At 43.6% G+C, this 57,671-nt stretch carries 58 protein-coding genes, 1 tRNA gene and 1 pseudogene (1 of these 60 running past the window's edge); 18 read left to right on the top strand and 42 right to left on the bottom strand.

Features of this window, described 5'->3' with window-relative positions; all coding sequences use genetic code 11:
- The 39 genes from flhF to FW758_RS13485 form a co-directional block, all read right to left on the bottom strand.
- Positions 1-487: the beginning of a flagellar biosynthesis protein FlhF gene (gene flhF, locus FW758_RS13675; RefSeq protein ID WP_006085604.1), read on the bottom strand. It extends 896 nt beyond the left edge of the window; 487 of the gene's 1,383 nt are visible here — the first part of the coding sequence; the start codon lies at positions 485-487; the stop codon falls past the left edge of the window.
- Positions 488-498: 11 nt separating this feature from the next.
- Positions 499-2,598, bottom strand: a complete 2,100-nt coding sequence (gene flhA, locus FW758_RS13670) for a flagellar biosynthesis protein FlhA (protein ID WP_006085606.1) — start codon at positions 2,596-2,598, stop codon at positions 499-501.
- Positions 2,599-2,781: 183 nt separating this feature from the next.
- On the bottom strand, positions 2,782-3,912 hold the full coding sequence (flhB, locus tag FW758_RS13665; RefSeq protein ID WP_446445675.1) for a flagellar biosynthesis protein FlhB: 1,131 nt from the start codon (positions 3,910-3,912) through the stop codon (positions 2,782-2,784).
- Positions 3,913-3,930: 18 nt separating this feature from the next.
- Entirely contained in the window at positions 3,931-4,728 is a 798-nt protein-coding gene (gene fliR / locus FW758_RS13660) for a flagellar biosynthetic protein FliR (protein ID WP_107404156.1), read from the bottom strand.
- A 4-nt stretch (positions 4,729-4,732) separates the two neighbouring features.
- On the bottom strand, positions 4,733-5,002 hold the full coding sequence (fliQ, locus tag FW758_RS13655) for a flagellar biosynthesis protein FliQ (RefSeq protein ID WP_107404155.1): 270 nt from the start codon (positions 5,000-5,002) through the stop codon (positions 4,733-4,735).
- Positions 5,003-5,020: 18 nt separating this feature from the next.
- Positions 5,021-5,767 carry a flagellar type III secretion system pore protein FliP gene (fliP, locus tag FW758_RS13650; protein WP_011847299.1) on the bottom strand — a complete coding sequence of 249 codons (747 nt, stop codon included), beginning with the start codon at positions 5,765-5,767 and terminating at the stop codon, positions 5,021-5,023.
- Positions 5,764-6,177, bottom strand: a complete 414-nt coding sequence (fliO, locus tag FW758_RS13645; protein ID WP_446445674.1) for a flagellar biosynthetic protein FliO — start codon at positions 6,175-6,177, stop codon at positions 5,764-5,766. The genes fliP and fliO overlap by 4 nt, the downstream gene beginning before the upstream one ends.
- 30 nt (positions 6,178-6,207) lie before the next feature.
- Positions 6,208-6,588 carry a flagellar motor switch protein FliN gene (gene fliN / locus FW758_RS13640; protein ID WP_006082397.1) on the bottom strand — a complete coding sequence of 127 codons (381 nt, stop codon included), beginning with the start codon at positions 6,586-6,588 and terminating at the stop codon, positions 6,208-6,210.
- A gap of 11 nt (positions 6,589-6,599) precedes the next feature.
- Positions 6,600-7,631 carry a flagellar motor switch protein FliM gene (fliM, locus tag FW758_RS13635; RefSeq protein WP_259213022.1) on the bottom strand — a complete coding sequence of 344 codons (1,032 nt, stop codon included), beginning with the start codon at positions 7,629-7,631 and terminating at the stop codon, positions 6,600-6,602.
- Positions 7,632-7,670: 39 nt separating this feature from the next.
- Positions 7,671-8,195 carry a flagellar basal body-associated protein FliL gene (gene fliL / locus FW758_RS13630; RefSeq protein WP_006085611.1) on the bottom strand — a complete coding sequence of 175 codons (525 nt, stop codon included), beginning with the start codon at positions 8,193-8,195 and terminating at the stop codon, positions 7,671-7,673.
- Between the two features lie 88 nt (positions 8,196-8,283).
- Positions 8,284-10,440, bottom strand: coding sequence for a flagellar hook-length control protein FliK (locus FW758_RS13625; RefSeq protein ID WP_446445673.1), 2,157 nt, complete (start codon positions 10,438-10,440; stop codon positions 8,284-8,286).
- Positions 10,441-10,699: 259 nt separating this feature from the next.
- Positions 10,700-11,146: a flagellar export protein FliJ gene (gene fliJ / locus FW758_RS13620; protein WP_006082402.1), complete on the bottom strand. Its 447-nt coding sequence runs from the start codon at positions 11,144-11,146 to the stop codon at positions 10,700-10,702.
- Between the two features lie 29 nt (positions 11,147-11,175).
- Complete coding sequence (fliI, locus tag FW758_RS13615; protein ID WP_446445672.1) at positions 11,176-12,513, bottom strand: flagellar protein export ATPase FliI; 1,338 nt, start codon at positions 12,511-12,513, stop codon at positions 11,176-11,178.
- A 70-nt stretch (positions 12,514-12,583) separates the two neighbouring features.
- Positions 12,584-13,498: a flagellar assembly protein FliH gene (gene fliH / locus FW758_RS13610; protein WP_446445671.1), complete on the bottom strand. Its 915-nt coding sequence runs from the start codon at positions 13,496-13,498 to the stop codon at positions 12,584-12,586.
- Positions 13,485-14,537, bottom strand: a complete 1,053-nt coding sequence (gene fliG / locus FW758_RS13605) for a flagellar motor switch protein FliG (protein ID WP_006082405.1) — start codon at positions 14,535-14,537, stop codon at positions 13,485-13,487. Before fliG ends, fliH begins: the two co-directional genes overlap by 14 nt.
- Positions 14,530-16,212 (bottom strand): flagellar basal-body MS-ring/collar protein FliF, encoded by a 1,683-nt coding sequence (gene fliF, locus FW758_RS13600; RefSeq protein WP_006085615.1) that lies wholly within the window; start codon positions 16,210-16,212, stop codon positions 14,530-14,532. Before fliF ends, fliG begins: the two co-directional genes overlap by 8 nt.
- A gap of 45 nt (positions 16,213-16,257) precedes the next feature.
- On the bottom strand, positions 16,258-16,593 hold the full coding sequence (fliE, locus tag FW758_RS13595; protein ID WP_006082407.1) for a flagellar hook-basal body complex protein FliE: 336 nt from the start codon (positions 16,591-16,593) through the stop codon (positions 16,258-16,260).
- Positions 16,594-16,823: 230 nt separating this feature from the next.
- Positions 16,824-18,167: a sigma-54-dependent transcriptional regulator gene (locus tag FW758_RS13590; protein ID WP_446445670.1), complete on the bottom strand. Its 1,344-nt coding sequence runs from the start codon at positions 18,165-18,167 to the stop codon at positions 16,824-16,826.
- Positions 18,160-19,242, bottom strand: coding sequence for a sensor histidine kinase (locus FW758_RS13585; RefSeq protein ID WP_446445669.1), 1,083 nt, complete (start codon positions 19,240-19,242; stop codon positions 18,160-18,162). The genes FW758_RS13590 and FW758_RS13585 overlap by 8 nt, the downstream gene beginning before the upstream one ends.
- 110 nt (positions 19,243-19,352) lie before the next feature.
- Entirely contained in the window at positions 19,353-20,786 is a 1,434-nt protein-coding gene (locus FW758_RS13580; protein ID WP_006082410.1) for a sigma-54 dependent transcriptional regulator, read from the bottom strand.
- A gap of 286 nt (positions 20,787-21,072) precedes the next feature.
- The gene (fliS, locus tag FW758_RS13575; RefSeq protein ID WP_006082411.1) at positions 21,073-21,483 is read right to left on the bottom strand and encodes a flagellar export chaperone FliS; all 411 of its coding nucleotides are present in this window, start codon (positions 21,481-21,483) and stop codon (positions 21,073-21,075) included.
- Positions 21,484-21,489: 6 nt separating this feature from the next.
- Positions 21,490-21,810 carry a flagella biosynthesis chaperone for FliD, FliT gene (locus tag FW758_RS13570; protein WP_446445668.1) on the bottom strand — a complete coding sequence of 107 codons (321 nt, stop codon included), beginning with the start codon at positions 21,808-21,810 and terminating at the stop codon, positions 21,490-21,492.
- 26 nt (positions 21,811-21,836) lie between these two features.
- Positions 21,837-23,210, bottom strand: a complete 1,374-nt coding sequence (gene fliD, locus FW758_RS13565; protein WP_446445667.1) for a flagellar filament capping protein FliD — start codon at positions 23,208-23,210, stop codon at positions 21,837-21,839.
- A gap of 45 nt (positions 23,211-23,255) precedes the next feature.
- Positions 23,256-23,642: a flagellar protein FlaG gene (locus FW758_RS13560; RefSeq protein ID WP_446445666.1), complete on the bottom strand. Its 387-nt coding sequence runs from the start codon at positions 23,640-23,642 to the stop codon at positions 23,256-23,258.
- Between the two features lie 144 nt (positions 23,643-23,786).
- A complete protein-coding gene (locus FW758_RS13555; protein WP_446445665.1) occupies positions 23,787-24,605 on the bottom strand; it encodes a flagellin N-terminal helical domain-containing protein in 819 nt (272 codons plus the stop codon).
- 257 nt (positions 24,606-24,862) lie between these two features.
- Positions 24,863-25,684, bottom strand: coding sequence for a flagellin N-terminal helical domain-containing protein (locus FW758_RS13550; RefSeq protein ID WP_446445664.1), 822 nt, complete (start codon positions 25,682-25,684; stop codon positions 24,863-24,865).
- Between the two features lie 94 nt (positions 25,685-25,778).
- Positions 25,779-26,990 carry a flagellar hook-associated protein FlgL gene (gene flgL, locus FW758_RS13545; RefSeq protein ID WP_446445663.1) on the bottom strand — a complete coding sequence of 404 codons (1,212 nt, stop codon included), beginning with the start codon at positions 26,988-26,990 and terminating at the stop codon, positions 25,779-25,781.
- A gap of 11 nt (positions 26,991-27,001) precedes the next feature.
- On the bottom strand, positions 27,002-28,927 hold the full coding sequence (gene flgK, locus FW758_RS13540) for a flagellar hook-associated protein FlgK (RefSeq protein WP_446445662.1): 1,926 nt from the start codon (positions 28,925-28,927) through the stop codon (positions 27,002-27,004).
- 40 nt (positions 28,928-28,967) lie between these two features.
- Entirely contained in the window at positions 28,968-30,110 is a 1,143-nt protein-coding gene (gene flgJ, locus FW758_RS13535) for a flagellar assembly peptidoglycan hydrolase FlgJ (RefSeq protein ID WP_259565013.1), read from the bottom strand.
- Between the two features lie 17 nt (positions 30,111-30,127).
- Positions 30,128-31,219 carry a flagellar basal body P-ring protein FlgI gene (locus tag FW758_RS13530; RefSeq protein ID WP_006082420.1) on the bottom strand — a complete coding sequence of 364 codons (1,092 nt, stop codon included), beginning with the start codon at positions 31,217-31,219 and terminating at the stop codon, positions 30,128-30,130.
- 11 nt (positions 31,220-31,230) lie between these two features.
- The gene (flgH, locus tag FW758_RS13525; protein ID WP_012089711.1) at positions 31,231-31,905 is read right to left on the bottom strand and encodes a flagellar basal body L-ring protein FlgH; all 675 of its coding nucleotides are present in this window, start codon (positions 31,903-31,905) and stop codon (positions 31,231-31,233) included.
- An 11-nt stretch (positions 31,906-31,916) separates the two neighbouring features.
- Positions 31,917-32,705 (bottom strand): flagellar basal-body rod protein FlgG, encoded by a 789-nt coding sequence (gene flgG, locus FW758_RS13520; protein WP_446445661.1) that lies wholly within the window; start codon positions 32,703-32,705, stop codon positions 31,917-31,919.
- Positions 32,706-32,715: 10 nt separating this feature from the next.
- A complete protein-coding gene (gene flgF / locus FW758_RS13515) occupies positions 32,716-33,459 on the bottom strand; it encodes a flagellar basal-body rod protein FlgF (RefSeq protein WP_446445660.1) in 744 nt (247 codons plus the stop codon).
- Positions 33,460-33,631: 172 nt separating this feature from the next.
- The gene (flgE, locus tag FW758_RS13510) at positions 33,632-35,014 is read right to left on the bottom strand and encodes a flagellar hook protein FlgE (protein ID WP_446445659.1); all 1,383 of its coding nucleotides are present in this window, start codon (positions 35,012-35,014) and stop codon (positions 33,632-33,634) included.
- Positions 35,015-35,096: 82 nt separating this feature from the next.
- Complete coding sequence (gene flgD / locus FW758_RS13505; RefSeq protein WP_259540836.1) at positions 35,097-35,867, bottom strand: flagellar hook assembly protein FlgD; 771 nt, start codon at positions 35,865-35,867, stop codon at positions 35,097-35,099.
- Positions 35,868-35,891: 24 nt separating this feature from the next.
- Entirely contained in the window at positions 35,892-36,308 is a 417-nt protein-coding gene (gene flgC / locus FW758_RS13500) for a flagellar basal body rod protein FlgC (RefSeq protein ID WP_006085646.1), read from the bottom strand.
- A gap of 2 nt (positions 36,309-36,310) precedes the next feature.
- Positions 36,311-36,715 (bottom strand): flagellar basal body rod protein FlgB, encoded by a 405-nt coding sequence (gene flgB / locus FW758_RS13495; RefSeq protein WP_006082429.1) that lies wholly within the window; start codon positions 36,713-36,715, stop codon positions 36,311-36,313.
- 143 nt (positions 36,716-36,858) lie between these two features.
- Positions 36,859-37,698: a CheR family methyltransferase gene (locus tag FW758_RS13490; protein WP_006082430.1), complete on the bottom strand. Its 840-nt coding sequence runs from the start codon at positions 37,696-37,698 to the stop codon at positions 36,859-36,861.
- A gap of 99 nt (positions 37,699-37,797) precedes the next feature.
- Positions 37,798-38,718, bottom strand: coding sequence for a chemotaxis protein CheV (locus FW758_RS13485; protein WP_006082431.1), 921 nt, complete (start codon positions 38,716-38,718; stop codon positions 37,798-37,800).
- A gap of 205 nt (positions 38,719-38,923) precedes the next feature.
- On the opposite strand from FW758_RS13485, the gene flgA reads away from it, so the two are divergent.
- From flgA to FW758_RS13470, 3 genes are all read left to right on the top strand, one after another.
- Positions 38,924-39,631: a flagellar basal body P-ring formation chaperone FlgA gene (gene flgA, locus FW758_RS13480; protein WP_446445658.1), complete on the top strand. Its 708-nt coding sequence runs from the start codon at positions 38,924-38,926 to the stop codon at positions 39,629-39,631.
- A 75-nt stretch (positions 39,632-39,706) separates the two neighbouring features.
- On the top strand, positions 39,707-40,030 hold the full coding sequence (flgM, locus tag FW758_RS13475) for a flagellar biosynthesis anti-sigma factor FlgM (RefSeq protein WP_006082433.1): 324 nt from the start codon (positions 39,707-39,709) through the stop codon (positions 40,028-40,030).
- Between the two features lie 2 nt (positions 40,031-40,032).
- Positions 40,033-40,458, top strand: coding sequence for a flagella synthesis protein FlgN (locus FW758_RS13470; RefSeq protein ID WP_006082434.1), 426 nt, complete (start codon positions 40,033-40,035; stop codon positions 40,456-40,458).
- A 139-nt stretch (positions 40,459-40,597) separates the two neighbouring features.
- Here the strand turns inward: FW758_RS13470 and FW758_RS13465 are convergent, their stop codons facing one another.
- Both FW758_RS13465 and FW758_RS13460 read right to left on the bottom strand, forming a co-directional pair.
- Positions 40,598-41,047: an LPP20 family lipoprotein gene (locus FW758_RS13465; RefSeq protein ID WP_006085649.1), complete on the bottom strand. Its 450-nt coding sequence runs from the start codon at positions 41,045-41,047 to the stop codon at positions 40,598-40,600.
- The gene (locus FW758_RS13460; protein ID WP_006085650.1) at positions 41,044-41,676 is read right to left on the bottom strand and encodes a FlgO family outer membrane protein; all 633 of its coding nucleotides are present in this window, start codon (positions 41,674-41,676) and stop codon (positions 41,044-41,046) included. The genes FW758_RS13465 and FW758_RS13460 overlap by 4 nt, the downstream gene beginning before the upstream one ends.
- A gap of 279 nt (positions 41,677-41,955) precedes the next feature.
- Here FW758_RS13460 and FW758_RS13455 point away from each other — a divergent pair, with 279 nt between their 5' ends.
- From FW758_RS13455 to FW758_RS13385, 15 genes are all read left to right on the top strand, one after another.
- Positions 41,956-43,122, top strand: a complete 1,167-nt coding sequence (locus tag FW758_RS13455; RefSeq protein ID WP_446445657.1) for a flagellar assembly protein FlgT — start codon at positions 41,956-41,958, stop codon at positions 43,120-43,122.
- Positions 43,123-43,177: 55 nt separating this feature from the next.
- A tRNA-Arg gene (locus FW758_RS13450) sits at positions 43,178-43,253 on the top strand.
- A gap of 50 nt (positions 43,254-43,303) precedes the next feature.
- On the top strand, positions 43,304-44,602 hold the full coding sequence (locus tag FW758_RS13445) for a motility associated factor glycosyltransferase family protein (protein ID WP_446445656.1): 1,299 nt from the start codon (positions 43,304-43,306) through the stop codon (positions 44,600-44,602).
- Complete coding sequence (locus tag FW758_RS13440) at positions 44,599-44,868, top strand: hypothetical protein (protein WP_446445655.1); 270 nt, start codon at positions 44,599-44,601, stop codon at positions 44,866-44,868. Before FW758_RS13445 ends, FW758_RS13440 begins: the two co-directional genes overlap by 4 nt.
- 172 nt (positions 44,869-45,040) lie before the next feature.
- Positions 45,041-46,231 carry a UDP-N-acetylglucosamine 4,6-dehydratase gene (locus FW758_RS13435; protein WP_446445654.1) on the top strand — a complete coding sequence of 397 codons (1,191 nt, stop codon included), beginning with the start codon at positions 45,041-45,043 and terminating at the stop codon, positions 46,229-46,231.
- A 29-nt stretch (positions 46,232-46,260) separates the two neighbouring features.
- A complete protein-coding gene (locus FW758_RS13430; protein WP_446445653.1) occupies positions 46,261-47,418 on the top strand; it encodes a LegC family aminotransferase in 1,158 nt (385 codons plus the stop codon).
- A complete protein-coding gene (neuC, locus tag FW758_RS13425) occupies positions 47,411-48,568 on the top strand; it encodes a UDP-N-acetylglucosamine 2-epimerase (protein ID WP_446445652.1) in 1,158 nt (385 codons plus the stop codon). The genes FW758_RS13430 and neuC overlap by 8 nt, the downstream gene beginning before the upstream one ends.
- A 7-nt stretch (positions 48,569-48,575) precedes the next feature.
- Complete coding sequence (gene neuB, locus FW758_RS13420; RefSeq protein ID WP_446445651.1) at positions 48,576-49,649, top strand: N-acetylneuraminate synthase; 1,074 nt, start codon at positions 48,576-48,578, stop codon at positions 49,647-49,649.
- Positions 49,642-50,280, top strand: a complete 639-nt coding sequence (locus tag FW758_RS13415) for an acetyltransferase (protein ID WP_446445650.1) — start codon at positions 49,642-49,644, stop codon at positions 50,278-50,280. Before neuB ends, FW758_RS13415 begins: the two co-directional genes overlap by 8 nt.
- A 1-nt stretch (position 50,281) precedes the next feature.
- Positions 50,282-51,340 carry a nucleotidyltransferase family protein gene (locus FW758_RS13410; protein ID WP_446445649.1) on the top strand — a complete coding sequence of 353 codons (1,059 nt, stop codon included), beginning with the start codon at positions 50,282-50,284 and terminating at the stop codon, positions 51,338-51,340.
- Positions 51,337-52,317, top strand: a complete 981-nt coding sequence (locus tag FW758_RS13405) for a Gfo/Idh/MocA family protein (RefSeq protein ID WP_446445648.1) — start codon at positions 51,337-51,339, stop codon at positions 52,315-52,317. The genes FW758_RS13410 and FW758_RS13405 overlap by 4 nt, the downstream gene beginning before the upstream one ends.
- The gene (locus tag FW758_RS13400; protein WP_446445647.1) at positions 52,314-53,012 is read left to right on the top strand and encodes an acylneuraminate cytidylyltransferase family protein; all 699 of its coding nucleotides are present in this window, start codon (positions 52,314-52,316) and stop codon (positions 53,010-53,012) included. Before FW758_RS13405 ends, FW758_RS13400 begins: the two co-directional genes overlap by 4 nt.
- On the top strand, positions 53,006-53,764 hold the full coding sequence (locus FW758_RS13395) for an oxidoreductase (protein WP_446445646.1): 759 nt from the start codon (positions 53,006-53,008) through the stop codon (positions 53,762-53,764). Before FW758_RS13400 ends, FW758_RS13395 begins: the two co-directional genes overlap by 7 nt.
- Before the next feature lie 3 nt (positions 53,765-53,767).
- A complete protein-coding gene (locus FW758_RS13390; RefSeq protein WP_413490993.1) occupies positions 53,768-54,307 on the top strand; it encodes an acyltransferase in 540 nt (179 codons plus the stop codon).
- A 108-nt stretch (positions 54,308-54,415) separates the two neighbouring features.
- On the top strand, positions 54,416-56,923 hold the full coding sequence (locus tag FW758_RS13385; protein ID WP_446445645.1) for a 6-hydroxymethylpterin diphosphokinase MptE-like protein: 2,508 nt from the start codon (positions 54,416-54,418) through the stop codon (positions 56,921-56,923).
- A gap of 179 nt (positions 56,924-57,102) precedes the next feature.
- On the opposite strand, the pseudogene FW758_RS13380 reads toward FW758_RS13385, so the two are convergent.
- Positions 57,103-57,581 (bottom strand): annotated as a pseudogene (locus FW758_RS13380) (IS982 family transposase); the annotation flags it as partial.
- Positions 57,582-57,671 lie beyond the last annotated feature (90 nt).

Genomic DNA, 57,671 nt, shown 5'->3' with positions numbered 1-57,671 from the left:
CTAACTCATCACGCATTGCCTCAATATCTGCGCTTTGTTTCTGTGATGTCTGTGGCTTCTTATCAAACGTAGCAGGCGCTTCGCGACGCTCCACTTTTGCCGCAACCGGAGCTTGTAACCCCTTTGCCCATGCGGGTAACGCTGCATCAACTTGCTGATGCGACATCTGTTGATTCAAACGACTTTGCTGCTTCTCTAACAAGGCTTGTAATGAGTCAGCAGGTGCCGCAGGCTTTGCACGGGTTTCTACTCGTACTGGCTGTTTAGCACCCAAGGACACAAGGTCGTCACTCACGTCCATAAAGGTTGGCGCTGGCGCAGTAGCTGCGGTTTTCGCTTTAGGTTCGTCATAGTCAACGGCGGCGACAATTTCGATGCCCCCATTCACTTTCTTATTTGACATAATGACGGCATCTGAGCCGAGTGTTTCTTTCACTTGGGCCAGTGCGGCGCGCATGTCTTTGGCAAAAAATCGTTTAATCTTCACTTATGCGTCCTCTACTGGCCGACTGCAGATACGATACGTATTTGCTTCTCATCAGGTATTTCTTGATATGAAATGACTCTGAGATTAGGAATAGTATGTTTAACAAAGCGTGACAGCGTCGCGCGTAACATACCTGACGTCAACAATATGGCAGGTTGTCCGACCATTTCTTGCTTCTGAGCCGCATCGGCAAGAGACTGCTGCATGCGTTCTGCAAGACCGGGTTCAATGTTAGGACCATCACCACCGGTTGCTTGCATTGACTGATGCAACATCTGTTCCAACTCTGGCGCCAAAGTTATGACGGGGATTTCGAGCTCTGGGCCTGAAATTTCCTGAACGATCATACGTTTCAACGCGATACGAACTGCAGCGGTCAAGACTTCAGTGTCATTACTCTTAGTGCCGTATTCTAACAAAGTTTGCACTATAGTACGCAAGTCTCTGACTGAAACCCCTTCATTTAACAGGTTCTGCATCACTTTTACGACATGTCCTAACGGCATGACATCAGGAATAAAGCCATCCACCAGCTTAGGCGAGTGTTTCGCAAGCATATCCATCAGTTGTTGCACTTCTTCGTATCCTAACAACTTAGCAGCATTATTGGTCAGCAATTGACTAATATGGGTTGCCACAACCGTAGCTGCATCAACAACGGTATAACCTAATGTTTGTGCATGCTCACGTAATTCAGGGGCAATCCATACTGCTTCCAGACCGAAAGCCGGATCGCGCGTTTCAATACCGTCAAGCTTGCCATAGACTTGGCCGGGATTAATCGCCAATTCACAATCGTGACGAATATCCGCCTCACCAACAACTACGCCCATTAGAGAAATGCGGTAGGCATTAGGTGACAAATCTAAGTTATCGCGAATATGCACCGCAGGCACTAAGAAGCCCAACTCTTGCGATAACTTCTTACGGACTCCTTTGATACGGCTTAATAACTCGCCACCTTGGCCCTTATCGACCAGTGGGATCAAGCGATATCCAACCTCAAGCCCAATAGTATCAACATGATGCACATCGTCCCAACCCAGTTCTTTAGGCTCTTTATCTTGTCTCTCTACAGGGCCTGATTTAACAAGTTCTAAGGCTTTAATGCGTTTTGATTCATTACGCTTATAGACAAAATAGGCAGCACCTGCAGTAATAAAGGCGAAGCTTAAGAACGCCATATGTGGCATGCCAGGAACAATACCCATGACAAATAACACTCCGGCGGCGATACCCAATGATTTATGACTGTCAAACATCTGACTCATCATCATTTGGCCCATATCGCCCGATTCATTTTGACGGGTTACCATCAAGGCGGCAGCGATTGACAGTAATAAGCCTGGGATCTGCGCCACCAGACCATCACCGATAGTCAGCAAGGTATAAATTTCAACCGCTTCAGAGAAACTTAAGCCATGCTGAACAATCCCTATGATGAAACCACCTAAGATGTTTATCACTAAAATCATGATACCCGCAACGGCATCACCTTTTACGAATTTTGAAGCACCATCCATCGCGCCATAAAAATCAGCTTCACGAGTCACTTCGGCGCGACGTATTCTTGCTTGGTCTTGGTTTAAGGTTCCAGCATTTAAATCGGCATCAATTGCCATTTGCTTACCTGGCATAGCGTCCAAGGTAAAGCGGGCGCTCACTTCTGCGATACGACCAGCACCTTTAGTCACCACCGCAAAGTTGATAATAATCAAAATGATAAAAACAACTAAACCAACGGCATAGTTACCGCCAATCACCACAGAACCGAAGGCTTCAATCACCTTACCTGCCGCATCACCACCATTATGGCCTTCGAGTAATACCACACGAGTTGAAGCGACGTTGAGTGCAAGTCGTAGTAATGTCGCCACCAGCAATACAGTTGGAAAAGCGGCGAAATCTAATGGTCTATCGGTATAAATAGCGACTAACAATACGATGAGCGCTAAGGCAATGTTGAATGAGAAAAGTATGTCTAATAGAAATGGAGGGATAGGTAAAACAATCATGGCCAATGCAGCAAGCACAACCATAGGCGTACCAATGCCTTTGAATGAGCTCAGCCGCATTTGTTTTACTTGACCAAGAGTCGCTTTAACATCCATTCGCTATAACCTAAATTTTGACGTGTAATAAGCGAAAAGCAAAAAACGCGCCAACAAAATAAATCAGACTAATTAAGAAAAATTATACCAGTGACTTATTGATATAAAGAAGAAATAACAGTGGAATATCCATACAAAGTGACATTGTCTGACTTTCGCTCACGATTGTCAGATGCTGCTAACTTAATATTTTAACTCATCAGGGATGGGCTGATTAAGCGGGACAGGAATAGGTTTGCGACCACGTCCTTTCTGATATTGACGTAACTGGAAAACATAAGCCAAAATCTGTGCCACGGCAGTAAATAGTCCTTCGGGGATTTGTTGATCTAACTTAGTCGTATGGTATATCGCCCTCGCAAGAGGTGGTGCAGAGACAATGGCAATATTGTGTTCGCGAGCAATCTCACGAATTTTAAATGCAACGTCATCAACGCCTTTGGCAATCACAAAGGGAGCGGCGGAGCGCTGTACATCGTATTTAATCGCTACTGCAAAATGCTCGGGGTTAACAACGATGACATCGGCATTGGGTACTTCAGTCATCATTCGACGCTGGGCTAACTCGCGTTGCATCTGTCGTACCCGCCCTTTTACTTCTGGTTTCCCTTCAGTGTCCTTATATTCATCTTTTACTTCTTGTTTGGTCATCTTAAGTTGCTTGTTATGATTCCAAATTTGGAACGGCACATCGATGACGACAATTAATAAAATAGAGGAGCATAACAAGATAAACATCCACACGAGTAAATCTAATGCGTGGTAGACATTACCGGGAAGATGGTCGCTAGACAGCAACATAATATCGTTAAAATAAAAGCTCAGTAATAAATATGCCGAAAATGCCACCACAGAAAACTTGGCAATCCCCTTTGTCAGCTCAACTACTGCTTGCACGCCAAACATGCGCTTTAGACCTGCTGCAGGGCTCATTTTACTGGCCTTAGGCATCATAGCTTGGGTCGAAAAATTCATTCCACCTAAGGCAACGTTGCCAATAAAAGCAACAACTACGATCAACAGCATAATTTTTGCCATGGGCCATGCGATTTCGCTCGCGACAACGCCCCAGACATTAAACATTTCTTCAGTATCAAATATTTGCGCCCGGTCCATGGTAAAAACCGTCTCAAACACCCGAGTTAGACTCGTGGCTAGACTAGGACCTAGCATATAAAAACCACATGCTGCCGAAATTAATACTGCTGCTGTACCGAGTTCTTTAGAACGCGCAATCTGCCCTTTTTCCCGCGCCTGTTCTAGACGCCTCCCTGTGGGTTCCTCACTGCGTTCACCGCTTGATTCTTCAGCCATGGGCTGCTCCTAATACCGTCATATCAAGCCATCTGCGTTACATTGAAGCGCTAACATATCGCAAAGCAGCACTTGAGCCGCGGCCCACACTTCATCAAAATGCTCCATGACAGGTGTTAAGGTTAACCAAAGAATAAACAGCCCGCCAATCATAGTGATCGGAAAACCTATAGAGAAAATGTTTAACTGCGGCGCGGCGCGGGTCATCACCCCGAAGGACAAATTGACTAACAACAGGGCGATAATCGCGGATATCGACATAGTTAATGCCGCACCAAACATATACGAACCCCAATCTGCTAGAGCACGGTAGCTAGTGAGTGTTAATCCTTGATTAGAAATGGGTAGGGTCTCAAAGCTCGCCACCAGCATACGGATCATCAACAGATGGCCATCTACAGCTAAGAAGATCAATGTCGCCAACAATAGGAAAAAGTTACCAATAACCGGAGTTTGCTGACCAGAACCGGGATCCACCATAGAGGCAAAACCGAGACTGGTTTGCATACCAATAATCTGTCCGGTTAATACAAAAACTTGCATCACCATTTGAGTCACAAACCCCATGGCAACACCAATAATGATTTGCTGCGCTGTGATAAATACTGCGCTGAGTGAAAATAAATCGGCATTTTGAACGGGAGGAAGCACTGGTGCTATAGCAAAGGTAATCGCCATAGCCAATAATAAGCGTACGCGGCTCGGTGTTGTTGCCGCCCCAAATACCACCATTACCATCAGCATACTGGTGACACGAAACAGCGGCCACATATAAGCGGCAATGGTCTGCATTAAGGTATCGAGCAGAAGCTCCATTGGGTTAGCCTATTACTTGCGGGATGCGATTAACCATCTCGACAAAAAAGTCCATTAGGGTTTCTACTAACCAATGTCCCATGAACATCAAACCGAAAAGTGTCACTAATAATCGCGGAAGAAAGCTTAATGTCTGTTCGTTGATCGAAGTCGCGGCTTGAAACACAGCAACAATCAAACCGATACCTAGCCCAGGTAGTACAATGGCAGACACCATCATGACAATAACGGATAGAGCCTCACGAAAAATATCAATTAGCGCCTCTGGACTCATGTGTGGACTCTCCCTTGGCTACCCGAAACTATTCGCTAATGTCCCTAGGACTAAGCTCCAACCATCGACGAGCACAAACAGCATAATCTTAAACGGTAGTGACACTATCATAGGAGATAACATCATCATACCCATGGCCATTAAGATACTGGCCACCACAAGGTCTAACACTAAAAATGGCACGAACAACATAAAGCCAATTTGAAAAGCTGTTTTCAACTCGCTGGTAATAAAGGCGGGGATCAGCACACTCATCGGAGCTTCTTCGGGCGACTTAATGTTCTTATAGCCTGAAATTTCGATAAAAGTTTTTAAGTCAGTGGTCCTGACTTGCCCCAACATAAAACCTTTGAGTGGCTCTTTGCCTTTTTCAAACGCTTGCTGCAAGGTTAACTGCTCTTCAATGTAAGGCTTAACCCCTTCGTCATAAATCCGGTCAAACACCGGCGCCATAATAAAGAAGGTCATGAATAAACTCATGCCAATTAAGACTTGATTAGACGGCGTCTGTTGCAACCCAATGGCTTGACGTAATATTGACAGAACGATGATGATCCGCGTGAAAGAGGTCAACATAATGAGCATCGCAGGTAAAAAACTCAGCGATGTCATCAACAGTAAAATCTGCATTGTGACCGAGTATTCTGTTGAACCGTCAGGTCCTGTTGTTACGGTAACCGCAGGCAAAACACCATCGGCAGCCCATGCCGACGGCATGCATAACAGAATAACTAAGCCAACTAGCGCGAGGATACGTGTTGTCATTGTTTTAATTTCGCCTGACGTAGCCGACTCGCAAAGGAATCAGACTCTATATGGATAGGTTCAGCTAACTTATCGATCAAACTCACCTGCTGCGAGCTCACTCCAAGTAAATATTGCTGTTCCCCCACCTGTACCAAGACTAAACGCTCTTTTTGACCGAGGGAAGTCACGGCTATCGTTTTTAGAACACCGTTGGTAGTGGGTACTAAATTGAACCGCCTCAGTAGATAAGCTAACGCAAAAATTAAGAGTAAAACCAGAATCAAGCCACCTAACATACTCGCTAGGGTTGCGACTTGAGAAGGTTCAGCCATTTTTGCGGCTGGAGTCATGTTCGCTGCGCTTTCCCCGAGGCTATCGGCGCTCGTTTGAACCGCTGCCACTAAACTCTGTATTACCGATGTGCTCATTTAAAGTTCCAACTACTTATACAGCTCGTATTATTTAAGCTTTTTAATTCGCTCGGTTTGACTGATCACATCGGTTAAACGAATACCGAATTTATCGTTTACTACCACAACCTCACCATGCGCAATCAGCGTACCGTTAACCATCACATCTAAGGGTTCACCTGCAACTCTGTCTAGCTCAACCACAGAACCTTGGTTTAACTGCAACAGGTTACGAATACTAATGTAGCTACGGCCCACTTCCATAGAGATAGTGACGGGGATATCTAAAATAGTATCTAATTTTGCCGCTTCTGCCTTAGTGATAGGTCTTGAATCATCAACTAATTCATCGAGTTCAATCGCGTTAGCTTCCTCTAAGGCTTGTTCTGCCATTGCTGCAGCCCAATCATCCGTATCGTCTGTGCTCATCTTACTTCACCTTATAATTCTGATATATCGCGAGATTTACCCTTGCGCGTCACTAATTGTAGCTCGGATTTAACTGTCTCTGGCCGAGGGATCTTTTCATGTATTTTAAGCGCTAGGTTATCTCTAGAACGGCCCATTTTACAACGATATGTCGGTAAATCCTCGATTTTCATCATAATATATTCCGGCAGCTCAATCGGAATAATATCGCCCGCTTTAAAATTCATCACATCTTTGAGCGTTAACTCATGTTCCACAATGTTGGCATCGAATCCAACCTTCACATCCATGATTTCATCATGCAATGCCTGAGACCAACGCATGTCAGTATCTTGCTTATCACTTTGTACACCGGCATCGAGCAACTCGCGAATAGGCTCAATCATGGAATAAGGCATAGTGATATGGAAATCACCGCCACCGCCATCGACTTCAATATGGAATGAGTTAATCACGACAACTTCGGTAGGGCTGACAATGTTGGCCATGGCCGGATTAACTTCTGAGTCCAGATAATCGAACTCAACATCCATTACAGGTGCCCATGCATCTTTATAATCTTCAAAAATTATTTTGAGCAACAGTTGTACAATACGTCTTTCTGTTGGCGTAAATTCACGCCCTTCAATCTTGGCATGGAAACGCCCATCACCACCAAAGAAGTTATCCACTAGGATGAACACCAATCGAGCTTCCATGGTGATCAATGCAGTGCCCTTGAGCGGACTAAAACGCACCATATTCAAGCTAGTAGGAACGAATAGCGTATGTACATACTCACCAAACTTGAGCATCTGTACACCGTTAATCGACACTTCGGCAGCGCGGCGCATCATATTGAACATGCTGATACGCAAATGGCGTGCAAAACGCTCATTCACGATTTCCAACGTCGGCATACGCCCACGAACTATTCGATCTTGGGATGAGAAATCATAGGAACGTGCATCATGCCCAGCGGAATCAATTTCGTCATCATCATCGACGTCATCAACCCCGTGCAGTAGCGCATCAATTTCGTCTTGGCTTAATAAATCACTCACTATATTGCCTTAGCCTCTTTTGGTGCTGAAATTAAAGGGTTATTGCATCACAAAACCAGTAAACAGCACTTTCTCGACAACTTTACGGCCAGTAACCGACTGCAAAGTATTTTGCACACTCAAGAGTGCTAACTGGCGTAACTCATCTTTCCCCGCCTGCGTACTGAGTTTTTGCACATCAGCGCCGCTAAAGGTCGTTAACAGCGCATCTTCAATCAGGGGGATGTGTTTTTGTGTCAGCACATCATCGTCTGTACCACGCACCATAAGTTGTACTTTTATCTCAACTAAACGAGCACGATCTGGGCCTGGGAGGTTAAACAAAAAAGGCCGGGGCATAGGCACATAAGATGCTGTAGTGAGCGCACCACTTTCAGCAGGGGTTATTGTTTGGACAGCTCCATCAGTCGGCGTAGCGGCGTCCTCAGAACTACCAAGGAAAAACCACAGGGCACCTGCAATAAGCAGAGCTACTAAAACCCCCACTCCAATAAAAATAAAGAGCTTTTTTTTACTTTTGGGAGCTTCGGTGTTCTCAAGTTCTAACGATTCTTCCTTAGCCATTCACTATTCTCTTTAATTTAAGCAGAAACACTTACGTTTAATTAATATGGAAACGTAACTATGTTAGTCATTGCTATAGGTTACCTACTTAAGCGTAATAATCTATACCTGAATTTACACTAGTGGCTTGATTTAAACCTAAATGTAGCTCTTCTGCCGAGATTTCATCCACATCAGTCCCATTTGAACCGCCACCATCGCCAAAACCACCCTCTCGACGTTCACCTTGGCCACCTTGAGACACATGACTATCAGCCAATTGCATCCCTTGCTCTTGCAGTAACTCGCGCAATCTCGGCATAGCTTGTTCAACCAGATCACGCGTTTGTGTCTGAGTGACATGGAACTGTACTTGGGTTTGATCGCCATGCACTTGGATTTTTACCAGCATATGCCCAAGCTCTGGGGGATCAAGCCTAATCTCAGCATGTTGAATACCTTGACTCACCATAGTGATCAACTGTTGCTTCATTACAGGTGAAAACCGTTGGATCATCTCTTGCATTTGATTCTGCTGATCGACACCTTGACGTAATGACAGCTGAACTTGCATTGTTTCCTGACGATTAACTTGTAGTGGTGTCGATGACTGAGTTAAAGAAGAAAATGACTTGATGTCAGTTGTTGATCCCTTGTCGTCATCACCCATAACGAATGGCTTAGCATCTCTTTGAGCATCAAGCGTCACACTGTATTTAGCATCCTTTAGCAAAGTCCCCGCATCCATTGCCGCTTTTGAGATATCAGCATTGACCTCAGTATCACTCACCATGCTGTCCTTAGGACCAACAGCGTTACCTAAGATGTTCTGTGCATCCAGTGTTGTAACTATAGGCTGAACTTCTACTTTACTAACCACGACATCAACATTGGCATTTCTGCTCACTTGCTGAGGTTTTGCAATCTCAGCATTGCGTACTGTTAAGTTATTGCTGGCAATAGTAACGTCATTCGCATCGTTCTCACCCAAGTTAGAGGTATCTGCCATCTTGGGACTTACCAAGTCCAATGTATCCACTATTTCATCAGCGATTATAGATGTTGCAGCCATTTCATTCTTAGTAGTCGATGGCGCTAGCGTTTCTGACTTTAAGGTTTGGCTTGCTGTATTAGGCTTCAACGCTGATTCGTCTACGTCGTCTGAGGTTGCAAGTGCCTCAGAATTAAGATCCAACCTTGCACCACGCTGTTCAGAGTTTAGACTCGCAACTTGATGCGCATATTTGTCCGTTGAAAATGATTTATCACCTTTAAGTTCAGTCACATCTGCTTCTTTCAATAACACGCTTTCTAGATTTTTTGATGATGCCTTTGCCGCGGTCTCTGCTGTATCTACAAATTCAGATAAATCCAAATTTTCAGATGTTTTACTGTTCGGCGGAATGACTTGTCCCTTTAAAAATGCAGAATGAGATTCAACGCTTTTATCCGTAGATAACTGTGACTTCAATGCATCTAAAGTGTCATCAAGTAATACTTTCTTACCCTGGATTGCTTCAACGGGTAATATCTCTGCTGATGTTCCACTGGAGGCTACTAGAGTATTTTTTTGCATTATCTCTACCGATTCTTTATCAGCAGATACTTTATTAGTGGCATCAGTCTCATTTAAAGCCCCTGTATCTAGTTGAAGTTGGCCAGTTAGCTTTTTGAGTTCAGAGGAAAAAGAAGTATCAGTGTCCAATACCTTTTGGATACTTAATAGATCGCCGTTTGAGGACTTGCTATTACTTTTCTCAGTTGCCAGGTTAACTTCACTTGACGTTAAAATATCAGCCTTACCTTGCGCTGAGCCTGAGATGTCGACAATAGGAAGCTCAGTGTTTATCGCTTTCATTGAAGCTTGTACACCCGACAGCTCAACGGTACTGAATGCATCACTTTTCAATAAAGGGTCACCAGACTCATTATTTTCCCCTTGGGAAAAGTCAGACGGCAAACTCTCTCCCTCTGATGCCATTTTCTTCATGTCATTTGCCATGCTTATTTGGGCGAAGATGAGATTTACGTCAGCGTCATCCGTTGATATGTCTTTATCTTTTACTTTATCAGTAGAGGCGATTTGCACTTTATCGTCAGTATTCGCTGCAGCCTTTTTAGGCGCGGAAATAGAAAATGAGCTAGCGGAGACTGACGCAAGTGTAGATGAAAAGTCTTCATTATTAGACTCTTGGGAAGATGTCTTAGCGGAATTGGCCGCAGAGTTGCCTGTTTTACTCAACAGGATGTTGGTCATTTGTTGCATAAGTGCTCCCAAACATCACCCAGCAGAAAAAGAAAATGGCTAGGTAGAAACGTCAATTAAACACTGCGGTTGCAGGGTCATGGACTAAATTAAAGCAAATAAGATGCCAAAACTTCAGTTTTTACTGCGGCATATTGAAAAGAATAAAACTCAGGGAAAGAAGTCGAACAAATGTTCTGCACCATAAGCGGCAACAGAAAACTGAACTCATACGAGTTAGTGAATGGCAAAGATACCGATCATTTAACGCACCATTACACTAACGCTGATGACGGCGATAAAACTGCTGAGAAGCAAATTCATCGGTCATTTTCTGCTCTCGTTTTTGTTCAACAACTTGGCGCTTCTTCTCTTTACTCGCTAAGAGTAATTCCACTGCCTTACGTTTTTTCTGTTTTTCCAACCAATGCTGTTGTCGATATTCTTTTTGTTTTTCACCGTCGGCCACAACGCGATTTTGCTGAGTAATAGCGTCATCAATCTGACGAATAAAGCGATGAAACTGATGATAGTGACTGGCACTAATGGCTTGGCCTTGCTGGGATTGCATTTGCTTCATGTATTCTAAGCGATAGTTATTCAGTGCACTGAGTTGATTCAGCCGCTTTTGGCACTCTAATTGCGCCGATTTTAACAGTAACGCCGCTTGTTCTTCGGCATCATTGGCGAGCTTTAACACTAACAACAAGGGATCGGCGTTAGCCATACTAGACCTCGATTAATTCGATGACGCCATTATTTGCACTGAGCGGCAAGTTGCCCGAGCATGACTTGGCTATCGGTAAAACTGAATGCATCACGCATGGTTTGGCGTAAAAAAGCATTCATCGCCGGCTGTAATCGTATCGCATTATCGATTCGAGGATCGCTTCCTTGAGCATAAGCGCCAATTGAAATCAAATCCCGATTTTGCTGATACAAGGAATAAGTTTGTTTCACGCGGCGCATCGCTTCCAAATGTTCATTGGAGATCACCATAGGCGCGACTCGGCTAATAGAAGCTTCAATATCAATGGCGGGATAATGCCCAGAGTCCGCAAGCGAACGTGACAAGACTATGTGACCATCTAGGATCGCCCGCGATGCATCGGCAATGGGATCCTGTTGATCGTCCCCTTCCGTCAACACAGTATAAAATGCCGTAATTGAACCTTGACCTGGGCCACCGTTGCCGGCGCGCTCAACTAAACGCGGCAGCTTGGCAAACACTGAAGGCGGATAGCCTTTGGTGGCAGGCGGCTCACCCACAGCCAAAGCAATTTCCCGCTGCGCTTGGGCGTATCGCGTCAAACTATCCATTAATAACAAGACGTTATAGCCTAAATCGCGGAAATATTCGGCAATACGAGTCGAGGTTTCACAGGCGCGCAGGCGCATCAGCGGCGAGGTATCTGCAGGCGCGGCAACAACAACAGAACGCGCTCGACCTTTATCCCCAAGAATCTCTTCAATAAACTCTTTGACTTCACGGCCACGCTCGCCCACCAGCCCAACCACAATAATGTCGGCAGTGGTACCACGGGTCATCATGCCTAAGAGCACACTCTTACCCACACCAGAACCGGCAAACAAGCCCATACGTTGGCCTTTACCCACAGTCAGCATGGCATTAATGGCGCGCACGCCGACGTCCAGCGGCTCGGTAATGGCACGGCGAGATAAGGGATTAATGGCAGCGCTATGTCTTGACGCTTGTTGATCTGTCTGCAAAGCACCTAAACCATCTAAAGGCACACCGTTGCCATCGAGCACGCGTCCTAACAGGGACAAGCCGACATTAAGTCCAGTTTGTTCCCCTAAAGGCACCACTCGGGCACCGGGTAATACCCCACGTAATTCTTCGATAGGCATTAAATAAAGGAGTTCACCATCAAAGCCGACAACTTCGGCAATTAACTCGCCCGCCATGGTTTCGATGGAACATAAGCTGCCCACAGGCGCGCGGCAACCGCTCGCCTCTAAGGTTAAGCCAACAACACGCACCAGCTGACCACTGGCCACAGCACGAAATGGCGGCACTTTATCCTGATGATGATTCAGCCTATTCAGCAGTTGGTGTTGGCGATTTTGCATCTGTTCCGGCATCCGATTGGGTATCTAAGTGATCACCTGTGTTTGAGGCAGATTGCATATCCTCAGCGTCTTAGTTAACCGTCTCGACAGCTTGGTTATCCGCCGTTTGATCATCAAGCTCAGACTCAAGCGCCACAGCAACTTGTTTGGCAGTATCTTCAGCTTCAATCGTCTCTTGCAGTTGATGCTGTTTATCACTCAAATGCGCATGTTGATTTCGTAATGACTCAAACACAGTATCGATACGCGATGAAAGCGTTAAATCGACTAATGAGCGATGACAGCTCAGAATACAATCGCCAGCACTTAACGTCGGATCGACTTCAAGTTCCCATTTACTGCGGGTCAGTTGGGCGGTGGAATAAAGTTGTTCGACAAGGATCACATCGTCAGGATGCAGCCGAATAGTCACCGCTTGCTCTTTAATCGGTAGCGACTCTATGCCTAAGCGTAATGCCGAAAGCACTTGTTCTGGATGGGTTTTTAATTCGTGGCCTATGACTGATTTAGCTAATGTCATACTCAAGTTCAGTAGGGAGAGCTCAATATCACCATCGAGTAATTGCAATGGCTTTTCAAATTGAGTTAATAAGGCTTCAAACCGCGAAAGTAAAACTTTGGCTTGAGCTAAACCAGTTTCTAAACCTTGCTCATGCCCTTGGGCGAGCCCTTCGGTATGGCCTTGCTCTAAGCCTTCTAAGCGACCTTTTTCTAACCCTTGCTCGTAACCTTGTTGTTTACCTTCGGCAAAACCTTCTTCTTCAGCTTGGGCGCGAATGTCTTCAATCTCGGCCATCGTCGGCGGAGAAACACTCTCAACTGTCGTCGGCTTAGCGGCTTGATGATTCGAATGACCGAACAAATTCGAGATAGAATCGTCATCGGCTTCAGTCACATCTGGCAGTGCCCAGTGACTAAACTCAATATCTCCGTCGCTCAAGACCTTATTTGACGGTTTATTGTCGCTCGGATTAGAGGAACTCATCGCCACCACCGCCGCCTAACATGATTTCGCCACTGTCGCTTAAGCGACGGGCAATAGACAGGATTTCTTTTTGGGCGACTTCCACTTCACTGATACGGATTGGGCCCATGGCCTCAAGATCGTCACGTAGCAATTCTGCGGCACGTTTTGACATGTTGCCCAAGATTTTTTCTTTCAGCTGATCATCTGTGCCTTTGAGCGCCTTCATCAGTACATCTTGCTGTACTTCACGGAGCAGTGCTTGAATACCACGGTCATCAACATCGATTAAGTTTTCAAATACGAACATCAAGTCTTGGATTTGCTGCGCCATTTCTTCGTCAGACTCACGCATGGTTTCCATCAACTGACTTTCGATACCCGTATCTAAATAGTTCATGATGTTGGCAGCCGCTTTTAGGCCGCCCATTTTCGCGGCCTGTGCGCCACCTTGACCGGCAAACTGTTTCTCCATGATGTCGTTCAGCTCTTGCAGTGCAGCGGGCTGTACTTCTTCAAGATTCGCAATCCGCATCATCAAGTCTAAGCGAGTATTTTCTGGGAATTGACCAAAAATTTCCGCCGCCTGATCGGGTTCTAAATAGGACAACACGATCGTTTGGATCTGAGGATGTTCGTTTTGAATAATGGTCGCTACTTGGCGTGCATCCATCCATTTCAACGAATCCAAACCTTTAGCACCGCTGCCCATGATAATCTGTTCAATCAGATTACCCGCTTTATCTTCACCCAGCGCGGCGGTTAAGGCTTTACGAACGAACTCTTCGCTGTTGAAACCAATAGAAGAATACTTTTGAATGTCATCGAGAAACAGCTTATGTACCCCGATGACTTTTTCTTGACCAAACTCATCCATTGCCGCCATCGCCATACCCACTTTTTGCACTTGCTTCGGCTCTAAGTGTTTTAAAATGGATGCAGCATCGGCCTCACTCAAACTGAGGAGTAAGATCGCGGTCTTTTCAACACCGCTAATATCCTTAATGTTAAAGGCAGGTGGGGCCGCTGGAGCCACTTCTTTCGTTTTATTCTCAGCCATTATCTTGTAACCAGTTTTTCACGACTTGAGTAGAGAGCTCAGGCTCATTAGCCACGAGCGCACGGATAGCTTTAATCATATCATCATCTTTGTGCAAATTAGGGATATGAATTGAACCATCATCGGCATAACTGTATTCCGCCTCTTGGGTATTGAGCATCCCTAGCGTATCTGCCGCGTACTGGTCCTCAATTTCGGCCAATTCGTTACCTAATCTGCCATCCTCAGGCATATTCACACTGTCAGGATAGATTAAGCGTTTCAGCATAGGACGTACCACAGCTAAAATCAGTACCAGGATCACTAGCGCACCAATACCGAGCTTAATCGCGCGCCAGAACCAAGGTTGCTCCCACAGTTCTAGTGCTGGCAAGTCTTCAACCAATTGATCCATAAAGGGAACCGTTACCACTTCTAACACATCACCCCGTTGCGAGCTAAAACCTACCGCACCTTCGAGTAAACGACGAATGTTGGTCAGTTCTTGTTCAGTACGGGCAACGCGCGCCACTTGGCCATTTTCTCCAGCGGCACCGGGTTTAAAGTCCACAGCAACCGACACACTAATGCGGCGAACGGCGCCAACTTGCTGACGGGTATGGCTAATGGTGGTATCTAACTCAAAATTACGGGTCGCCTCACGGTGTGAATTACCCGCAGTGACAGACTCGGTCGCTTTAGTCGCATCTTGCGGAATGTTCGATTCCATTGGCGGTTGATTCGATAGCGCGCCAGGGATCCCACCCGAAGATCCGCCAGTGGTATTATTTTCAACGGTCATTTCGCTGCGTAAAGACGGTAAATCAGGGTTATAACGCTTAGAAGTTTGCTCGACCGCAGTAAAGTCCATGCTGACATCGACTTGAGAGGTGAAATTATCAGGACCTAAGATAGGTACCAAAATCGATTCAATCTTAGTGCGATACTCGGCTTCTTTTTGCTGTACTAATTCAAGCTCGCGACGGGCTGTCGCAGACGCGCCATCTTGGCTGCCGGAGTTTAATAAACGGCCGTTAGAGTCGGTCACAGTCACCCGTGATGGCTCTAAACCTTGCACAGCAGAGGCAACGATATCGACGATAGCGTCGACTTCACCTTGGCCTAAACCGCCACGACGGGTATTGATAACCACAGTCGCACTTGGTTTTGAGGCATTGCGAGCAAAGACGTTTTCTTTAGGTAACGCGAGGATCACTTTTGCGCGGCTAACACTTTGTAGTTGCTCAATCGCACGGGCTAGGTTTTCTTCTTGGCTGTGCTTAAGACGAGCCTGCTCCATACGTTGGCTGACACCGAAGCCGCTGTCTTGATTCAAAAAGTCTTGACTAGCCGCAGGGCTATCGACGCCTGCGCGGCTCAGCATCATTTTGACTTCTTGATATTTATCTTCGGGGACTTTAATCACGTCTACATCGATTTGATACTTAACTTTATTTTTATCAAGCACATCTAATACTTGAACCATTTCCTGAGTTTCCATTTTACCCAATGGACGATACTCAGGCTCCTGTGCCCACAGCATGACAAATACGGCTAAGGCCAAACAAATCGCCAAGGCTAAAATCATAGTTACTTGACGCATCATATCGACACCGCCAAGGTTTCCCATCATTCCTGACTTATGTTCTTGCTGGACACCTTGGTCAGCTAAGTCGGAATTGGATCCGACAATCATTTCTGTGCTCACGATTCGTACCTGCTAATTGGGTTATTCACTGGCCTAGACAGGCATGCTCATTATTTCTTTATAGGCTTCGACAAGCTTATTACGTACTTGTACCGTTGCCTCGAAGGCGACGCTGGCTTTCTCACGGGCAATAACAGTATCCGACAAAGTGACGGTAGTATCTCCCATTTCTAAGCGCGTCGCGAGGTTTGATGATGTCGACTGTAAGCCGCTGACATTGCCGACGGCTTGCGAGAGTAACTGACCGAAGTCCGCACCACTGGTGTTATTAACTTGCTGCATGATATTTGGCTGAACGCCAAAAGACGGCGTAATTTCGCCTTGGAGTTTCTGCATTTCTTGCAGGAATGAATTTGCGCCTATTTGCATGCTGAGCTCCCAGTCGTCGAGTTCTTGACGATCAAAATACCTATAACGGGACAATGCAAAATAACGGCCAAGTTTTCAAATGGTCGTGATTGATAACAAATTGACAGGATAAGAAGACGTTAAAACTAAGGATCCTGGATAAAATAGGTCACTTTTGCGGTGGTATATTTTAATAAACGCAGCCTCACAATCAATATGGAGGCTGCAAGATTATCACTTGAATTTAAAGACTAATTTGGCAGTTGAATGCCCATATCACGCATTCTTGCCATCTTGTATCTTAAGGTTCGGGCGCTTATCCCCAGTTTTTCAGCGACCAGTTTGCGGCTTCCTTGGCATTGATTAAGGGTTTCTAAAATAATCACATGCTCCTGCGCTTTAAGCTCTTCGCCTAAACCGTCTGGCTCGGCAACAAATTGATCTAGGTCTTCGCCGCCTAAAATCACATCCTGCGCATCGATAATAATGTCATTAGCGGTGATCACTTGACCGGCTCTTAATATCAAAGCCCTCTGGATCACATTATCGAGTTCACGTACATTCCCCGGCCAGCGATGACTCAATAAACGTCGACGTGCATTTTCATCCAACTCAGGCACATCGGCGACATTCAATGCCTTGGCATGCTTAACCAGTAAATGACGCGCAAGAGGCAGAATGTCCGCAGGACGTTGACTTAATGCGGGCCAAGCTAAGGGGAACACGTTGATTCGATAATAGAGATCTTCCCTAAAGCCACCGGCGGCTACTACGGCTTTTAAGTCGCGATTAGATGTGGCAAGCACGCGCACATCGAGCTTAATGGTTTTACGGCCGCCTAAACGCTCAACTTCACGCTCTTGCAATACCCGCAATAACTTAGCTTGTAGGCCTAAATCCATCTCAGAGATTTCATCTAGCAGCAAAGTGCCACCTTGAGCCTGCTCAAATTTCCCCGGACACGCTTGATAGGCACCAGTAAATGCGCCTTTTTCATAACCAAAAAGGGTGGCTTCGAGCATATTCTCAGGAATCGCTGCACAGTTAATGGCTACAAAAGCTTGATCCGCACGGCCACTGTGTTGATGAATATAACGGGCTAAGACTTCTTTACCCGAGCCGCTAGGACCTAAGATCATAACAGAGGCATCGGAAGCGGCAACCCGCTGAGCCAGTGCCAATAAAGCTAAACTCTTCTCATCGGCAACAACTGGCTGATCCACATTTTGTTTTAACGGCAAATAGCGGGAAACTTGATTGAGCAAGACTTCTGGCGCAAATGGTTTCGCTAAGTAATCGACAGCGCCCAATTTAATGGCATCCACCGCACTACCAATCGTGGCATAAGCAGTCATCAACAACACTGGCAACTTAGGATGATGTTGCTGTAGGAAGTTTAATAATCCTAACCCACCAATGCCTTGCATCTGCACATCGCTAATGACTAAATCAAATTGATGTTGTTTCAAGGCTAAAATAGCGTCTTCACCGGAGGCAACATCAATGCACTCATACTGAGCCAACATTAAGGTATCCAACAAGGCTTCACGCAATGAGGCATCATCTTCAACGAGCAATAACTTTGCTTCAGACATGGGTAATCTCCAAAGGTAATATCACCGCAGATTTAGCCCTTGGGAAGACTAAAGACACAGTACAGCCTTTATTCGGTAAGCAACTTAATTGCAGTTGTCCTCCATGATTACGCACCACAGATTGCACAACCGCTAACCCGAGCCCAGTTCCCTGCGACTTAGTCGTAAAGAAAGGTTCAAGTACCTTCTGCTGCATATTGGCATCTAAACCTTTGCCATTGTCGATGACATTCAGTAGTAACTGATCGCCCTCTTCTGCCGCTTGAATACGAATCTCAGTCGCGCCAGCTTCGATACTGTTCATCACTAAATTATTGATTGCCGAGCTTAATGCATTTGAATTGGCTAACATCGAACTGCTTGATGCATCATCAAATGACAAGTCACAACCTTGCTTAGCCGCTATCGGCTCACAATTTGCCAATACATTGCCGATAACCTCAGCCAGTGTGATCAAATCTCCGAGTTCATCCTGACGGCCTTTCGCCATCAATAGCATGTCGTTAACCTGACGCTCCAGTTCATTGAGTCTATCAACAAGCTTTTGCTGGAATTTCGCTTTAGCGGCATCGGATAACTTAGGACTCGCAAGATTAGAGGCATATAGCAAAGCGGCAGATAAAGGCGTGCGCACTTGATGTGCCAAGGTAGCAACCATTTTACCCAGTGCAGATAAGCGTTGTAGATGGGATAGATTTTTCTGTAATAATCGAGTTTCAGTCAGATCAGTTAACACAATTAATTGACCAGGCTCTGGCGTCAGTGGCGTAATGGCTAGCTTAACGCGGCGGCCATTACGCAGTGACACTTCGTGGCCATCATCATCCTGTGGCGCAAAGGCACTGTGGATCACATCAATCCAGCGAACGCCACACAAGGAGCGCTCTAGTAATTCAACTGCAACCGGATTGGCATCCGTGACTATACCGTCGCCATTGATAATCACCACGCCGGATGGCATAGCCTGTAAAATATGCTCCATTCGATTGGACATATTAGCGGCCTCACGCAGTTGGTTCCATTGTTTGCTAGTGTGCTTGAATGACTCAATTTGCGCTAGTGGGTTGGCTGACATAGTCACTCCGTCAAAAAATTGCTTATGACGGAGTGACTGCAGTATCTATGCCAAATTAGAAATTAAACTTTAGAGGTTAAAAAATACTTATATAACAATAAAATAGAAAACTAATCTTTGGTCATTCCGTACTTACGCATTTTTTCTACTAGCGTTGTACGACGAATTCCTAACATCTCAGCCGCGCGAGCAACAACGTTATCTTGCAGCTCTAGTGCCTGACGTATCATGTCGATTTCCAGTTCTGCTAATAAATCCTTAAGGTTCACACCTTCAGGTGGTAGCTCACTGGGAAAACGCGTCTCAGGGATTTCAACCGGCTCTTCATCACTAAAGATAGAAGCCAAAGCATCACGTTCTTGCTGCTCTTCGCTCATCTCTACACAATATTCGGGCACATCGATATGGCGATACTTAACGGGTAAATCGTTAACATCAACCAATCCACCCGGATATAAAATGGTGAGGCGTTCGACTAAATTAGACAGCTCACGCACGTTACCAGACCAAGCATGCTCTTTTAACGACTCAATCGCACGCTGCGTAAAGCGCACCTTGCCACGGCCTTCGTTGTAGACTCGGCTCACCAACTCTTGTAATAGCAAAGGCACATCGTCCTTGCGATCACACAACGCGGGCATTTCGATCGGGAATACGTTTAGGCGGTAATAGAGATCCTCGCGGAACTCATTCACGCTGATCATGGTTTCTAAATCTCTATGTGTCGCTGCTACAACGCGCACATCGGCATTGATGGTCTTAGTGCCGCCAACACGCTCAAATACCCGTTCTTGCAGTACACGAAGCAATTTAACTTGCATCTGCAATGGCATGTCACCAATTTCATCGAGAAATAGTGTGCCACCTTCCGCCAATTCGAAACGGCCCTTACGAGAACAAATTGCCCCAGTAAATGATCCCTTCTCATGACCAAAAAGTTCACTCTCTAACAACTCTGGCGGTATAGCACCACAGTTAACAGGAATAAAAGGGCCATCACGGCGCTCAGACAAATAATGGATATTACGGGCGACCACTTCTTTACCGGTACCGGATTGACCCAGTACTAGTACAGTCGCCTCAGATGTCGCCACTTGATTAATCAAGTGTCTTACATTGGCAATACCATCACTGCGCCCAACCAAGCTTCGGAATAACTTAGTTTGATTTGCACTTGTGGGGACTTGAGGGCGTTTAACTTGACCAAATACTTGGCAGAAGTGTAATAATTCGGTGAGTTGAGGATAGGTTAAAGGTTCCTCAATGTTTCCAAGAATGTTAGACACTTGCAGATCGTCAACGTTGCCAAGCAACAGCATAGGTTGCCATGGATGTTGACCCGCGATGTTTTTAAGTGCATCAGCATCCATAACATCAGTTAGGATAACTAAAGCTCGAAAACGAGTATCTTGGAGGCTAGCACTTAATTTTTCGGCGTCAATTTGTGCAATTTGCTCACCTAAAAAATCAAAAATGCAACACAGGCGATTTAATCGCTCTGATGAGGGGCCGATAAGTAAAATTCGTTGATCTGTTTGCATCATTCAGTAGGCCGTAAAGCTCTAATATGTATTAATTCGCATTAATTATTTATGATTAGTTGCTGTAAAAGCTTAACAAATTCAATGTAACAATCTGTGCCACCATCACTACTGTGATGAATATTGTATTATCAGCAGACGAGAAGCAAGCCTCAGATGAGGTTTATGCCAAACTGAATTGATTTTAGTTCATTTATGCCATGATTCTAGTTAAAAACGTCAAACATTTGACTTTAAGCCAAAAAAAAGACGCAACCAGTGCGTCTTTTTCTAATCAAAAATTATTATATTAACCCGCTTCTGAATGTGCCGATATATTATGTTTATCAGCAGGAATAGCATCCCAACCTTCTTTGATGGTACGTAAAACCTCACATACATCATCAATCGCTTTCACATCATTATTGATGTTAGCTTCAGAAATTTTACGCAACATGAAATCATAAAGATCACTCAAATTTCTTGCTATCTGTCCACCAGCATCCATATCTAAGCTATTGTTTAAACCAGTAATAATCCCAATAGCCTTGCCAATATACATACCTTTATTAGACAGATCATTTTGTTCAATCGCAAGACGACTCTGCGCTAAACGTTGCAGTGCTCCCGCGAACATAAGCTGAATAATACGATGTGGTGAAGCAACGGTAATTTCACTTTCTAATGAAACCTTACGGTATGATTGCAGTGAACCTCTCATAAACACCTACCTATTTGAATCTATAGTCTTATAAACACTAATCTGGCGTTTATTCTTACTGCCTGCATGTAATAATGCTTGCCTATCTGCCATTACAACACTTGCTTTACTTGTGTACTCTTGAGTAAGGTCAAGTTGACGTTGAAGATACTCAACATCCGTCATATTCGCATCAGCCACTAATACATCGAGTAAAAGTTGACGCTCTCCAACCAGTACCTGCAAGTTCGACACCAACTCGTCAGTTTGAGGTTCTTCAGCAGGGATCTGCGTCAATTTATTTAAGATTTCACTCAAAATGGCATTTAGCTCATCAAGTTGTTTCACTAACAACTCCTTTACTCATTAAAAGTTTATTTTCCTTTCTTAACCGCACCAGGAAGTGAATTAATACGATCAATGAGGCCGCTACTCTGCTGATTAAGTTTGCCAACGACAAGATCCATAGCATTATACTGCTTAGTTAAACGCGCTGTTAGCTGATCCATTTTAAGCTTAAAGGCTTCTCTTTGATCTGTGATTTGGCTTTGCTGATTGGTATATCCAGTTTGACGAGAGTCAATTAGTCCACGTGACTTAACGTAGCTGTCAGCAAGATCATAAAAACGATTGGCAAGCCCTTTATCGGGCGTTGAAAATAACGCCTCAACACTAGACATGTCCTCTGAAAGCACTTTATCAAGTTTAGTATCATCAATAGATAACTTACCATATCTATCTGTTTTAATACCTATGTCATATAAGGCAATCGAATTACCACCATCAGTATCAATTCGCTCACTCGATATGCTTCGTAATTGAGATTCTATCGAGCGAACCATAGAGTCGCCCTGTAATGCAGCTGCGGTTTTCTTGTCCTTATCATAGGACGACATCTTATCAACGGCAGTGGCTAAGCTATTGTAAGCGTCAACAAAAGCTTTAACATTGGTCTTAACCGCATCATCATCTTGTTCAATTTTTAATGTAGTCGTCTTAGAAAGATCGGCATCAGTTAAGTTTAACGTCATACCTGCAATAGCATTTTTAACCTCATTTGTTTGTGAGGTAACCTTCTGATTATCAATGTAAACAACTGAATTCTTAGCATTTTGAAGCGTGGTAATATTTCCTGCACCAAACATATCATTCAGACCAGTACCAGACGTGTCATTAGCTGTAATACTGATTTGATTATCTTCACCCGATTTATTAGAGCTAAAAATCAACCGACTGCCAGCATCACTGGTAATAACTGTCGCCGTCACACCTGTATTATCTGATGATTTATTAACTTTCTTAGCAATGTCAGATAATGAGTCGGTTGCAGCAATATCAACAGAAAAGCTCTTGCCATTGATGCCAAAATCTAAACTTCCTTCACCGACAGGCAATACAGGATCTGCTACGTTTATTCCAGCAAGTTTATGATTGACCGCGAGCTGCTCAACTTTAATACCATAGCTACCCGCTTGTGCCGTCTTGTCTGCTGTGGCAGTTAAATAAGTTTCATTACTAACAGAGATTTTTCGTTGATTAAGAGCATCACCAGTTTGAAGTTTTTTTAAGGCATCTTGAAACGTAGACAACGCACTTTTTAAGGTTCCCATGGCAGAAACCTTTGCTTTAATGCTGTCTTCCTTTTTATTAAACATCGCTTCTTTCGGTGTTTTTTCAGCATCGACTAGAACTTGCACAATTTCACTAATTTTAAGGCCAGAACCCATGCCTGTCGCAGTTAATGCCATATAAACCTCTCACTCTTCAACGATTACTACTAGTAATATGTAAATCTACGCCTCTGTTTTCATCAAAAGCCCAGTGACTTCAGATAATTTTTCAGCTAGGGCTAATGCTTCTTCACTCGGCATCTGCCTAATGACATCACCAGTATCCCTGTCAAGTACAGTAACAACAGCTTGCCCCGAAGTTTCATCAACCTTAAATGCTAGCCCTTTACGCATCATCGACATCATATCAGATAGATCGGTAGCAAGCTGATTCAACTTACTTGGGTCCTGTTCATTACTTATTGCACTCTGTTCCACGGTTTGGTCAATCGTCGATACCTCGGCATCCCGCTTTAACTCGACATCTGAAGCAGATGTTTTAAGCGGTGCTTGAGTTAAATCAACTTTATTGTGAACCATAGAAGATGAACTTGCTATATTGATATCCATAGCCATACCTCAGCAAATTAAGTAATTGTTCTAACACAACCTCACAAAACAATTACACTATAAAGCTTAATTAACCTATTAATGTGGCAAAGGGAGATCCGTTGCCGAACCTCCCTTATCACTTATCCGTATTGCTACTGAAGACTACAGTAGTGATAAGGCCACTTGAGGTAACTGGTTAGCTTGGGCCAACATAGCAGAACCCGTTTGCTGTAGTACTTGATTCTTTGTCATTTGCGATGTTTCTTTCGCGAAATCCACATCAACGATACGGCTCTTAGCATCGGCAACGTTAGCTTGGGTGTTTGCACTGTTACTGATGTTATGCGCTAGACGGTTTTGCATCGCACCTAAGTCAGCACGTTGGGTATCAATTGTTTTAATCGCTTTGTCAATTGCAGCAAGAGAAGATGCTCGGTTTGCAGAGGTAGCTAATGCTATGCCACTTACAGATAAAGAGGTCTTATCCGTTTTTTTCACCTTCACGGTAACATCTTCACCTTCTTGGTGACCGACTTGGAACTTCTTACCAGCAGAGAAACCACCCTGCATTAATTTAGTTGTACCGAAAGCAGTGTTCTTACCAATATCATCAATTTCTATCACTAACTGGTCAATCTCAGCTTTTAAAGCAGCGATATCATCGGTACTGTTTGCACCGTTTTCAGCCTGAACAGTCAAGTCTCGCATACGTTGTAACATGTTAGTTTGCTCTTGCATCGCACCTTCAGCAATTTGTGCGATTGAAATAGCATCGTTAGCGTTACGCATACCGACTTCAAGGCCGCGTACTTGGCTATTCAGACGGTTAGAAATTGCTAGACCGGCAGCATCGTCCTTAGCACTGTTAATACGCAGACCACTGGATAAACGTTCCATTGATGTGGCCAAACCGCCAGCTGATGTATTTAAGTTCTTTTGCGCTTTTAAAGATGTGACGTTCGTGTTTACTGTAATGGCCATGATTCGTTTCCTCTTTATACCTGGCTTATTCAACTTGCCTGTCTACTTATTAAGCCAGGCGGGTCTTAGTGGTTACAGTATATTTAACGGCAGCACCTTTTTTATCTTTAGGATTATTTTTAAAAAATAATAACTTTTCAAAAATAATCATTTTTTTCAAATAGATAACTATCTTTAATAAAAACTTTGCCTACTTTCCTAGAAGATTCTAGAACAAGTAGGCAAAAGCACTTCAATACCATTTCACATCAATGGCATTAACCAAGGAGAGATAGTGCAACTTGAGGTAACTGGTTAGCCTGTGCAAGCATTGCAGAACCCGTTTGTTGTAATACTTGATTCTTAGTCATTTGTGAGGTTTCCTTCGCAAAATCGACATCCACGATACGACTCTTAGCATCAGCAACGTTAGCTTGTGTGTTCGCACTGTTACTAATGTTATGTGCTAAACGGTTTTGTACCGCACCTAAATCAGCACGTTGGGTGTCAATCGATTTAATGGCTTTATCAATCGCCTTGAGCGATGATGCGCGGTTTGCAGAACTCGCCAACGCTAAGCCAGCCACTGATAAAGATGTTTTATCTGTTTTCTTCACTTTTACAACGACATCTTCACCTTCTTGGTGACCGACTTGGAACACTTTCCCTGCCGAGAATCCACCTTGTAACAGCTTTGTATTACCAAACGCTGTACTTGTGCCTATGTTATCAATCTCAGTAACTAACTGATCCATTTCAGCTTTCAGTGCTGAAATATCGTCAGTACTGTTTGCACCATTTTCTGCTTGAATGGTTAAATCACGCATACGTTGGAGCATGTTCGTTTGTTCTTGCATCGCACCTTCGGCGATTTGAGCAATTGAAATCGCGTCATTTGCATTTCGCATGCCCACTTCTAGACCGCGTACTTGGCTGTTCAAGCGGTTAGATATGGCTAGACCTGCGGCATCATCTTTAGCGCTGTTAATGCGCAGACCACTTGATAGACGTTCCATAGAGGTCGATAAACCGCTACTAGAAGTATTTAAATTCTTTTGTGCCTTCATTGAAGTCACGTTGGTATTAACTGTAATAGCCATGTTGAGTTCCTCTTCCTAGTTATACCGCCAAGGCTTGGAGCTTGGCTAAATTTTTAACAATTTATCTTACAGATGGATAGGTACTTGCTTTCTGTTAAATAAAGTCGAACAGGGAAACAGAACCCACCTTACTAAACACGTTTGAGACTGCGTTCAATGCAAGCTGTTGCTTTTCAAATTCCGTAATCGCTGATGCATAATCGAGATCTTCCAAGAGTGATAGCGCTGATGTGTTCACCACTTTCTCCTCGGTATGTGTCTCTGTGTAACTTTCGACAACTTTCAGATTATTCCCTGCCACACTTCTGGCAGAACTAATTTGATTGACGCCACTATCAATGTTATTCAATATCTGTGCCAACTGAGCTCGCCCTTGAGGCGTGTTAGCGGAATTAGGATCTTCAATTAATGCAATCGCACTGCTGATCGTATCGAAAATACTGACCTCGGCCTGGGGTTCCATGGTGAAACTATCGCCAGCGCTGGGTTTTCCATCAATTTTAACGTCTATACCATTAAAGCTAACGGGATTGGTCGCATCAAAATTAGCGACGTTTGCGACAGGATTATTAGCAGAATCGAGCACTTGTAAATTCGTGCCACCAGCGCCATTATCAGTAAAGTTAAACGTATATGTATCAGCTACATAAGTTGCAGCATCAGCAATTTTTGCCGTTTTAACGCTAAACTCCCCCTGCTGGCTGGCCAAATAATTGACGCTATAATCACCAAGTCCATTGGGTGCTTTCATAAACGCGCTATCGCCAGGGATGTTTGTCCCCATGGCCACACCCGTTTGCACTAAACTATTTCTGACGCCAGAATCACCGCTATACACAATTTTAGGCGGCGTCGAATTATCAAAAGCAAAAGGTTCTTTATCGGTACTGAAACCGGAGAACATATAATTGCCAGATTCATCCTTACTATTCGCAATAGAAAGCAACTCTTCCAAGCTGCCTTTCATCTCATCGGCAATCATTTGCCGCTCAGTTCCAGATAGTGTGCCGTTTATCGCGCGCATAACTTGCTCACGCATCGAACCGGTCAAATCTTCAGCACTACCGAGTTTACTTTCAGTCACGGCAAGACGATTCGTTGCATAATCTATGTTCTTCATAAACTGATCGACGAGTGCATTTTTCTGATTCAGATTATCAATACCCTGTGACGCCACAGGATCATCACCAGCAGTATTGACTTTCTTACCACTTCTCAATTGGTCAATAATTTTGCTGGTCGCTGTTTGCTTTTGCAGCACACTGGTAATGCTTTGATTAAAGAGCTGCGCGGATGATAATCGCATAGTTAAATCTCCTAACGCACTGAGGATAATAAGGTGTCAAAAATCTGCTGTGCAGTCGTCATGATCCGCGCAGAGGCTTGATAGGCTTGCTGAAAACGCATTAAATTTGCCGCTTCTTCATCTAAGTTCACGCCCGACTCACTCTCTACGCGCGCATAAGCTTGTTGATACACGGCCTCTGCCGAACCTGTACGCACTTTGGCCGCTTTCGTTTTACTGCCTACCTCGAGCTTAGTATTCTCGAACACATCAGCTAGGGTCGACTTTCCCCCATTCATCACCTTACTTTCGCTCAACTTAGCCATAGCGACAGCATTAGAGTTATCCCCCTCTGCGAAGGATAAATCGAAGGTAAATCTGTCATTGCCTGCTGCAGCTGTACTATCTACTTCGAAGGTAAAACCAAAGGCGCTGATACTCGGTGGGGTATAAGTTGTAGCAGCCCCAAGTGATGTTCCTGCGGCATCAAATGCTTCATAGGTGGGTGGCACGACTGTGGTGTCGAGTTTGATCGTCAATTCACTGCCCGTCACAGGGAAATTTGCGGCATTGCGATTGCCAATTTGAGTCAACTTAACTTGGGTATTGCCCGAGTTAGCGGCATCTGCGGTAATCTTTGGGGATGCGGCGGCAATACCTTTAGGGTCTTTCATGACAACTTCAATGCCATTTGAGGCGCCCGCTGTCGGGCGAATGGCAAAGCGATCCCCCGACGCCATAGCGCCTGCTTTTATGTCAATTGAAAATCCAGAACCACCCGATAATGTCGAGCCCGTTAACGTCAGCGGTGTTATCGTCCCCGTTTCCGTATCTCTCAATTCATAAGTGGCAGGCGAGGTAAATGACAGCTCGTAGGCACCACCAGTTAATAGACTGCTATCATCGATGGTGACGCCTAACGTTGCATTGCCCGTATTACCAGAAAAACCTGCCACACGGCCCAAGGACATCATAGGATCATTGATATCTTTGAAGATATTGGCGCCGACTTGCCCATTGAGGTCAATGCCTTGCGCTTGCATTTTGTTGAAGTTATCAGCCACGCCCAAAGCTAATTGGTCAAGCTCATGACCTGCGGGAATTAACGTCTGATCACGATAATCAAACATAGCTCCTAGCTGACCGCCAAGCTTACTTGGGTCAACTGTGACGCTTTGCGAACCAATACTTGAGTTAAGCTGTAACTCTTTGGGAAATGGGTTACCCGCTTGAGTGCCCATACTCATGGCAATCTCACCGGAAACCAGCATCACAGAGCCACCGAGCATGATACTCTTTGCACCATTTTCTTGCGGGATGACATTCACTTGGGCGTACTGGCTTAATTCTTGAACGAGTGCATCTTGCTTATCGAGTAACTGCGCATCTTGATTCGGTGACTTCATCAGCTCTAGGTTTAAGTTGGCAAGTTCTGTACTGATCTCATTAATACGCTTAGTCATGCCGGTTATCTGGTCATTGGTTTGATCGAGCTGACCATTCAAATAAGACTGCATCTGATTCAGGCTACTGGCGACTTGCTGCGCATTCGTTAAGGTCGAGCTGCGGATGCCCAAATCAGCGGGTAAGTCCGCCACGCTATTCATACCTGCAAACAGGTCATTTAAGCTTTGTGGCACAACTTTGCCTATTTGTGAAAATAGCTGATCGAGTTCACTCAATTTACCGTAGCTGGCTTCGGCAGCACTGAGCGTTGTTTGGCCAATGCGCAACTCTCTTGCAGCATAGTCATTGTAGATTCGCTTAACGTCATTAACGTAAGTTCCTGTGCCATAAAAGCTATTGCCTAAACGCTGTGATTCTAGAGTCGACTGAGTAGCCACTTGTCTGTGGTAACCCGCGGTATTGGCGTTAGCAATGTTATTACCGGTGACACCCAGTTGCGACTGGGAGGCAAGCACCCCAGTTCGCGCAATATTCAGCAGATCAACGGCCATTAGTTGACACTCCTATGAACAAACAGGGTTGTAAGGTTCATCATTTGTCTTCTCCTGGCAGAATTGATTTCAGCTCTTCACTGATGGACTGCATCACTTTAATGACTTTTTCAGCATATCTAGGATCTGTGGCATAACCCGCATCCTGCAAAGCTCGAATAAACTGAGTTGGCGAAGCCGCCACTTTCTTCGCATCTTGATAACGATCGCCTTCGGCAATGAAGGACACAAAATCGTTGAAACTATGTTCAAAGTCACTGTAAACACGGAAGTCGGCTTTTTGCTGCACAGCCACACCGTGTTCGAATTCTAAGGTGCTGACGTTCGCTTTATCGCCTTGCCAACGACGATCAGCTTTAATATTGAATAGGTTATGACTTGGCGCGCCGTTATTACCGCGAACAATTTTTTGTCCCCAGCCAGTTTCAAGTGCCGATTGCGCCAACAATACTTCTGGCTGGGTACCTAATGCTTTTGCCGCTTTTTCAGCGTGTGGATATAAGGTCGCCAAAAACTCTTCGCGACTACCGAAGCGGACTATCTTCTGAGTTTCCCTAAAAGCTGCCGTCGGCAAAACTTGGCCGCTAATCACAGGGTCGACGACAGAAAGTGACTGTTCGCTCCAGCTTGGCTTAGGTGAATCAATTGCCAGTAAACGATTAGGCGTATCAATGTCCATTGATGAGTTTGCATCCATGGCTCTATCGGGCTCAAATGCTGGTCGAGCAATTGCAGCGGGGACACCATGGTTAACAACTGTGGGCTCAACCGCTGGCGCGACTGCACTCTGCATTGGCACGTTAAGCGCTTTAGCATCATGGAGCATTTTCATACCGCCATCGTCGCGTAATACCGATGCTGGCGTGAAATGACTGGTTTCAGGGGAAAGTTGCTGCACCATCATATCGGCAAGGCCCAATACCCCTTTGTCAGATAAATCGACCGATAACTGCTGATCGCGCATCTGCTCGTAAAACTTAGTGTATTGGCTATTGAGAGGACTATCAGACTGAAAAACCGCATTGGCATCGCGCATACTTTTCATCAGCATTTGCACGAAAATACCTTCAAATTGTTGGGCGACCTTTTTCAAGGCGCCCTTCTCATCCTTCTGAGCCTGGGCGCGGAGTGAATCTAAGCCGCCCAGGTCAAGAAAATGTGATGAACTTGAAAGCTTTTCCATGATTTTCCCGACAGAAATTAGATGATGATAAGTTCACCATGCAAAGCTCCTGCCACTTTTAATGCCTCAAGTATTGCTAACACATCTGAGGGGGCTGCACCGACTAAATTAACCGCTCTAACCAGCTCATCCAGCGTAGTGCCTGGATTAAACATAAACATACGGCGGTCACTTTCTGTCGCTGTAATCGTACTATTGCTCGTGACAGTTGTTTGACCATTGGCTAAGGCGTTTGGCTGTGAAACCTGGGTTGCCTCAGCAATCGTGACTGTCATGCCGCCATGGGTAATCGCCGCTGGGAGTAAGCGCACGTTTTGCCCAACCACTATGGTTCCAGTGCGTGAGTTAACGATCACTTTGGCAGATTCTTCTGCGGGGATAACATCCAGATTTTCAAGCGTTGCTAAAAAAGACACCCGTTGTGATACATCACGCGGAGCACTGACCTGCACAGATGTTGCGTCTAAAGGACGCGCCATATCAGGGCCTAATAGCTCATTAATCGCATCGGCCATCCGTTGTGCAGTCGAAAAATCAGAACGACGTAAGTTAAACGTCAAATAATCGCCGGTTGAAAATGGGGTCGCCACACTGCGCTCGACAATCGCGCCATTGGGTATACGGCCAACAGTTGGAGTATTTTGGATCACCTTTGAACCATCTAAACCATCGGCACTAAAACCACTCACCACTAAGCTGCCTTGGGCTATGGCATACACATTACCGTCAACGCCTTTCAAAAAGGTTTGCAATAAGGTGCCGCCGCGTAAACTTTTGGCTTCGCCTAAGCTAGATACGGTGACGTCAAGATCTTGACCCGGTTTTATAAAGGCTGGCATATCGGCGTGTACGGCAACCACAGCGACGTTTTTAATCTTTGGTTTGACGTTGTCAGGAAGATTAATACCGAAATTTTTCAGCATAGTCATAAAGGTTTGTTCGGTATAACTGGTTTTTTCACCCGTTCCCGGCAAACCAACCACTAAGCCATAACCGATCAACTGGTTACTGCGTACGCCCTGCACATTGGCAATATCTTTAATTCGTTCAGCCTGACTAGGTAGAGAAAACACTAGCACGGCAACGGCTAACACCAGTTTATATTTCATGATACGACTCCTTAGAAGGGCCACCAGTCGCTCATAAAGAACTGGCTTAACCAGCCCACTTTTTGAGCATCTGCGAAAGTACCTGTGCCACTGTATTGAATACGGGCATTTGCCATCCGCGTTGAATCGATAGTGTTATCGGGTTTAATGTCCTGCGAGCGAACCAGACCAGTGACGCGAATAAACTCATCACCATTGTTAATTGAGATCCATTTTTCACCGCGGATCACTAAGCTGCCGTTGTTCAGCACTTGCATCACGTTTGCCGAAATGCTGCCATCTAAACTATTACTCTGATCCGCATCCGATTCACGTTTAGTGTTCATGCTATCTTTATAACGTAAATCAATTGGTACTCCGCCAACGGAGATATTACTACCACCGGCGAAGATAGGATCTAAGCTCATATCAGAGCCTTTTTTGATCTGATTGCCTGCACTCTTCTTAGCTTGAGTCGACTCTTTCAAAACGATAGTGATAATGTCGCCAACTTTGTGAGCACGTATATCCGAATACAAGCTAGATGCTTGACTGTCTTGATAAATAGAACCAGTCGCGGCAATTTTTGTCGGCGGTGCCTCTGGGTATACCGGCGCATAAAAGGGATCATCCGCAAGGGGTTTCTTTTGCGTCGAGCTACAAGCTGCAAGCAATAACGCGACGGCCAACACAAGATATCTAGCCATGATGTTTGCCTCTATAAATTCTGAGTCACGTAAGACAGCATCTGATCTACCGCTGAAATCACTTTGGAGTTCATCTCGTAAATGCGCTGACTTTCGATAAGATTCACAAGTTCTTCGGTCACGTTAACGTTAGAGGTTTCTAAGGCGCCTTGACGAATCGCTCCCATGCCATCTAACGAAGCAGTACCTTGAATGGGCGTGCCGCTCGCACCGGTTTCCGTGTATAAGTTTTGCCCCATAGGATCCAGACCCGATGGATTAATAAAATCCGTCATAGTCAACTGACCCACAACTTGGTTCTCTGCTGTACCTGGGGTTTTCACTGAAACTTCACCCTCAGCGGAAACGGTAATACTAGTCGCATTGTCAGGAATCGTGATCGCGGGTTGCAGCAAGTAGCCAGAACCTGGCGTCACAATCTGGCCCGTATCGTCTAAGGTAAACTGACCATTTCGAGTATAGGCCGCAGTACCATCGGGTAGCTGGATTTCAAAAAAACCTGGGCCCTCAATCATCAGATCCAATGAGTTATCCGTAGTCAGCATGTTGCCTTGGGTAAACATTTTCTGTGTGGCGACAACTTTGGTACCCGCACCTATGTTTAATCCATTAGGTAACTTAATGTTAGAAGCGCTGACACCGCCCGCTTGGTTAACTGTTTGGTAAAGCAAATCTTCAAATACTGCGCGACTTTTCTTGTAGCCCACAGTGCTGGCGTTCGCCACGTTGTTCGAGATCACCGCAATGTCAGTTTGCTGTGCGTCTAAGCCAGTTTTACTAATCCATAACGCCGGATGCATAATCTATCTCCTAACTAATACGCATTAATGAAGATGAAGCGCGATCATTTTCTTCCGCGGTTTTCATCATCTTGACTTGCAATTCAAACTGACGCTGAAGGTCAATCAAAGACACCATTTCATCGACAGGATTTACGTTACTGCCTTCCACTGCGCCACTTTCAACCCCTACGCTAGGATCGGTAGGAGCGATATTGCCCGACACGAGCCGGAACAGTCCGTCCTCACCCCGCATCATCTCGGCATTACCCGGATTAACGAGTTTCAAGCGACCGACTTCTTCCACAACCTCAGCGGTAGCGCCCTGAGGTCGCACAGAAATAATGCCATCCTGAGAAATTGAAACTTTCTCGATAGGAAGCGGCAACACTATGGGACCAGCATCACCCATAACAGGATTTCCCCTGTCATTGTGTAGTAAACCCGTAGAGTCGAAACTTAAACTGCCTGAGCGGGTATAGGCTTCACTGCCATCTTTTGCCTGCACGGCAAACCAGCCGTCGCCTTTAATGGCAACATCGAGATCTCGTCCAGTGGTTTTTATGGGACCAGAGCGAAAATTAGCTGACGGAGATTCTGTCATCGCAAACACCCTTGTCGGCAATCCTTCACCGAAGGCCTGCATCGAGCGAGCTTGCGCCATATCGGATTTAAAACCGTCGGTATTCGCGTTAGCTAAGTTGTTCGCACGGAGCGCCAGCTCATTCATATTTTGCTTAGCACCACTCATGGCGACATAAAGGAATTTGTCCACAGACTGCTCCGTCAAATTTTCTACATGACAATAGCAAAGCAAGCATCATGCCAACAAAATTGACTTTTAATTTACTGATAGAATTGAAGAATAGGAAAATGAAGTGAATTGACAGTAGGATAAAGGCTAAGTGTTGCCACTGGCGGCAACACTTAGTCATACAATGTAATGATTAGCGGATTTGTAATACGGTTTGTTGCAGCGTGTTGTTCACTTCAAGGGTACGAGAGTTTGCTTGGAAATTACGCTGCGCAGAAATTAAATCAACCAGTTCAGTGGTCAAATCGATGTTCGATCGCTCTAACGCCGATGACTTGATGCTACCAAAAGTACCACTGTTTGCCTCACCAGCAAGAGCAGGGCCAGAATTCAAACTGGCTTTCCACGACGTATTACCCACCTGTGTTAAACCTTGTTCGTTAGCAAATCGAACCAAGGCAACTCGTGCTAAAGGCACACTTAAATGGTTCGAGTAACTTGCAGTAATTAAACCATTAGCACCAATTTCAACGTTAGTTAAACGACCAACCGTCGTACCATCTTGTTTCAATTCAGTCGCCGCAAAAGGATCTGCATATTGCGTTGGCGCATTGAACTTCACTGTTAATGCTTGAGTGGCATCCGCTCCAGCACCTAATACACCAGCTGGTTTATTACCAAGTGGCGCCGTAGTAATAACTGCAGGATTACTGTCAATATAGGCTCCAACTGAGTTAAACTTCAGCACCGCCCCCGTCCAGCCACCAGCAGTTTGCGCTGAAACACCACCACCGCCCGCAACAGGTGGCACATCTGGACTACCGTCACCATCAGTATCCACATCGTATTTACCTGCAGGGCCATTTAAATTTACAGGTTTATTATCAATAGCATAATAAGCCACCCAATTACTCTCACCATTATATGCACCGTCTTTAGGCTTCACAAAGTACGTGGTCATGATGTGGCCCTCACCGAGAGAGTCATAAATAGTCATTGAAGTGACATTGTTATAAGTTTTTGGATCGGCGGGATCAAATAAAGCAGGATCTAGTGCTTCAGCTTTAGCATTTAAGTTCATTTGTAAAGTGACATTCTCAGTCTTTACTGGACGACCTGCAGTATCGGGAATTTGTACAGGCTTAGCCGTGGTTAAACTCACAGATGTTGAGTTGCCGTCTTTATCCACAGGGAAAGTCTGTAAATAGTTGCCAGCCGAATCCACCATGTAATTATTAGAATCTACTTTAAAAGCGCCTGCACGGGTGAATGCGTGATCTAATGTTCCTAATTCAGAGGACGTTACAAAGAAACCACCACCTTTGATTGCCAAGTCGAGGGAGTTCTTCGTCAGTTGTAAGCTGCCTTGATGGAATTGCTGTGCCACTTGACTCGTTGCAACACCACCACCAACAGCAGTTTTAGCATTTGAAAAAATAGAATTAGCGTACACATCCGCAAATTCAGCACGGGACTCTTTAAAGCCAATGGTGTTCGCATTAGCAATGTTATTCGCCGTAGTGTTTAAATCTTTCTGCGCGGCATCAATGCCACTCAATGCAATGTTAAACGACATAATTCACCTCTACACTTGACTCAATTCATTGATGAGCGACTTACGCCCAATTCGGATGCTGCAAAAATTCTTTTAGGCAAACTTAGGTTTCAGATACAGCTAACACATCGGTTAACTTGATGCCCATACCGCCTCTCAAGTTAAGAATGGCACCAGTACTGGCCGTACCAAGAGAGACACTGGTCACATGAGCATAGGTCGAGACTGGCAATTCTTGGGATTTCCCATCCACTAAACCACTCGCCTTGATCGTATAGTTACCTGCGGTTACAGGTTTTCCATCTTTATCGAGGCCATCCCAGTTGACATCGACATTGCCCCCCTTACTGCCATCAACTTTAAAGGTGGTCACAACTTGGCCTTTATCATCCTCAACACGTACAGTAATTTCAGGAATTTTAGCTGGCGTGCTAATCACACCTTTTATTGTTGGGCTTTCAGCTGAAATGTTACCTGTATCGGTTGGGATCAATACCTTGCGACCAACAAGTCCCGATGCCTGCAATGCTTGGCTCGACGTCATAACACCGTTCAAATTAACGATTTCATTATTCAACTTAGTAATACCATCAACCGTCGAGAATGATGCCATCTGCGCAATCATTTGGTCGTTGTCGACGGGCTTAAAAGGGTCCTGCATCGATAACTGTTGGCTTAATAACGAGAAAAAGTCATCTTGAGTTAACTGTTGGCTTTTCGCTTCCGGTACTATCGAATCTTTTGGCAGTCTTATGCCATCAAGAAACGGATTACCCGTTGAACTGGTTGATGAGTTGGTCGTCACAGCATTTGACTGACTCTTATTTTGAGCCGTCTGCGTCGATGCTTGGTTAATTTGATTAATGAGGCTCACAGCTTACCTCCTAAGTAACACATGTTATTTACCCATCCCAAGTGTTTGTTGCAGCATAGACTTAGCTGCTTCAGCGACTTGAACATTCATTTGATATGAGCGCGAAGCAGAAATCATATCTGCCATTTCTTCCATGACATTAACATTCGGTTTATAAATAAAGCCGTCCGCATCCGCCATTGGATGATCGGGCGAATATTCTTTTAGCAGTGGTTTATCACTTTCAACAATACCTTTTACCGCAACACCTTGAGAGGCTTGTTGCTGGCTTTGAGCTTTAGCCATTTCAGCTTCAAAAATAGGATGACGGGAACGATAGGTCTTATCTACGCTACTCGAGACGGAATCAGCGTTAGCTATGTTACTCGCCGTGGTGTTCAACCTGACCGATTGAGCCGACATTCCAGAGCCAGCAACATCAAATATGCTAAATAAACTCATGATTAATCCCCTCTCAGCGCTTTCTTCATGCCACTAAACTTACTGTCTAAAAAGCCTAATGACATTTGATATTCAAGGGCATTTTGCATGAATGCCGATTGTTCCTGTTGGATATCAACGGTATTGCCATCACCGGTATCGGGTTGATTTGGCACACGGAACTTAACAAATTGACCCGTCAACTCAGCAAGACCAAAATGCTTGTCTGACTCTTGCATTTCAAGACTATTACGCTGCTGTTGTTGGCCACGGGCGGCCTGCATTGCCGCAGAAAAATCAACATCACGGGCTTTATAATGTGGCGTATCGGCGTTAGCGATATTGCTCGAAATGACTTCAGCTCGCTGCGCTCTAATACCGAGAGTGTACTGATGCACACCCAGTGCATTATCAAAATTGATCGCCATAAAATTGCCTCCTCGTGTTACTCACGGAAATAAAGCAATTCATGTGCCAACATAGGGGAATAATGAGAATAACAATAGGGATGAGCAAGTGATGGGTAAAAAATTACCGACAAATGTCGGTAATTTTCTTTAAAGCAGCAGACTTAAGTCTTTTTCTGGTAATAAATCCCTGGATTACAACGGACCATGTCAAACTCATCCGTTAAACCAGCTATAGATTCAGAAGCACCAAGAAATAAGATCCCTTTGGGATTAAGAGCGGCAGCGAATTGCCGCAAAATTTTTGCCTTTGCCTCAGGCGCAAAATAAATCAGCACATTGCGGCAAAAAATAATGTCGAACTTACCAAGTAAGCTATAACTCTCAAGCAGGTTATGTGCTCTAAAGTTCACCAAACGCTTAACATTATCCTTTAACTTCATATTGCCTGAAGGTAAAGCATCAAAAAACTGACGCTTACGCTCTTCGGATAAACCGCGCGCTAGTGCCAAACTATCGTACTCAGCATTTTTGCAACGTTCCAACATGGAAGGTGATAAATCCGTGGCTTGAATTGACGCACTCCCCGCAAGCGCACCAGGCTTCTTCTGTTGATACTCAAGAATCGTCATCGCCAATGAATAGGGTTCTTGCCCGGACGAACACGCTGCCGACCAAATCTTAAGTGGACGACCTAAACGACTATACTCAGGTAATAAAACGTTATGCAATAACTCAAATGGATAACGATCACGAAACCAGAGGGTTTCATTGGTCGTCATAGCATCGATCACTTCAGCCCGAAGCGCACGTTCCGTTGGCTTCATCGAATGCTTAACCACATCGGATAAGGATGGCAGGTTATATTTCCCCATCAGAGGAGCTAGACGACTGCGCACCAGATATTGCTTATTTTCACCCAGTACGATGCCGCTGTGTTGCTCTAAGAACAACCTAAATTGATTATATTCAGCTTCAGCGAGTGATTTATTTGGCACATTCACATCCTAAATCCTATAGCAAGCACCAAAATCAGTGCGAAACCATCATGTTATAAAGTCGAGATTATAGCGTAAAGCGTATCTAGGTACTAACTACTGCACTTACAAACTTAAGTGTTTATTCACGGCAGCAGCCAGTTCGTCGGGATTAAACTTAGCGATAAAGTCATTGGCCCCCACTTTTTGAACCATTGCCTGATTGAATACACCACTTAACGACGTGTGCAGTACCACTTTAATATGCTTGAGCTTAGGATCGTCTCGAATCTCAGCGGTCAGGGTATAACCATCCATTTCAGGCATCTCAATGTCTGAGATAATGAGAGGGATTTCATCGGCAACATTGTCCATTTCTTTGGCGATTTCTTTAAGCTTATCTAATGCTTCTCGACCATCTTTTGCGGTATCAATTTGTAAGTTCAATGACTCGAGTGAACGAATAATTTGCTTACGCGCCACGGCAGAATCATCGATAACCATAATATGGTAATGCTGTGTTCTGTCGAGGGTCAGTTTTTCATTGGCTTCTTCACTGATAGCGGTTTTAACCGGTGAAATCTCATCTAAGATTTTTTCTACGTCGAGAATTTCAACCAATTCACCTTCTATCTCAGTTACAGCCGTCAGATAAGAATAACGACCGGCACCTTGCGGCGGAGGCATAATCGCTTCCCAATTCATGTTGATAATCCGCTCAACAGAACTGACCAAGAAACCTTGAACGCTACGGTTATATTCAGAAATAATGATGAAACAGTTTTCAGTACTCGCTAAAGGTCTACCACCTGTTGCCGCACTCAGATCAATAACTGAAATAGTCGTACCGCGAATATGCGCGACACCTTTAACATAAGGATTAAGTTTAGGCAAAGTTGTCAGTGGCGGGCACTGCAGTACTTCTTTCACCTTAAACACGTTAATCCCAAACCGTTGACGACCGTTTAATTTAAAAAGCAGCAATTCTAAACGGTTTTGACCAACGAGCTGGGTTCGTTTGTTGACTGAATCAAGAATACTCGACATAACTCTGCCTTGTTGTTCTGTTTATGTACGGCCCTATGACTCGTTTGAGTATAGGCATATTAATTGCTTACGTCTTATCTATCGATAAACATAGTCGAAACTGAGTCAATCTTCTGACAGTGATGCAAATTATTATTACAGTGGTCAGCTTCGAACTTGATAAAAGTATAGGTGCATTCTGGCGTTACAAGCTAGTCTCTTCATTATGAAAGTAAATTTAGTCTGTTTTTTTAGTGTTTTCGCCCTCTTCATGCCCGCTTTTGCGAGTGCAGAGCCTATTGTTCCCACCGTATCGGCCATCTCAGAATTAGCTAAAGCGCTTATTTCAGAAAAGATATCCGTGCCAGCGAATGCCAAAGTCGATATTTCGCCGCAAATAGTTGACGCAAGAATGCTGCCGTCACAATGCTCGTCGCCGATTAAGGTTGAATTGGCTAGTGACAGGGAAATTAGCCGTAATAACACCCTAAAAGTCAGCTGTGATACTCAAGAGCTCGCTTACCCTTGGCAAATTTATATCTCGGTTAGAGTGGATATTTTATTCCCCGTTGTTGTCACAACTGAAACCTTAGCGCCTGGCGAACTCATCTCCCCTAGCCAAGTTGAAATCCGTTACATTGAGCAAAATAGTTTACGAGGCGCTGAATTTGATGACCCAAGTAAATTAGCTGGTGTGCGAGTCAAACGACGCGTCTCGAAGGATAATCCTATATTGAGCAATAACTTATGCTTCGTGTGTAAAAACGACTCGGTATCTATTTATGTTCGTTCTAACTCATTCGAACTTAAAACTGCGGGCGAAGCCCTACAAGATGGCAATAAAGGCGATCGGATCAGAGTCAAAAATAGCAGTTCAAACAAAGAACTAGATGCTATAGTCACGGGCATTGGCGAAGTTGAAGTAAGAATGTAAAATAATCTAAAGCTTTTTTATAAGCTGCCGATACCCCAGTTAAGAAATCCCGTACACACGACGCTGGAGCCGAAAATGGCAATTGATATTAGCAAACTCAACACTGCAACGACCACACAAGTTCGTTCAGGTGCAACTAAAACTAGCAGCGATCAATCTGCTCAAGTTGCCACAAAATCGACAACACCACAAAGAAGCGACTCAGTGGTGATTACAGCGCAAGCGCAACAACTTCAAGGAGCTCAGACTAAAATGGCGAGCCTTCCTGAAGTTGATCAAAAGAAAGTGGCCGAAATTAAACAGGCTATCGCCGAAGGCCGCTATAAAATTGACCCTGAAAAGTTGGCTGCCAATATTGCAAGTTTTGAAGCCGAACTTAATGACTTGAATAAAGAGTAACTATGACTGAAATAGCTAAACTGGTAGATCTACAACACGCCCATTTGGCTGTTCTTAAGCAAATCATACTCAAGGAAAAAGGCGCTTTGGTTGACCAAAACGCCGATTTACTGCTTTCTCTTGCTAACGAAAAATCACAATGTCTGAAAGAACTCAAGACTAATGACGATATTCTGGCAAACCACACTGATAAGTCTCAACTCACTCAGCAAAGTGAACTCGTGCATAAAATGGCCGTTGTCAAAGACGCATTAACTGAATGCAAAGAACTGAACGATCAAAATGCCAGTTTAATTGAGATGAATTTAGCCAGTCTCAATCGCTTCGCTCAAGCTTTACAAGCCAGCAGAAACGCCTCCAGCCTTACGTATAACGATAAAGGCAAGACCTCAACTATCTCAAGTTTAGGCAATGATTTAAAGGCCTAACAGGCGCATCAATTCCTACTCTGTATTTCCCGCTTCTAAGCTCTGCGATTAAAGATTAGACTTTGATACTTGTGCAGAAAAAGAAAAGCCGCATAACTACTCGTATAGTACGCGGCTCAATAGAGTCATGTAGAAATGACTAGAAATACGTGACTTCTTTCACTCGCTGTGGACGACTCTGTTGTTGATACAGCGCCCATACCTGTGAAAAATCCAGTTCTAACTCAGTGACATAATGATCGCCAGCCGGATAACTCTTAACGACCCGCGCCCCACGGATCACGCCAGAAACCGACGCTTTAACATTATCGTCCGTCAACATCCAATCACTGACACTGCTGTTTGCCGTTATTTTCTGCCCATAAACTTGTTCTGCTAATTCACGATAGGCCACAATTTTTGATGCTTGCATGGCCATCAACACTCTTTGTGATTGCTCTTTAGCCGGTTGAGTCGCTAAGGGCGCATATCCTATGGCCGTTAACTTAGGAAAACTCGGCGGAGGCACATCTTCCCATTGCACATATCTATCTTTAGCAGCGCAGCCAGTTAGCATTAGCGCCGCAATAACTAAAAGGTAGCGTTTCATTTTCCATCTCCTAAAACACGCACTTCATTCATGCCTGGACTCGCCTGACGATATAAGATGCCATTTTGTGACACAATTTGCTCCGAAGGCTGCATGTAGTTTGCCAACTCTTTTTGAGTCACAAAAGTTTGAGAGGCCGATACCACACGATTGTTACTTATGTTCACAATCCGAGTATTGATCGCCATACCATTGGTAACTGGGCTCATAGTCGAAACGACAAGATGCTCAACGGGAAGATTTTTCGACAATTGTTGCCAATCTCGCGTCAAAATAAAATCCCCATTAGCCGTCACTCTCAAGCCATCTGCTAAATTTAAATCAACCACATTAAACTGAAAGCTATGGAGCGACGTCATTAATCCTTGCTGTAACTGCTGCGCCAACGCATTTGTGCCATTCATGTCACCCACTAATACTGGGGTGGCGACGACAATTGGTTGATCAGAACGCAGAGCATCATTTTGCTTAACGAGCTCTGTCACAATTCGCTGTGCTAAATGGTTGATCACTGCCGTTGGCGGCAACCCATTGCCATCCACTAAACTCGGCTTGGGCGGTGTAACCGATTTAGCCACACATCCACCTAACATCAGTAATGTTAAGGGAATAATCACACGCTTTAGCATTGGATTTACCTCATCTGTGGGTGTACTGGCAATTAAATCACTCACACTCTATGCGTTTCATTTTTGTGAGTAACAAAAGCCAGCAATCTTCGGACCAAAATTGCTCCAGCCCGACAATATTATGCTCATACGCTGTATATCGACTGCGCCAATGGAAACTTTATCGAAAACTCTCGTTAGTCAGGCATGAAATTTGCTTTGTCGGTATATTAGATTAAGTGTCAGGAAACTGGCTCGATTAGCAAGCTCGCCAATAGCTTAGCGATAAGGATTGTATTGATGCACATACCACGTTCAGCTTCGCTCATCATTTTGAGCCTTGCACTGCTGTCTTTGCCTACTCGGGCCGAATGGATAGAAGCCAGTGGTGAAGCGACTATTATCAATGGTAATACGGCTCAAGCAAGGGAAGAAGCGATTAATCAAGCCGTTAGCTACGCGACATTAAGCACAGGCATTCAAATCTCCAGTGAACAACAAACCTCTAACGGAAACCTTACACAGAATAACTTCGCGATAAATCGCAACGCCCAAGCCATCAGCATCCAACTTGTTAGCGAACGAATCCAGGGAAACAAAATTTATGTGTCCCTACGACTCGATCTAAATGATGATCCTACGCAGCAGTGTCCAAATGGACAATTAAAGGCTGCGATTCTAATCCCTCAAGCACAAATCAAAGATCGTACTCAGCTCAGATACGGGCAGCTTTCAGGCTTTGAAGAAGTGATCTCAGAAAAATTAGGCAGTGTTATAGAAGATTACTCTTCCACAGGTTTTAGCCACACTCATGCTAAAGAACTGCTCGATATTAAACAAGATCTAGTGGATATTCGCGGTTATCGACTCCCAAGCTGGCTTAGTGAAATTACCGACAGCCAATATATCCTCCAACCACAAATTATGGATATCTCAATGGAGCCAGTGCAGCCAACCTTCCTAGGATTTTGGGATGAAGCTCCACTCAGGCAATTCCAGTTCAAACTTAGCCTCTATCATGGGATCAGTGGCGAAGAAGTTTGGAGTAAAAGCTACAGCACATCGGCGCCATGGGAATTTGAAGAACAAGCCATTATTGCCCCGAATACGGACAGATTCTGGCGATCATCCTATGGCAAAAATATTACTAAATTAATGCAACAGGCTACCCACGATTTGGACAGTACTCTCAATTGCAGACCCTTACTCGGCCAAGTCGTGAGCCGCCAAGCGGACAGGTTCATTTTAAATCTCGGCCGTAAACATGGCATTCGTGTCGGGGATAAATTCCAAGTCGTATTACAGCAAAACCTACCCGATCGACTGAATGAAATGCGCGCCGTCGCAACCAAAAGCCGAGCCACGGTAAAAATCGAACAAGTGAGTGAAGAAAGCTCTACAGCAGTACTTTTAGACCAAAATGCAGCCTACAATGTGCAGATAAACGACATAGCGCTTAAGATTTAAGCAACTAAATCATAAGCCTTTTAATCAGAGATAAAACCAGTATAATCACTGTCGTCTCTCTATAGCTCAACAGGATAGAGCAGCCGCCTCCTAAGCGGCCGATCGGGGTTCGAGTCCCTGTGGAGAGACCAGTTCGCAGGCTTCTCTTGATAATTTAAAAATACTTTCAAGGATACCGTTAATGACTGTACTTTTTGATGACAATTTAGAAGTTATAAACAGACGTTGGCCATTACTAAGTCAGGTACTCAACACTGCTTCAGTCTCAGATTTAAATGCCCATTTAGTGCAAGGTCGTGAGCAAACTATTAGCATTAATGGTATCCAGTTAAGTAGTCGTCATAACCGTATTGCAGAAGCACAGCTTTTAATTGGTCAATTGCCAAGAAATTATAGCAGGGCCACGGTTTATGGCGTCGGTATGGGTGATGTACCCACAATTCTCGTACAAAACTCTACTATAAAACACATTAACATATGTCTGCTTAACGTGAATCTGTTTGCCCTATTATTGACTTACACCGATCAAAGAGAATGGTTAAGCGATCAACGCCTAGAACTGGAATATCAACCTCAACAAAACCGATTACCGCAACACTATATCGCGATTACACCTGAATTATTACTGAGCAGCGATGAAAATGCTAGGCTGCGTGACTTACTCGCATTTAATAATAACATTACCTATGCCAATAAAAAGCATAACAATGTTGATGCTAAGCTTAAGCAACGGATGATAGAAAATCTTGCTACAATAAAAAAAGACAGTGATGCTGCCGATTTAAGCTCCTACTACCAGCCTTATAAGACCTTAGTTATAGCTACAGGCCCAACATTAGAGCAACATTACACCTATCTGAGGGTGCAACGGGCGTTACCAGAGTCGACTAGACCACTAATGATTAGTGTTGACACCGCATTAAAAGCGTTACTCAATGAAAATATTATCCCTGATATTGTTGTTAGTCTAGATCAACATATGTCACGACAGCTATTACCAGACAACATCCCCACCAGTGTTAAACTAGTCTATTTCCCCAAGTCACGACAGGATGTATTGCAATGGTGGCCTGGACAACGTTTTGCCGCCTATTCGCTGAGCCAAGTCTATGATGAGTTATACCAACTAGCTCCTAAATTACGCTTATTTACTAATGGCAGCGTAATTCACCCTGCCATAGATTTAGCGGTACACCTAAAAAGTCAAACTATTATCTTATTCGGTTGCGATTTTAGTTATCCGCATAATAAGACTCATGCCTTCTGGCAAGACGGCGAGTTGGGCATATCTATAGCCCATGCAAAAAAACACTGGGTAATGAATGGTTATGGGGGAAAAGTTGCAACTGATCTTAGTTTTCGTGGATATTTACTAGCATTAGAAAATTATATTTATTCTAAACCACATGTGACATTTTATAACGCAAGCTTAGATGGGGCCACCATTAATGGCGCTCCATATCAGGAGTGTAAGTCATGAATAATAAACCAATTGACATACTCACCATGAAATTAATATCTACTGCTAGTAAGTTTCGATTAGGCTATGAAGCCGATGGTTCACATGACTTTGCTCATTGTATAGACCAGCTTAAACCCCTGCTGCCGGAACTAACAAATGCAGTGGCTGTTGCACAATTATTTCGTGAGATGCTTGCAGAACAAGAACGCCACGACTGGCTTGCTTTGGCTGACAGTCTTGAATATGACTTACCTCTGCTTTTAAAAGTGTCTTTTAAACCATAATAACACCGCACTTATAGTAATCTGGTCCATTTTTTGCTTTTATTTATACGTAAGTCGAACTAGATTCATCTTGTTGAATACAAAAATAGGATAAAAGTTAGTTCTCTGAACAGTAACTCATATTTTCTGACTCAATTTGGCATATAAATCCCCAACACCAATAGGATCCCCAATGACGGACATACTGAAATTGATAGGAAGGAAGAGCGCACTTTTCGTATCAGATATCAGCAATCATAATCCCTCATTAAATCAAGAGGTCAATCACTCACGTTTTCTCGTTATCGGTGGCGCTGGCTCTATTGGTCAAGCGGTTGTTAAAGAAATCTTTAAACGCTCTCCGCTCAAGTTGCATGTTGTCGATATCAGTGAAAATAATTTAGCCGAGCTGGTCAGGGACATACGCAGCTCATTTGGCTATATTGCGGGTGACTTTCAAACGTTTGCCCTTGATGTCGACTCCATTGAATATGATGCTTTCATCGCTAGAGATGGCCAGTATGATTATGTTCTAAATCTTTCTGCACTTAAGCATGTGAGAAGCGAGAAAGACCCCTTCACCTTGATGCGCATGATTAACGTCAATATTCTTAATACTGACAAAACGATTAAGCAATCGATTGCCAATGGGGTTAAAAAATATTTTTGTGTTTCTACCGATAAAGCGGCTAACCCAGTGAATATGATGGGAGCGTCGAAACGTATCATGGAAATGTTTTTGATGCGCGGTAGTGAACAGTTGGCTATTTCTACTGCACGGTTTGCTAACGTTGCCTTTTCCGATGGTTCTTTACTGCATAGCTTTAACCAACGAATGTTAAAACAACAACCCATAGTTGCACCTACTGATGTAAAACGCTATTTTTTGACGCCTCAGGAGTCTGGAGAGCTTTGTTTGATGTCGTGTATTTTCGGTGAAAATAGAGACATTTACTTTCCCATGCTCGATGAGTCACAACACCTTATCTCCTTTGCCGATATCGCAACCCGCTACCTGTTAACTCGTGGTTATAAAGCCTATGTTTGTAACAGTGAAGATGAGGCTAGAGAACTCTCATTTACTTTACCAGCCAAAGGGTTATGGCCGTGCTATTTCAGTATTAGTGATACCTCAGGTGAAAAGAATTTTGAGGAATTTTTCACGGAAAAAGAGACTCTGGACATGGATAGCTTTGCTAAATTGGGCATTATCAAAAATGAGCTCAAGTACGATGCCAAGTTAATCTCGTTTTTCGAGAAAAGTATTCAAGCTATGCTTTTAGAAAAATCATGGACTAAAAAACAGTTATTGGATCTTTTTTTGTTAATGTTACCCGATTTCGCCCATAGGGAAACGGGAAAGTCTCTCGATGAAAAAATGTAAATTCGCTAGATTTTAAAGGTAGCAACCTAATGTGGTCATTGATTGAGTTTATTCGCGACACTTATCAAACCAATGAGTTTATTCCCTTACATGCGCCAACTTTTCCAGGGAATGAGCAAGCTTATGTGGCCGAGACTATTACTAGCACTTTTGTGTCTAGCGTTGGCCGATTCGTAAACGATTTCGAGCGCAAAATAGAAATCTTTACCAAATCACCTAAAGCGGTTGCGACCTCTAGTGGTACGAGTGCTTTGCATACAGCCCTGTACATGGCTAATGTGAAGCGCGGCGATCTGGTTATCACACAAGCGCTCACTTTTGTGGCGACCTGTAATACCTTATACCATCTAGGTGCTGAACCCATTTTTATCGATATTTCAACAACGAGTCTCAGTCTATGCCCTCAAGCTGTCGCCGTTTATTTAGCCGAAAATGGCATTATCGATGAACATGGAAAATGCACCCATAAAAAAACTGGCCAAACAATAAAAGCGCTATTGCCGATGCATACTTTCGGCCATCCAGCACAACTGGATGAATTACTTCAGATTTGCCAGCAATGGAATCTGGTCTTAATTGAAGATGCGGCAGAAAGTTTAGGTTCTTACTATAAGGGAACACACACTGGTACTATGGGGGATTTTGGCGCACTAAGTTTTAATGGCAATAAAATCATCACCACTGGCGGCGGAGGTATGTTATTAGCCCGCAATAAAGTCAGTGGCGAGCGAGCAAAACACATTACAACAACCGCGAAGGTGCCCCATCCTTATGAGTTTTACCATGATGAGGCGGGGTTCAATTATCGAATGCCCAATCTAAATGCGGCCCTTGGCTGCGCCCAAATGGAAAGCTTACCTCTCTTTATTGAGCAAAAACGAGCACTGGCACAACACTACCAAGATTTCTTTAGCAACACCGAATGGCAATTTGTAAATGAACCCGATTATGCCAAGTCTAATTATTGGCTTAACGCAATTATTTGCCCAGATTTATGCCGTCGTGATGAAATATTAAAGGCGACTAATGATGCGGGTGTGATGACCCGACCGGTATGGAAATTAATGCATAAACTGCCAATGTTTAAAGATGCAATGCGTGGCCCAATGGACAATGCTGAAATGCTTGAATCCCGTCTCATAAATCTTCCAAGTACTCCAATTGCGTTAGGGTCTCATCATGCATAAAAAAATTGCGGTGTTCACCGGAACCAGAGCAGATTACGGACTCCTATATTGGCTACTTAAGGATATCCAAGAGAATGCAACGCTGACTCTACAACTAATCGTCTCTGGTAGCCACTTATCGCCAGAATTTGGCAATACCTTTGAGCAAATTGAAAGGGATGGCTTTTCCATTGATGAAAAAGTCGAAATGTTGTTGTCATCCAATTCAGCGGTCGGCATAGCCAAAAGTGTAGGACTTGGAATTATTGGCTACGCCGAGGCTCTCGATAGGCTCAAACCCGATGTGTTGGTGATACTAGGTGACAGATCTGAAGCGCTTGCCATCGCCCAAACTGCAGCAATCCTAAAAATCCCCCTATTGCACATACACGGTGGCGAGATCACAGAAGGTGCCTATGATGATGCGTTTCGACATGCAATAACCAAACTCAGCCATATCCACTGCACGGCAACAGAAACCTACAAGCAACGTGTTATCCAGATGGGTGAAATGCCAAACAGTGTCTACAATGTTGGCGCTATTGGCTTAGATCACATTCGTCGCAGTACATTAATGACGCCTGAACAATTATCATCCGATTTGAATTTTGATTTAAACCATCCATATTTTTTAGTCACTTATCATCCAGTTACGCTGGCTGATGAACCCGCTATTGAGACATTCAATGCTCTACTAACGAGCCTAGAACAGTTTCCCCAGCATAATGTGATTATCACCTATCCCAATGCAGACAATGGCAGCAGGGAGATAATCAGTTGGATTCAGGACTATGCACGGCAATCTAAGGGGAAAGTGTTAGCAATAGCGTCTTTAGGTCAAGTCAGATATTTAAGCTGTGTGAAATATGCCACCGCTGTGATAGGAAACTCTTCAAGCGGCATTATTGAGGTCCCCTCATTTAATGTCCCGACCGTCAATATTGGTACCAGACAACAAGGCCGCCTTGCAGCCCAAAGCGTTATTCATTGTCAACCCGACTCATTATCTATTACAACGGCGATAAATAAGGCAATTTTACTCTTACCGCAACTGCAATTGACCTCAATTGCTAACCCATATGGACAGGGCCAGGCGAGCCAATTCATTGTTAAGCTATTGACAACTACGCCCCTAAAACCCACCAAATCTTTTTATGATCTTAAGGTATAAAAATATTATGACGCTAATTATTGCTGAGGCGGGAGTCAATCATAATGGTAGCGAAGCATTAGCAATTGAGCTGATTGATGCTGCCCATAAAGCAGGGGCTGATGCAGTAAAATTTCAAACGTTTAATGCTAAAAACTTAGTGACCGAAAGCGCACAACAAGCCGCTTATCAGGTCGCGAATACCCAAAAAATAGAACCGCAACTTGCGATGCTAAGTCGCTTAGAGCTGAGTTTTGAAACGCATCAGCATTTGATCCGCTATTGTCAAAAACTGGGGGTCCAGTTTTTATCTACCGCATTTGATTCTGAAAGCTTGGCATTTCTTGTCGATACTCTGCAACTCAAGACGCTCAAAATAGCATCGGGAGAAATCACCAATGCCCCATTCTTACTTGAGTATGCCCGTACTGGCTGTGATCTTATTTTATCCACAGGCATGTCAACCTTAGCTGAAGTTGAAGCGGCATTGGGGGTCATTGCCTTTGGCCTAACATCCCCCCTCAACACGCCCCCGGATCTCCAAGCTTTCCAAGCCGCCTATGCATCTACCCAAGGCCAACAGGAATTACAAGAAAAATTAACCTTACTGCATTGCACAACTGAATATCCAGCTCCCTTTGATCAAATCAATCTTAAGGCTATGGACACTTTAGCTTCGGCCTTCTCTTTACCTGTCGGGTATTCAGACCATAGTCAAGGGATCACTATTCCTATTGCGGCCGCAGCACGGGGCGCGTGCATTATTGAAAAACACTTTACGTTAGATAAAGAATTACCAGGTCCAGATCATAAGGCCTCACTAGAGCCCCATGAACTTAAGGAGATGGTGACAGCGATTCGCACCGTTGAGCGTGCAATGGGTAATGGTATAAAAACGCCTCAGCCCGCCGAACTGACAAATCTACCCCTTGCAAGAAAAAGCTTAGTAACTACGACAAGCATAAAAAAGGGCGAGCTATTTTCATTCAATAATCTTGCGGTCAAACGCCCTGGAACGGGCACTAGTCCATACAAATATTGGCAAAAACTCAATACATGTGCAGAGCGAGATTACCAGTCAGGTGAGGTGATCTATGACTAAACCTATCATAATGCTTGGCTCTGGCGGACATGCCAGTGTATTAACAGAAATCTTACTGCAACAAGGTTACACTTTGTTAGCTGTGGTTAGCCCCAGCAAAGGCCGTAGCCCGCTCTTTAGCGATATACAACACTTTGATTCTGATGATGATATTTTGCAATTCCCTTGTAATGAGGTTAGATTAGTCAATGGTTTAGGCTCCTTACCAGGGCAACATTTACGCCATAAACTATTTGCTCACTTTACTCAGCTTAATTATGAATTTGAATCCGTAATATCTAAGCATGCGATGTTATCCTCATATGCCACTATTGGCGCTGGCGCACAAATTTTAACTGGGTCTATCATACAAACGGGTGCAAGCATTGGCAGAGGTACAATAATTAATTCAGGCGCAATCATTGAACACGATTGTGATATAGGCAATGACTGCCATATCGCCCCAGGTGCAATTATTTGTGGCGGAGTTCATATAGGCGAACGCACTCATATTGCTACGGGTGCCAATGTGATACAAGGTATCTCAATAGGTAAAAATTGCATTATCGCGGCGGGAGCCACAGTGACTAAATGTATGGCTGATAATTCAATAACTTATGGATACCGCAGTAATATAAAGGAAAGGTCATAATATGAAACCAATATTGAGTAAAGTGACAATATCACCTGACAAAACACTTCGTGATGCCTTAAAACTGATTAACTCACAAGCGCTTCAAGTTGCATTAGTGACTGATGAAAATGAACGTTTATTAGGCATCATCACCGACGGTGATATTCGAAGAGGTTTACTCAATAACCTATCACTTGACGCCCTTGTGACAGAAGTGATGAACACCAATCCTAAGACCGCTTCCCCTAACACCTCAAAAAAGAAACTGCTGCAATTAATGCAACAGTACAGTGTTCTATCTATTCCGCTCGTTAAAGATCATATTCTTGTAGGATTAGAGACCTTAAAAAGTGCACAACAAAAAGCGCATTATGAGAATCCAGTGCTTATCATGGCGGGAGGCTTTGGAACACGTCTAAAGCCCTTAACTGATAAATGCCCCAAGCCTATGCTTAAGGTTGGCAATCGCCCCTTGCTAGAGATTGCGCTCTTTAATTTTATTCAAGCTGGTTTTACTAATTTTTATATTTCTACCCACTATATGCCAGAACAAATTGCATCGTACTTTGGAGATGGTAGTCGGTGGAATGTAAACATTAACTACGTCCATGAAACGACACCATTAGGCACAGGTGGAGCCGTCGGCCTGCTTCCAAAAGACCTTTCACCATTGCCCACAATTGTGATGAACGGTGATATTTTAACTAAAGTCGATTTTCAACACTTACTTAAATTTCATGACGACAATGGTGCCGATGCAACTATGTGTGTTCGAGAATATGACTACCAAATCCCCTATGGTGTGATTAGTGGCACAGGAAATCGTATTACAGAAATGGTTGAGAAACCCGTGCAGCGATTTTTTGTTAATGCCGGTATTTATGTTATAAACCAAAACATTATAAAAAGCGTTCCCGCTAACACTCATATTGATATGCCAACACTGCTAGAACAAAAAATTGCAGATGGCGGACAAGTTCTTATGTTTCCTATCCATGAGTATTGGCTCGATATAGGGCGTATGGATGACTTTAAACAAGCCCAAATTGATATTTGTGCTATCGGTTTTGAACAATGAATACACTCGCTGTGATTGGACTGGGTAACATTGCCAAGCGTCATCGACAAAACCTAAAAGCACTTTACCCACAAGCGAATATTATTGCGCTTTCTGCAAGTGGAAGAGTCGCAAATCAGCCAATTGAATTCGCTGATCTTGTACTCTCTAATATAAACGAGCTAATCGACTACAAACCAGAACTGGTGATTGTCGCCTCCCCTGCTTCGTTACATGAAACCCATGCCACGACGTTAATGACACACAATATTCCCGTATTGATAGAAAAGCCATTAGCCGCAGAACCAGAAAGTGCGGAGCGTATTTTAGCACTTGCTCAAAGTCACAACAGTCTAGTTATGGTGGGGTATTGTCTGCGATATCTCAGTTCTGCAATCGTTATCAAACAACTATTATTAGAAGAGCTTATTGGCAAAATATATAACTGCTCCGCAGTTGTAGGACAATACTTACCCGACTGGCGCCCGAATAAACATTATTCTGAGTCAGTCTCTGCCCAAAAATCCCTTGGTGGTGGTGCCCTATTAGAATTAAGTCATGAATTGGATTATTTGCATTGGTTATTAGGTCCATTAAAACTCAACTACGCACAGCTAAGAACGACAAATGAACTCGCATTGGAAGTGGAAGAAATTGCAGATCTGATTTTAACCAGTCAGCAGGGCACTGTTTGCTACATCCATATGGATTTCATTCAGAAACAAGCTCAACGAGAGTGCACTTTTATCGGCTCTAAAGGCAGATTACATTGGGATTTAGTCGCTAATACAATCCGCCACTATAATTCAGAGGGGACTCAGGTTCTATATTCACAACCTGAATGGAACAAAAACCAAATGTACCTCAATATGGTGACAGAATTTGTATCCCATATTCAGCATAAACAACATACAAATACTTCTCTAATAGACGCACATCAAACAATTCACCTAATCGAAAAAATTAAGCAGCAGGCAGAGTGGGGAGTCACTCAATGACACGATACGCCTTTATTTTCGCTCGCGGGGGCTCAAAAGGACTTCCAGGAAAAAACATTAAAGACTTACTCGGTAAACCTCTTATTGTTTATTCCATTGAAACCGCACTGCAAACAGCGAAAATTGATAAAGTTTTTGTCTCAACCGACGATGAGCAAATTGCGACCATTGGTTTAGCCGCAGGTGCGGAGATCATACCCAGACCGGCACATTTAGCCACAGATAAGTCAACTGAATGGCTTTCTTGGCAGCACGCTATCGACTGGGTAAACCATAAATATGGCGAATTTGAGCAATTCATCAGTTTACCCGCAACAAGTCCATTACGAAGTGTGGAGGATGTCGAATCTGCGATGAATAAGCTTAATAGTTGTAAGGCTGATATTTGTATCTCCACCACTCCGGCAAATCGTAGCCCATACTTCAATATGGTCAAAGTAACAGCATCAGGTAATGTTGAATTGGTCAATGCGCCATCAACTGAAGTATATCGGCGGCAGGATGCCCCACAAGTTTATGATATTACTACTGTTGTTTATGTGGCAAAACCAACCTACATTCAGAGAGTCAACAATCTTTTTGCAGGTAATGTCGCGCATATTATCGTGCCTAAAGAGAGAGCGGTAGATATCGATGATATTTATGATTTTAAGCTGGCTGAAGCCATTTTAAGCAGCAAAGGACAGTTATGCTAACGGGAAAAACAATACTTGTCACAGGTGCCGCAGGTTTGCTCGGCTCCCAAGTAACGGCATCTATACTCACCCAAGGCGGAAAAGTAATAGCGGTTGATCGTTCAAATTCAGCAATGAGACATAAGTTTCAAGATCTCATTCAGGATTATGGGAATTCGTTAACCTTAGCTGAACTAGACATTACAGATGAAGTCGCGGTGAAACAGTTTTTTTCAGGCCTTAATGAACTTTCTGGCGCGGTTAATTGTGCCTATCCTCGAAATGCGCAGTATGGCACTTCATTTTTAGAGGTCAGCCTAGAGAGCTTTAATGAGAATCTATCACTACATTTAGGTTCTTCATTTCTGTTTATGCAGCAATGTGCAGCCCTATTTTTCAGGCAACAATCACCCATGTCGGTAGTCAATATTTCATCAATTTATGGTGTTGTAGCACCAAAATTCTCGTTATATGAAGGCACCCCAATGACTATGCCAGTTGAATATGCCGCTATCAAATCTGCCCTACTACACCTAAGTAAATACGTAGTGGCATTTATTAAAGACAGCCGCTTTAGGATCAACAGTATCAGCCCTGGAGGCATTTTTGATAACCAACCGGCTTCATTTCTAAAGGAATATCAAGACTCGACAAATGGCCATGGAATGTTAGCCCCGAGTGATATTGTTGGTTCAATAACATTTTTACTGTCACAACAATCTCAATATATTACTGGGCAAAACATCACTATTGATGATGGGTTCACATTGTAAATTATGCTAAAAAAACTTTGCTATTGGTTAAACGTAAAACGCATTGGGCCAGACATACCTCTGACTCATTTGCTTTTACACTCTAAGCGTCTTGGTAGATGGTTGTGCCAAAATAAATTTACAAAATTTGGCCATAACAGTGCAATGAGACCTGGCAGTTATGCTATCTGCTGTGATCATATTAGTATTGGCGATGAAGTCGTACTTAGACCAGGAACTATGCTTTTTGGCTCCGAACACGGCGGTAACTCGGTCAACATCACTATCGAAGATTTTGTCCTGATTGGTTCTGGAGTACATATTTATACCTCTAACCATGAATTTGCCGATCCGAATCAAGCCATTTTCTTTCAGGGACATAAGCCTGTAGAACCCGTACTTATCTGTCGAGGTGCATGGATTGGGGCCAATGCTATTATTTTACCTGGGGTAACAATCGGTGCAAATAGTGTAGTAGGAGCGGGCTCTGTGGTCACCAAAGACGTGCCGCCCTATGTCGTTGTTGCAGGGCAACCAGCAAAAATAATTAAACATATTAAGTAATTAGTTAAGTATAGTGATTAATTTGGCAGTTTAAGTAGCTAAAAAATATAGAAAATTATTTATCACTATATTCATTTTCATAGAAAAATCGATTTTAACGAGGAACTGATGAGTTTACATAAATCCAATATACAAAACACTTTCTCTATCAGTCGATTTAATGAATATTATCTCCCAAGTGTGAATCGGAGTATGTTTGAATCGATTGATTCAAAAACTCAATACGATAAAAAATTCAAAAATGACTTCGCCAAAGAAGATATGTTACAAGTCGTTACCGGATTAGACTCTGGTTTGCTGGTAAACTACCTTCTTGAACAAGGCATACCTAAGGGCAGCATTTTTATTTTTGTTGAATTAAATGAGGTACTCAATCTCCTCAACATTGATATCCCCAAAGAAATAGAAAATCAATTATTTATTTATAATTATGAAGACTTCCAAGAGAATTTCTCCTCTGATACATATGGAGTCTATATGCTTAAAAGTCGCTTTAAGCATTATCGAAGCTTAGGCGCGACATCAAGCCACCTTCCAGAATACAGTATTCTTAATACTCAAATTGTCAAAATTCTAGAGGCTGGCTACTTAGAGCAAAGAGTAAACTCATCCCAACAAAAATACTTTGAAGAACAATTTAAAAATATTTCTGAAAATATGCTTCCAGCATCCCTATTAGCAAATAGATTCACCGGGCATACTTGTCTTATCGTTGCAGGTGGCCCTTCATTAGATGATCACATAGACTGGATACGATCTTACTCTAAGCATCTCTTTATTATTGCGGTATCACGTATTGCAGGTAAATTGTATAAAGCTGGGATCACGCCTCATATTATCGTATCAGTAGATCCATATGATTTTAGTTTTGAAGTCAATAGAGATATGATGCCCCTTGCAAATTCCAGTTTATTTGTAAACTCTTTTCATGTGAATTCCAGGCTCCTAGGCCAATGGCAAGGAAAAAATCTTTTCATGGATAATAAATATCCTTGGCAACTGGAAGACAAAGAAAATATTGAAACAATAGGACCAACAGTAACTAATGCTGCCATTCATCTGGCAACTAAGATGGGCTTTTCAAGCATTTTACTCACGGGAGTTGATTTATGTTTCACCAACACAGGTTTTACACATACCAAAGATTCTGTTGAATCGGCCCTTGGACCTAATTTGGGGATCATGGGTGAATGGATAGATACCTATGGAGGAGAAAAAGCTGAAACTGTTACCCAACTAAAATTGGCTATTGAAGCTTTAGCTGTAGAAGCTAAGATAAATCCTGAAATTGAGTTTATTAATCTGTCACTGAATGCCGCTAAAGTGAAAGGCATGGAATATAAAAATACAGAACATATAAACCTACAGACCGAAGAGCCCTCTCCCCTTGAGTTACTTGGCTGGGTTCCTCACTTTAGTTTGGAAGATAAAAAGCAAGATAATCTTATTTCTAAAAAAGAAATAAACGGACTAATAACTACACTTAGTAATATTGTCACTTTATCTAAGGATATTTTAGATTTAAGCCAACAACTTAAAGATCAAACAAAACCACCTCATGCGGTACAAAAAATATTCAATAAAATTGATTTTATTGATAATAAAATAAACAAAAGTCACTCTGGAATAGTTAAATTAATCAAAACCTATGGTTTTTCAGAGTTTTCCGCCTTTCTAACCACCAAAAAGACCGAGGAATGGGATACTTTACATGTGTTAGATATGACCGAAAACTACTATAAAGCATTTATCAGTATCGCAGAGCAATTAATACAATTAGCTCATGATAGTCAGGCAAGATTAACTCATAGAATTAATGAGTTATCTCAAGATGCCGTTCTAGAACCTCTAGTACGATTTTGGCGTATTGAAAAACAACATGGTCGTATCAATATATGGTTAGAAAATCACCCACATTGGCAAGAGCATCAAAAATTTAAGCAGAATGCTCAATTATTGGAAGAATATCGCCATCTTATACAATCTGTTCGCGATGAATACCAAGAACAACTCACTGTCATACCTGAGGAATACATAGAGAACGTCAAAGAGTCGGCCTCGATGGAGAATGTCTTCGAAAAGATTATTGTGCTTATTAGAGACAATGATCATACTGGCTTGGTCAAGATGGCATTAAATCTAAGAGAATTAGCTAAAAAAGATGAAGTCGCTAAGCGTCTTTATCATCTTGCATATAGTCATCAATTGCTTTTAGAGAAAAAAGATAATGAGGCCCTTCAAGTTTTAATCGAGCTCGATAACGATTTGCAATCAGAAATTGAGTTAAAGCAGATATCTATACTAGCATTAAAACTAGGACATATTGAAATTGCTGAATCTGCTATCGCTAGATTAGCTGAAAAGATAGATGAATACATTCCTCAGCATGCCCATATATTAAAAATTCAAGGTAAACTTCAAGCTTCTATTAATTTGTACTTAGATTATTTAGAAAAATATCCCAATGATGTATCCACGTGGATCAAACTAGGCGTATTTATGATAGATATAAACGATTTACCAAACGCCAAAGCCACATTTCATCAGGCTCTACAAGCTGATCCAGAAAATCGAGTTGCACTAAAATATATCCACTTGTTGCAATCACAAATTTGAGCTCTGGAGTAAGTGCTCGCCAAAGTACACCTTCATAACTTGACAGTCAGTCGGCATCATTTTTTTCTGAATTAGGTGAACGATATGTTTAGTCTCAGCACCCAGATCGATGTCACTTTGAGCTGTGGCACCACTGATTATGCGTAACTCCATATATGACTATGTAACTTGAGATCGGTTTAACGAGCCATAACTGCAATAGCATTAAACTCCGCGTTAGTGAGGTTCAGTTGTGGCTTATTGTCTTTCAATTGATAGGCTATAAGCCCCGCAATCATATTCAGCATAAAACCATGCACGCTGCGGTGTCTTGAGTGCTCTATTTGAGAGATATTTTTTAACTGGTCGTTGATGGTTTATATGATGAAACGTCTCGACAGCATCGCTCTATCCCACAACGACATCGCCTTCTCTTTCATATTACTACGCACGTTTGTCATCAACTTCACGCCTTTCTCCAGCAATTCACTGGACAGCGCTTTACTGATATACCCTTTATCTGCATAGAGTTTATTCATGTCACTATGCACAATCTCGTTCACCGGTTTTGTGTCATGTACATTCGCAGGGGTCACTTTGGCACCACTATTCCGCCTTGATGATCCACAATCAAATGCAGTTTAAATCCATAAAACCACCCCATCGTGCCTTTACCTCTGCGCACCTGTAGTGGCACACTAATTTTGGCCACCTAAATAGAGGTGATATTATTGCCTTGTAGATGACTTTAGGTGAATACATGAGAGCA

Source organism: Shewanella sp. 1180_01, from assembly GCF_052850535.1.
The sequence above is the reverse complement of the archived record's forward strand: the minus strand, read 5'-3'. Positions and strand labels throughout refer to the sequence as shown.

Excerpts from the sequence above, each read along its gene's own strand:
- flhA (WP_006085606.1), bottom strand. The coding sequence starts at position 2,598 with ATGGATGTTAAAGCGACTCTTGGTCAAGTAAAACAAATGCGGCTGAGC.
- flhB (WP_446445675.1), bottom strand. The coding sequence starts at position 3,912 with ATGGCTGAAGAATCAAGCGGTGAACGCAGTGAGGAACCCACAGGGAGG.
- fliR (WP_107404156.1), bottom strand. The coding sequence starts at position 4,728 with ATGGAGCTTCTGCTCGATACCTTAATGCAGACCATTGCCGCTTATATG.
- fliQ (WP_107404155.1), bottom strand. The coding sequence starts at position 5,002 with ATGAGTCCAGAGGCGCTAATTGATATTTTTCGTGAGGCTCTATCCGTT.
- fliP (WP_011847299.1), bottom strand. The coding sequence starts at position 5,767 with ATGACAACACGTATCCTCGCGCTAGTTGGCTTAGTTATTCTGTTATGC.
- fliO (WP_446445674.1), bottom strand. The coding sequence starts at position 6,177 with ATGAGCACATCGGTAATACAGAGTTTAGTGGCAGCGGTTCAAACGAGC.
- fliN (WP_006082397.1), bottom strand. The coding sequence starts at position 6,588 with ATGAGCACAGACGATACGGATGATTGGGCTGCAGCAATGGCAGAACAA.
- fliL (WP_006085611.1), bottom strand. The coding sequence starts at position 8,195 with ATGGCTAAGGAAGAATCGTTAGAACTTGAGAACACCGAAGCTCCCAAA.
- FW758_RS13625 (WP_446445673.1), bottom strand. The coding sequence starts at position 10,440 with ATGCAACAAATGACCAACATCCTGTTGAGTAAAACAGGCAACTCTGCG.
- fliJ (WP_006082402.1), bottom strand. The coding sequence starts at position 11,146 with ATGGCTAACGCCGATCCCTTGTTGTTAGTGTTAAAGCTCGCCAATGAT.
- fliI (WP_446445672.1), bottom strand. The coding sequence starts at position 12,513 with ATGCAAAATCGCCAACACCAACTGCTGAATAGGCTGAATCATCATCAG.
- fliH (WP_446445671.1), bottom strand. The coding sequence starts at position 13,498 with ATGAGTTCCTCTAATCCGAGCGACAATAAACCGTCAAATAAGGTCTTG.
- fliG (WP_006082405.1), bottom strand. The coding sequence starts at position 14,537 with ATGGCTGAGAATAAAACGAAAGAAGTGGCTCCAGCGGCCCCACCTGCC.
- fliF (WP_006085615.1), bottom strand. The coding sequence starts at position 16,212 with ATGATTGTCGGATCCAATTCCGACTTAGCTGACCAAGGTGTCCAGCAA.
- fliE (WP_006082407.1), bottom strand. The coding sequence starts at position 16,593 with ATGCAAATAGGCGCAAATTCATTCCTGCAAGAAATGCAGAAACTCCAA.
- FW758_RS13590 (WP_446445670.1), bottom strand. The coding sequence starts at position 18,167 with ATGTCTGAAGCAAAGTTATTGCTCGTTGAAGATGATGCCTCATTGCGT.
- FW758_RS13585 (WP_446445669.1), bottom strand. The coding sequence starts at position 19,242 with ATGTCAGCCAACCCACTAGCGCAAATTGAGTCATTCAAGCACACTAGC.
- FW758_RS13580 (WP_006082410.1), bottom strand. The coding sequence starts at position 20,786 with ATGATGCAAACAGATCAACGAATTTTACTTATCGGCCCCTCATCAGAG.
- fliS (WP_006082411.1), bottom strand. The coding sequence starts at position 21,483 with ATGAGAGGTTCACTGCAATCATACCGTAAGGTTTCATTAGAAAGTGAA.
- fliD (WP_446445667.1), bottom strand. The coding sequence starts at position 23,210 with ATGGCATTAACTGCGACAGGCATGGGTTCTGGCCTTAAAATTAGTGAA.
- FW758_RS13560 (WP_446445666.1), bottom strand. The coding sequence starts at position 23,642 with ATGGATATCAATATAGCAAGTTCATCTTCTATGGTTCACAATAAAGTT.
- FW758_RS13555 (WP_446445665.1), bottom strand. The coding sequence starts at position 24,605 with ATGGCCATTACAGTAAACACGAACGTCACATCTTTAAAAGCGCAAAAG.
- FW758_RS13550 (WP_446445664.1), bottom strand. The coding sequence starts at position 25,684 with ATGGCTATTACAGTTAATACCAACGTGACTTCAATGAAGGCACAAAAG.
- flgL (WP_446445663.1), bottom strand. The coding sequence starts at position 26,990 with ATGCGATTATCATCCGCGCAGCTCTTTAATCAAAGCATTACCAGTGTG.
- flgK (WP_446445662.1), bottom strand. The coding sequence starts at position 28,927 with ATGGCCGTTGATCTGCTGAATATTGCGCGAACTGGGGTGCTTGCCTCC.
- flgJ (WP_259565013.1), bottom strand. The coding sequence starts at position 30,110 with ATGGAAAAGCTTTCAAGTTCATCACATTTTCTTGACCTGGGCGGCTTA.
- FW758_RS13530 (WP_006082420.1), bottom strand. The coding sequence starts at position 31,219 with ATGAAATATAAACTGGTGTTAGCCGTTGCCGTGCTAGTGTTTTCTCTA.
- flgH (WP_012089711.1), bottom strand. The coding sequence starts at position 31,905 with ATGGCTAGATATCTTGTGTTGGCCGTCGCGTTATTGCTTGCAGCTTGT.
- flgG (WP_446445661.1), bottom strand. The coding sequence starts at position 32,705 with ATGCATCCGGCGTTATGGATTAGTAAAACTGGCTTAGACGCACAGCAA.
- flgE (WP_446445659.1), bottom strand. The coding sequence starts at position 35,014 with ATGTCGTTTAACATTGCATTGAGTGGCATTGATGCCGCGCAGAAAGAT.
- flgC (WP_006085646.1), bottom strand. The coding sequence starts at position 36,308 with ATGAGTTTATTTAGCATATTTGATGTTGCTGGCTCTGGAATGTCGGCT.
- flgB (WP_006082429.1), bottom strand. The coding sequence starts at position 36,715 with ATGGCGATCAATTTTGATAATGCACTGGGTGTGCATCAGTACACTCTC.
- FW758_RS13485 (WP_006082431.1), bottom strand. The coding sequence starts at position 38,718 with ATGTCGAGTATTCTTGATTCAGTCAACAAACGAACCCAGCTCGTTGGT.
- flgA (WP_446445658.1), top strand. The coding sequence starts at position 38,924 with ATGAAAGTAAATTTAGTCTGTTTTTTTAGTGTTTTCGCCCTCTTCATG.
- flgM (WP_006082433.1), top strand. The coding sequence starts at position 39,707 with ATGGCAATTGATATTAGCAAACTCAACACTGCAACGACCACACAAGTT.
- FW758_RS13470 (WP_006082434.1), top strand. The coding sequence starts at position 40,033 with ATGACTGAAATAGCTAAACTGGTAGATCTACAACACGCCCATTTGGCT.
- FW758_RS13465 (WP_006085649.1), bottom strand. The coding sequence starts at position 41,047 with ATGAAACGCTACCTTTTAGTTATTGCGGCGCTAATGCTAACTGGCTGC.
- FW758_RS13460 (WP_006085650.1), bottom strand. The coding sequence starts at position 41,676 with ATGCTAAAGCGTGTGATTATTCCCTTAACATTACTGATGTTAGGTGGA.
- FW758_RS13455 (WP_446445657.1), top strand. The coding sequence starts at position 41,956 with ATGCACATACCACGTTCAGCTTCGCTCATCATTTTGAGCCTTGCACTG.
- FW758_RS13445 (WP_446445656.1), top strand. The coding sequence starts at position 43,304 with ATGACTGTACTTTTTGATGACAATTTAGAAGTTATAAACAGACGTTGG.
- FW758_RS13440 (WP_446445655.1), top strand. The coding sequence starts at position 44,599 with ATGAATAATAAACCAATTGACATACTCACCATGAAATTAATATCTACT.
- FW758_RS13435 (WP_446445654.1), top strand. The coding sequence starts at position 45,041 with ATGACGGACATACTGAAATTGATAGGAAGGAAGAGCGCACTTTTCGTA.
- FW758_RS13430 (WP_446445653.1), top strand. The coding sequence starts at position 46,261 with ATGTGGTCATTGATTGAGTTTATTCGCGACACTTATCAAACCAATGAG.
- neuC (WP_446445652.1), top strand. The coding sequence starts at position 47,411 with ATGCATAAAAAAATTGCGGTGTTCACCGGAACCAGAGCAGATTACGGA.
- neuB (WP_446445651.1), top strand. The coding sequence starts at position 48,576 with ATGACGCTAATTATTGCTGAGGCGGGAGTCAATCATAATGGTAGCGAA.
- FW758_RS13415 (WP_446445650.1), top strand. The coding sequence starts at position 49,642 with ATGACTAAACCTATCATAATGCTTGGCTCTGGCGGACATGCCAGTGTA.
- FW758_RS13410 (WP_446445649.1), top strand. The coding sequence starts at position 50,282 with ATGAAACCAATATTGAGTAAAGTGACAATATCACCTGACAAAACACTT.
- FW758_RS13405 (WP_446445648.1), top strand. The coding sequence starts at position 51,337 with ATGAATACACTCGCTGTGATTGGACTGGGTAACATTGCCAAGCGTCAT.
- FW758_RS13400 (WP_446445647.1), top strand. The coding sequence starts at position 52,314 with ATGACACGATACGCCTTTATTTTCGCTCGCGGGGGCTCAAAAGGACTT.
- FW758_RS13395 (WP_446445646.1), top strand. The coding sequence starts at position 53,006 with ATGCTAACGGGAAAAACAATACTTGTCACAGGTGCCGCAGGTTTGCTC.
- FW758_RS13390 (WP_413490993.1), top strand. The coding sequence starts at position 53,768 with ATGCTAAAAAAACTTTGCTATTGGTTAAACGTAAAACGCATTGGGCCA.
- FW758_RS13385 (WP_446445645.1), top strand. The coding sequence starts at position 54,416 with ATGAGTTTACATAAATCCAATATACAAAACACTTTCTCTATCAGTCGA.